Here is a 57,671-nt window from a genome sequence, read left to right as displayed (position 1 = left end):
TATTATCCGCGCACCTCGCTGCGCGGCCTCTATTTCCAGTATCTCGGCTATGGCCGCGGTCGGGCCAAGAACGTGCTGAAACATCGGGTGATCCCGAAGGTCAGGCAGATGGTGCCGCTGGCGGTCTTCCCGGTGGTCCTTCTCGCGGCCTTCTCGTTCGTGCACTGGATTGCGGCGCTGCCGCTGCTGCTGTGGGTGGCGGTGTGCCTGGGCTACGGCCTGGTGACGGCCATCGGCCAGCGCAATGCCGATATCGCGCTTGCCGGCGTCTCGGCGATGGTCATGCATTTCGGCTGGTCCGTCGGCTTCTGGCTGCAGCTTCTCGGCCTCGGCGCACGGCGGAGGGCGGTGTGATGGCGGTTGAGACCAGGAACCGCCGCATCGACATCGGCGTGTGCACGTTCCGGCGGCCGGAACTGGCCGAGACGCTGCGCTCGCTTGCGGCGCTTGCCATGCCTGACGGCTTCGAGGTCGGCGTCATCGTCGCCGACAATGACGACACGCCAAGCGCCAGGGAGTTGGTGGCGACGCTGTCACGGGACTTGAAGCTGACGGTCCGCTACCGGCATTGCCCGGCGCGCAACATCTCGATTGCCCGCAACGCTTGCCTCGATGCCAGCGAAGCGGATTTCCTGGCCTTCATCGACGACGACGAAACCGCCACCGCCCGCTGGCTGGCCGAGCTGGTCGCGACAGCTGAGGAAAGCGGTGCAACAGCCGTGCTCGGCCCGGTGCGCGCGCTTTACCGTCCGGATGCGCCGGACTGGATGCGCCGCGGCGATTTCCATTCCACCTTGCCGGTACGAGTGCGCGGCGAAATCCGCACCGGCTACACCTGCAACGTCCTGCTGCGCATGGGGTCGGACAGCCTGCGCGGCCGCCGCTTCAGCCTGGCGCGCGGCCAGACCGGCGGCGAGGACACCGAATTCTTCGACCAGATGCACAAGGCAGGCGGCCGGATCGCGTTTGCGCCGGAGGCATGGGTGGATGAGGCCGTGCCACGGGCCAGGGCGGCATTCGACTGGCTCAGCCGCCGCCGTTTCCGGGTCGGCCAGACGCACGGCCATCTCCTGGGCCGCGACGCCGGCGGCATTGCACGGGTGAAGCAGGCCGCCCTTGCCGCGGCAAAGGCCGCTTATTGCTTTGCCGCCGCCCTTCCGGTTGTCGCCAGCCCGATACGCAGGAACCGCAGCGTGCTGCGCGGCATCATGCATGTCGGCGTCGTCAGCGGCCTTGTCGGTGTCCGCGAACTGCGCCTCTACGGCCAGCCTTCACCAGGGGAAGGAGGCAAGCGTGCCGCCTGACGTTTCCTCCGTTCCCGATGTTTCTTTTGTGATTGCCGCCTACAACGCCGAGGCAACCCTCGATCGGGCGATCGCCAGCGCCATCGCCCAGAAGGGTGTCAGCCTCGAGATCATCGTCGTCGACGACAAGTCGCGTGACGGCACGCTCGATGCGGCGCGGGCCTATCCCGAGCACATCGTGCGCGTCCTGGCGCTGGACAAGAACAGGGGCCCCGGCGGGGCCAGGAATGCCGGGCTCGACGCCGCCCGGGGCAGGTGGATCGCGGTTCTCGATTCCGACGACGCCGTCTTTCCCGGCCGTATCGCCGCCATGATCGGCCGCGCCGAAAGGGCGAACGCCGAGATCGCCGTCGACAATCTCGAGGTCGTCCGTGAGGACGGCGTGGTCGAGGACGCGATGTTCCCGCGCCAGTATCTGGAAGGCCTGGGCGAGATTTCGTTGGCCACCTACATCGCCGGCAATGTCGTCTTCGAATCGAAATTCAATCTCGGCTACCTCAAGCCGATCTTCCTGCGCAGTTTCCTCGACGAAAACCGGCTGCGTTATGACGAGGAACTGAGGATCGGCGAAGACTACATCCTTTTTGCCGAAGCCCTGGCCATGGGCGGCAGATGCGTGGTCGAGCCTGATATCGGCTATGCCTATCATATCCGCAGTGGTTCGATCTCGCGCGTGCTCGAGCCTCATCATGTCGAGGCGATGCGCAAGGCGGATGCCGAATTCGCGCAAACCCATCGGATGGACGAGGAGGCCCAGGCAGCCTTCGCCCGGCGCGGCCGCAGCTTGCGCAAGGCGGCCTCGTTCCTGGCGATGGTCCAGCACATCAAGGCGCGGTCCCCGCTCAAGGCGATCCGGACGGCGCTCAGCGACCCGGCGGCGGTCAGGCACATGGGCATGCCGATCGCCGTGCGGTTGCGACGAGTAGCGGCACAGTTTGCCGTGGGGGTGGGGAGGTGAAGATGCAGGCACATGGAGGGATTTTTCGTGGCCTGTGAATGGACTGAAGTCGATCTCCTCAGAAGGAATTTGCGATGAAGAAAATCAGGAAGGCCGTGATACCGGTGGCGGGGCTTGGAACAAGGTTTCTGCCGGCGACCAAGTCGATGCCGAAGGAAATGCTTCCGGTGGTCGACAGGCCCGTCGTGCAATATGCGGTGGACGAGGCCTTCGAGGCCGGGATCGAGCACATCGTCTTCGTCACCGGCCGCAACAAGGCGGTCATCGAGGATTATTTCGACCTTCATCCGGAACTGATCGGAACCCTGGAGCAGACCGGCAAGAAGACACAGCTGGAAGCGCTCGAAAGCATGCTGCCGGTGGCCGGCGCCACCTCTTTCATCCGGCAGCAATCGCCGCAAGGCCTCGGCCATGCCGTCTGGTGCGCGCGCGAGGTCATCGGCAACGAGCCCTTCGCCCTGCTTTTGCCTGACATGGTCTCCTTCGGCGGTCGCGGATGCCTGGCCGAGATCACCGACCTCTATGCCGAGACCGGCGGCAACGTCATCGCCGTCGAGCGCTGCGATCCCACCGAGACCAACAAATATGGCATCGTCGGCCGTGGCGCCGACATTGGCGGCGGCTTCGAGGTGACGGCCATGGTCGAAAAGCCCGCGCCGGCCAACGCGCCGTCGAACTTCTACATCAACGGCCGCTACATCCTGCAGCCCGAGATTTTCCAGCTTCTGGGCAACCAGCAACGCGGCGCCGGCAATGAAATCCAGCTGACCGACGCCATGGTCCGCCTGTCGCAGGAGCAGCCATTCTTTGCCCAGCCTTTCAAGGGCCGCATGTTCGACTGCGGTTCCAAGGAAGGGTTCATCCAGGCCAATATCGCCTTCGCGCTGGCGCGCGACGACATGAAGGGCCCGGTTTTCGAGATGCTCCGGGAGTTCGTCCGGACGCATGAACGCCAGGAAGAAGCCGCATAATGCCCATCTTTCGGGAGTATTGTCGGGTGGCTGACGGCGGAAGGGCCGGCCGGCTCCGCGCTGTCCGGCACCAAGCGTGTGTCGCGTCCGCCAATGCTCCCGATCTTTCTGGGGCCTGCGAGCGAGACAAGCCAGAATTGGACCGAAGATGAATTATGCCAACTTTCCTCTCGACAAGAGGATGCCATTGCCGAATTCGGACGCAGGAGACGGCGACGACTTCATCGATATCGAGCGGCTGCTTGGCATGGCCGCACGGCAGGCCAAGGTGGTTGGCGTGTGCGCCGTCATCGGCCTTTTCCTGGGCATGCTCTATCTGCAGACCACGCCGCCAAAATTCGTGTCGGTCTCCAGCGTGCTGATCGATGAGGGGCTGAACAAGATCGTCGACGACATTTCGGCGGCGTCGACGACCATGCAGACCGATTCGGCGATTCTCAGCCAGATCGAGATCCTGACCTCGACGCGGCTCGCCGCCGTGGTCGTCGACAAGCTCAAGCTCGATCAGAACGAAGCGTTCATGAACCCGCCGCAATCGGCGCTTGCCCAGGGCATCGGCTTGATCCGCGGACTGATCCAATATGTCCGGCCAAGCCCGGTCATGCCGGGCGTCGGCGATATCAGCAAGCTCGACCCCGCCGCGCGCGACGCGTTGATTGCCGCATCCGGCCGTGACTACGCCATCCTCAAGCTGCAGAACGAGATCCAGGCGGATCGCGTCGGACGAAGCTACGTCATCGCGCTTGGCTACCAGGCGACGGATCCGGCGCTGGCGAAGGCCATCACGAAGGCCTATGCCGACGCCTATCTCGCCGACCAGCTCGATGCCAGCTTCGACGCCACCGAGCGCGCGGCGGTCTGGCTGCAGGGCCGGCTGACCGAACTGCGCGAAAGCTCGCAGCAGGCATCGCTGGCGGTCGAGAAATTCAGGGCCGAACATGGCCTGTCCGCCAGCAGCGACGGCCAGCTGATGAGCGCCAAGCAACTCGCCGACCTGAATGCCCAGCTCATCGTGGCGCAGGCCGACACCGCGCGTGCCAGCGCCCGTTACCAGCAATACAAGTCGATCGTCGACAGCGGTTCGGAGAACGCTTTCAAGGACGCCGCAATATCCAGCGACCAGCCAAGCAGCTCCGTCATCGCGGCGCTGAAGACACGCTACCTCACCGTCGCCAAACGGCAGCAGGATGTCGAGGCGAATTTCGGCCCGCAGCATCCGCAAGCGGTGGCGCTCGCCAAGGAGAAGGCCGACATATCGGCGCAGATCTTCGGCGAACTGAAGCAGCTGACCGAAAGCTACCGGAACGAGTATGAGGTGGCGCTGGCGCGCGAAACCGCGCTCAGGGCCAATGTCGCCGCCGCGCAGGGCAAGAGCTCCATCGACAACCAGTCGCAGGTCCAGTTGCGTGATCTCGACCAGAAGGCGACGGCGCTGACCACGCTCTACCAGACGTTCCTCGGCCGCTACGAGGAAGCCGCCCAGCAGCAGTCCTTCCCGGTCGGCAAGATCCGCATCATCTCGGATGCGTCGACCCCGCTTGCCGCCTCGAGCCCGCGCACCATCATCGTGCTCGGTCTTTCGCTGGTGCTCGGCGTTCTCATGGGCGCGGGCTTCGGCGGCCTCAACGAGTTCAACGAACGGTTCTTCAGGACCGGCGAGGAGGTGCGCGACCGCGTCGGCCTCAAATTCCTCGGTTACCTGCCCACCATCGGTAGCAAACCGACGAAGGAAGACAAGCCGGCCGAGCCCGATCTCAAGGTCGCCAGATCGCCGGCCGCCATCGAAAGGCGGGCGCGAATGCGGGTGAGTATCGACGCTCCGGCATCGATGTTCTCCGAAACGCTGCGCAGTGCCAAGATCGCCTTCGATGTCGTCATGGAAGGGCAAGGCAGCCGCGTCATCGGCGTGATCTCGGTCCTGCCCGGCGAAGGCAAGTCGACGGTCGCGGCCAATCTCGCCGGGTTGCTCGCCGCCAATGGCGCCAGGACGCTGCTCATCGACGGCGACCTGCGCAATCCGGGCCTCAGCCGCAGCCTCGGCATGGAAGCCGAGCAAGGGTTGATGGAAGCGGTGGTGAGCGGCCAGACATGGCAGTCCGTTGGCAAGATCGACAGGCAGACCAAGCTGGCCATCATCCCGGCCGTGTCGCGTGGGCATTTCTCGCACACCAGCGAGCTTCTCTCCTCGGCCGGCATGCGGCGCTTCATCGAGAACGCCAAGGAGACGTTCGAATACATCGTCGTCGATCTGCCGCCGCTCGGGCCGGTGGTCGACGCGAAGGCCTTCGCGCCGCTCGTCGACGGCTTCGTGCTGGTCACCGAATGGGGCCGCACGCCGCGCGCCATGGTGCGCTCGATGCTGGAATCCGAACCCTATGTCGCCAACAAGATCGTCGGCGCGGTGCTGAACAAGGTCGACCTGAAGAAGCTGGCCAAATACGGATCGTTCGGCGCATCGGAGAAATTCTTCGACAAGTACTCGAGCTACTATCTCGACAAGTCGGAAGTGCGGTCGAAGACAGCGGTCTGAGATAGGCCGTTGCCTACCATCTCCTGAGAGCGCGCTGCGCTTCTTGTTTCGAGACTACGCAAAGTTCCGTCTGTCGCCGCCTTTATGCGGCTGGACAAGAAGCGCGGCGGCGAAGCTGGACGGCTACGCTGCCTTAAGCCGGTAGCGGAAAACCGTGTGGTCGAGCAGTAGCCGGATGCGCGGCTCGGCTTCGGTCGCCACCAGCCAGCTCGCCGCGATCATGGTCGCGGCGACCATCGCCATCGAGAAGAGATATGGCAGCCCGGCGCGGACCATGGCGCCGAGCATCGCCGCGCCGATGACGTCGTGGATCAGATAGAGCGGATAGGTCATCAGGCCTATCCGGCGCCAGCCGCTCCAGCTGAGGTCGAGCCTGAGGGACCATGCCATCAGCGCGATGGCCACGAGGAAGATCAGGATTGGCGGTGCGTAGGGCATCATGGCTCCGACCTTGATGCTGTGGACGTCGACGGAACTGGCGATCTGCAGCACGCCGCCGCCGAGGAACAGCAGGCAGAAGCCAAGGCGCGAAGGCGTCACCGCCTTGAACCGCATCAGCCAGATGAGCACGCCGACCGCGAAGAAACAGCCATGATGCACCAGGATGAGCTGCAGCCAGCGCGTCTCGGCGAAGTCCGACCAGCCGAGCGGATAGTACAGGCACCAGAACAGCGTGCTGACCAGGCCGATGACGATGGCAACCGCTTCCATCAGATGGAAGCGGCCGAGCCGCAACAGCACCCAGACGACGGCGTAGAAGGCGATCTCGATGCCGAGCGTCCAGTAGACGCTGTCCACCCACGGACCATAGGGCGCGAACAGGGCCGTCCGGGCGAGCCTTACCACCGCGTCGGTCGGCCAGCTCAAGCCGATGAGCAACAGCAGCGCCGCGGTGATCGGCGCACAGATCCACACCGCCGGCGCCAGCCTTTTGACCCTTGCCTCGAAGAACCGCAGCGGCGTCGAATTCTCGGCGCTGAAGGCAATGACGAAACCACTGATGACGAAGAAGATCTCGACGCCGACCCAGCCGGATTCGACCCAGGCGCCGATACCAGGTTGCGCCGGAACGCCGCCGGTCGCTTGCGCCGAGATGCCGTCGGGATAGGCCCACACCCAGAAGCCGTAGTGGTAGACCATGACCAGCACGGCGGCGAGAAACCGCAGGATGTCGATGCCGCCGAACGTTGTTTTCTGCTGAGCCATGCGATCCCATCGAATGGCCCCCCACGCGAACTGTAAGTCGGAATGTTGCATCGCACAATCAACGATTGTGCGATGCGTCCATCACAAAGTTCGCCGCGCCGCAACATCGCGGAACTGAATCTCCACTCATCTGCCGGCAGTGCTCCTCAGACGCCGATACCGCGCGCCTTCAGAGCCGCCGTGATTTCCTCGAGGATGGCGGGGTCGTCGATGGTCGCCGGCATCGTCCACGCTTCCTTGTCGGCGATCTTCTGAATGGTGCCGCGCAGGATCTTGCCCGACCGTGTCTTGGGCAGCCGCTTGATCGTTATCACCGTCTTGAAGGCGGCGACCGGGCCGATGCGCTCGCGCACCAGCGCGACGACCTCCTTCTCGATGGCGCCGCCGTCGCGCGCGACACCGGCGTTCAGCACCACCAAGCCGAGCGGAATTTGCCCCTTCATCGCGTCGGCGATGCCGACGACGGCACATTCGGCGACGTCGGGATGGGCGGCCAGCACCTCTTCCATCGCGCCGGTCGACAGCCGGTGGCCGGCGACGTTGATGATGTCGTCGGTGCGGGCCATCACGTAGAGATAGCCGTCCTCGTCGACCATGCCGGCATCGGCCGTCTTGTAGAAGCCGGGGAACTCATCGAGATAGGCTTGGCGGAAGCGGTCGTCGGCATTCCATAGCCTTGGCAGGCAGCCGGCCGGCAGCGGCAGCTTGACCACGACATTGCCCAGCGTCCCGCGGGGCACTTCATGGCCGGCATCGTCGAGCACGCGGATGTCGTAGCCCGGCATCGGCACCCCGGGCGAGCCGTATTTTACCGGCAAGAGGCCGAGCCCGGCGGGGTTGATCGTCATCGGCGAGCCGGTCTCGGTCTGCCACCAATGGTCGACCACCGGCACGTTGAGCTTTTGCTCCGCCCATTTGATGGTTTCGGGGTCGGCGCGTTCGCCGGCGAGGAACAGCGTGCGGAATTTCGACAGATCGTATTTCGGCACGAACTCGCCCTTGGGGTCCTGTCCCTTGATGGCGCGGAAGGCGGTCGGCGCGGTGAACAGCGCGACCACGCCGTGCTCCGAGATCACCCGCCAGTAGGTGCCGGCATCTGGCGTGCCGATCGGCTTGCCTTCGAAGAGCACGCTGGTGCAGCCATGCAGCAGCGGTCCGTAGACGATGTAGGAATGCCCGACCACCCAGCCGACATCGGACGCTGCCCAGAATACTTCTCCCGGCTTGACGCCGAACTCGTTGTCCATCGTCCATTTCAGCGCGACCATGTGGCCGCCATTGTCGCGCACGATGCCCTTGGGCTGGCCGGTCGTGCCCGAGGTGTAGATGATGTAGAGCGGGTCGGTGGCCAGCACCGGCACGCAGTCGACATTGGCGCCGGCCGCCCGTTCGCGGGCGACCGCGTCGGCATAGTCGATGTCGAAATGGTCCTTCAAATCGCAGCGCAACTGGTCGCGCTGCAGGATCAGGCAGGCGTCCGGCTTATGGCGGGACATCTCGATCGCCTTGTCGAGCAGCGGCTTGTAGGCGACGACCCGGCCCGGCTCCAGGCCGCAGGAGGCCGAGATTATCAGTTTCGGCTTCGCGTCGTCGATGCGGGTGGCAAGCTCATGTGAGGCAAAGCCACCGAACACGACCGAATGCACGGCGCCGATGCGGGCGCAGGCGAGCATGGCGATGGCCGCCTCCGCCACCATCGGCATGTAGATGATGACGCGGTCGCCCTTGCCGATACCGCGGTTCTTCAGCACCGAGGTCAGCGCCACCACTTCGCGTTTGAGTTCGGCATAGGTGAACTTCTTCACCGTTCCGGTGATGGCGCTGTCATGGATCAGTGCGATCTGATCGGCCCGCCCGCCGGCGACATGCCTGTCTAGGGCGTTGTAGCAGGTGTTGCAGGTCGCGCCGGTGAACCAGCGGCCATAGACGCCGGCTGCTGCATCGAACACCTTGTCCCAGGGCGAATACCAGTCGATGGCCTCGGCCGCGTCGGCCCAGAATTTTTCCGGGTCGCGTTTCCAGCCGTCATAGACCTCGTGATAGCGTGAAGCCATCCATATCCTCCCCAGGAACCATCTGCCGTCCTCGCCAGTAGCCTATGTTGTTTCTTCGGGCGTTGTCTCCCTGCATTTTCGTCTCAGTTGGCCGCGTCTTGAGCTGATAGGCGCGGTGTCGTGAAGCGCGCCATCGAGGGGTGAACGAATGCACCATCGGTGGCGTATCGCGGCAGGGCCCGCGATTGTGCTGGTTCAAGACCCTGCATGAGGACAAGGCCGTGCCGGGCTACAGCCTGTCGGAATCCTATGAAAAACAGACCGGCCGGCAAGCCGGCGGTGATCGTTGTGCTGGTGCAGCGCTTCAGCCAGGGCTTTGAGGGGCGCGATCGCCGCTTCATCGCGGTGACCGGACAACCCCGCTGAGCAACCCGTCGATAGCCGTCTAAAGAACCGTATTTGCTGGACAAAAGTCGATCACGCTAGATCGGCAAGGCCACCAGCATGAGGCCGACGCCGCCGAAGATCAAAATGGCTGTCGCAAGCGCTTTTCGATGACGTTCGAAAGTCGTCGGAGCCCGCTCCCAATTGTAACGCATACCCTATCTCCCCAAGATACGGGGAGTTCTTACCTTACCTAAGGGAAGAAAAGCAACGGTCCTGCCGGTCCACGCGCTTGCCTAGCGTGTCATTCCGGCGGCTGGGAGGATTTCAGCTGTGGATGGATGTTGCGACTGACAAGGATCTGTCGCTCACACAGAGCTGCGCGGGCCATCCCCCCAGCCGGTCGATAGACAGAGCCCCACCACCGCGCTATCTCATTCCGGGGTTTCGCATGGCTTTTGGGGTTCGTGATGGAAATTGCCTCTGGAACGGTTCTGAGATTGGCGGAAGATGCCTCGGTCCAGCATGTCGGCGACGGCGCGGTCGTGCTTTTGGCCCGGAGCGGCCAGCTCTATACCTGCAACGGCACGACCGAAGCCTTTCTCGACAAGGTGGATGGCGCGCGCAGCCTCGGCCAGATCGTCGGCCTGCTTTGCGAGGAGTTCGAAGTCGACAAGGGCACGCTTGACGAGGACATGGCGGCACTGGCCGCCGATCTGGTCTCGGAAGGCATTCTGGCCGCTCCGGGACTTGATAGCTGAAGGTACTGTTTGATGGCGGACAGTCCTCTCCTGCGCGCCTTGTTCCGCTGCCATCTCTGGGCAAGCGCGCGGCTGATGCCGGTCCTTATTGCCAACCGCAGCTTCGAGGAGGTGCTGGAATGGGCGCCGCTTGCCTCGCCGACGCCCTATCGTGGCTTGCCAGCCGCCTACATTGTCGCTCGCGTCAACCGCATTGTCCGCCATCCCTGGCTGATGCGTGACCGCAGATGCCTGCGGGAAGGGCTGCTCGGCCACCGTTTCCTGCGCCTTGCCGGCTTCGATCCGGAGTTGCGTTTCGGCGTCGATCCGAAGTCGCTGCAAGCGTCCCGGCTGTCGGCGCATTGCTGGGTCTGCCTCGACGGCAGGCCGGTGGTCAGCCACAGCCTTCCCGGCATGGTCGAAATCTATCGCCACCATGACCGCGCCACGAAGGTGCGCCCCGCTTGACCAGACCTTGCGTCTTCTATGATCTCAACGGCCAGGTGCTCGGCATTTCGGCCGAACGGGCCGAACTATGGCTAGACTTCGACAGGATGCTCGCCGGCCTGCGCGTCGAAGGTTCGACCGAAGCGGATTTTCGTTTCGACATCGCCGACGCGGAAGCATTGGACGAGACACCCGCCGGATCCCTGGTTTTCGAGGGCGAGATACCGGACGACGGCTACTGCCGGATGATCACCCACGGCGCCAGCGTCCATCTGGTCTTGCCAGGACGCCAGACCGTCGAGATCAGCGAGAAGGGCTGGGCTCGGCTTTGCATCGTGCCCGACAGCAAGGCCGCCTGGACGCCGTCGATGCTGATGCTGGACGCCGCGCTCGATGCCGGCGGCCAGCATATGCTGCATACCGCGGGCCTGACGCTGCCGGGCCGGGATGCCGTCGTGCTGATCCATGCCCCGAGCGGTACCGGCAAGACCACGACCTCGCTGGCCCTGGCAACGCATGGTTTCGGCCTGTGCTCCGACGACGCCATGATCCTGAATGTCGCTGGCGCCACGCCGGTTGCCTGGGGTTTGCCACGCCACGTCAAGATCCATGAGAAGACCGCGCGAATGATCCCGCAGGTGGCGCCATGCCTCGGGCCATCCTGGGACCGCAATGGCGAACAGGCTGTTTCGCTGGAAAAGCTGGGCGGGATCGTGAAAATCGAAACCCCGACCGCCCGTCCGGTGGCCGCGCTCCTGCACCTCGCGCGATCCGCCGACGAAGAGACCCGGCTCGTGCCGATGGCCAGGACCGACGCCATGGTGGCGCTGGCGATGGACAACGTCCGAACCGGCGCGACCGGCCTGCTGCCGCTGCAGAAGCGCCGGCTGGCGACGATCGGCAGACTGGTCTCGTCGGTGCCGACCTTCACGCTGGAAGTAGGCGCGCGCCCGGCCGATGCGGCGGCGCTGATAAGCGCCACGTTGACATCACGGGACTGACGGCCACTTCAAGCGGCGTATGGCCTGGCCTTGGCCAGGCGCTGGATCCAGCGAAAGGCATCGCGGCGCAGGCGCGAGCCGATCTTCTCCCTGGAATTGACTCTGAGCAGCGTGTTCGTCGTGATCAGCTTCTTGGCCAACCGTATCGACAGGTCGGGTTTGATCCGCCCGGCAAGTTCGAGCGCATGCGGTTCGCCGAACAGGCGGCCGGTCACGTTGAGCACGATCGCCAGTTCGAGTTCGATGCCGGTCATGCGGGCGGCGTCGAGCAGGCGGGCTTCCGATTCGGGTGATCGCAGCGCGCGTACGCCTTGCAGCACGTCGACACAAAGCTGCAGCCGGTGGAATTTATGCCCGCCGGCGGCATGCACGATGGCGATCGTCAAAAGGGCTGCCGGCGTGTCCATAGCCTCGCCGTCGATGATGCCCAGCTCGCGAAACCCCAGCGACAGGCGGCGACGCATGCCGGTGTCGTGCACAAGGTCGCCATGCAGCTCGACCAGCAGGCTGGAATTCTCCTTTTCCAGCCATTTGAATTCCTGCAGCTGGTAGGATTCCGCCTCGTTGCTGCCAAGCTCGAAGCCTGACGCCGCGATCACCTGGTTTGCCCGTGCAAGGTTGGCGGGCTCGACGAGGATGTCGATGTCGGTGAACGGCCGGTCGGATGCGTTACGGTAGAGTTTTCGCGCGAACACCGGCCCCTTGACGATCCGCGCTGGAATGCCTTCCGCCGCCATCCCCTTCATGATGCGGTCGCCATGATACTGCAGCAGCATCGACTGGCCGGTAGCGATCGTCGCCTTCTGGCGCAGATCGTCGAGTTTGTCCTGCAAGCCAGCGTTCGACGGAAGGTGCGCGTCGCCGCGCTCCCTGAGCTTGCGCAGCATGATCGGCAGGACGCCGTGGAATTCGGCATTGTCGAGCAGAGCCGACAGCGCCTTTGCCGACAAATTGTCCTCGACCGCCGCGGCCTCCGGGTCGGCGAAGCGCAGCAGCAACTTTTCCTCGGCGGGCGTAAGGGATGGCAGCATCAATCCGGACAGGTGTTACCGATAGCGGGATCGCCCGGATGGTCGCAGAAAAGCCAAGGGGAAGCCAGCGTTACATGCCCCAGCGCAGCGCCGCCGTGTGGACAGGTGCGTCCCACCAGCCCGTCAATTCGTCGTCAAGCAGGGTCAGCGTGACCGAGCAGCCGGCCATGTCGAGCGAGGTGACATAGGTGCCAACCAGCGAGCGGGCAATCGTCACGCCATGCTGCTCGAAAATCCGGCGGGCGCTGTTGTACATCAAATAGAGCTCCATCAGCGGCGTGCCGCCGAAGCCGTTGACGAACAGCAGCGCCGGGCCGTTCGCCCTGTCGCCGAGATCGCCCAGGATCGCGGCGCAGATCTCGTGCGCGATCGCATCGGCGCTCCTCAAGGTGTCGCGGCGGCGGCCGGGCTCGCCATGGATGCCGACGCCGAATTCCATCTCGCCATCGCCGATGTCGAAGGTCGGTTTGCCGGCCGCCGGCACGGTGCCGCTGGTCAGTGCCACGCCCATCGAGCGGGTCGCCTCGTTGACGCGGTCGCCCAGCGCCTTCAACGCCGGCAACGCCAGGCCGTGCTCGGCGGCAGCGCCGACGATCTTTTCCACCACCAATGTGCCGGCGACGCCGCGCCGTCCGGTCGTATAGGACGAATTCTCGACGGCGACGTCGTCATTGGTCACCACCTGCAGGACGCCTTCCGACATCTCCGCCGCCATGTCGAAATTCATCACGTCGCCCTCATAGTTCTTGACGATGAACAGGCAGCCGGCGCCGGTGTCGACAGCTTGCGCGGCTGCCAGCATCTGGTCCGGCGTCGGCGAGGTGAACACCTGGCCGGGACAGGCGGCGTCCAGCATGCCATGGCCGACAAAGCCGCCATGCAGCGGCTCGTGGCCGGAGCCGCCGCCGGAGATCAGCGCCACCTTGCCCGGCTCGAGGGCCTTGCGGCGGATGAATTTGTGCTCCTCGCCAAGCACGAGGATGTCGGCATGGGCGGCCACGAAACCGTCGAGGCTCTCGGTCAGCACCGTGTCCACCGAGTTCATGAATTTCTTCACGGCCGTCTCCTCCCGAAATAGCCTGGCATCAAGGGTCGATCAGCCACTCTTGCCGGTGATGCTGGTGACCTTCTGGATGAATTCGTTGATCGCGCGGTCGAGCGCTGCATTCTGCTTGTCATCGCCGAAATCCGGCACGATGAGCGAAACGTGCCTTGTCTTGCGTGCGCCCGCGGCGACCGAGATCTTCCCGGGATGTGCCTGGTGATAGGCGGCGAGAAACTGGTCGCGCTCGGCTGGGCTGAAATGGCAGACGGAAAAGATGGCGGGCAGATGCTTTGACGGGATCGGGATCGAATAGGCGGGGCTCGAAATCTGCGTGACGAAGCTGCGGTGCTTGCCGAGCGCGTCGGCGAGGCGCTGGCGCATGCCCGACGGGCGCTGGTCGATGACCTGCGACAGGATCGTCTTGTAGGCGCGGATCGCCTCCTCGGAGCCGGGTTGGTATGCGTTGTCGATCATGCCAGCCGCCTAGACCGGGACGTCCGCGATGGCCGCCTTGGCCATGGCGAGTTGCGCCGGCGCGACCGAGAGATCGCGCAGGCCGGCCTCGAGCAGCGACGGGATCGAAGCGGGGTCGCCGCCGGCGTCGCCGCACAGGCTGACGGGGATACCGTTTTCCTGTCCGAAGGCCGCGACCGCACCGATCAACCGCAGGACGGCCGGATGGCGCACGGAGTTGAGATGCGCGACCGCGGCATTGTCGCGGGCAGCCGCCATCACATATTGCGTGAGGTCGTTGGAGCCGATCGAGAAGAAGGCGACGCCGGCGAACGCCTCCGGCGCGATGGCCACCGAGGGCACCTCGACCATGATGCCGAGCGGCGGCATTTTGTGCGCGACGCCGCGCGCGGCGAGCGCCGCCCGCTCCTCGGCGAACAGGGCGGCGGCGCGTTCATACTCTTCTGATGTGGCGATCATCGGAAACATGACTTTGAGATTGCCGTGTGGTGCGGCGCGCAGCAATGCCCTGATTTGAACACGGAATATATCCAGCCTGGCCAGCGACAGCCTGATGCCGCGCAGGCCGAGGAACGGATTTCCTTCCTCGACGGTGAAGCCCGGCACCGGCTTGTCGCCTCCGGCATCGACGGTGCGGATCGTCACCGGTTTTTCGCCGGCCCATTCCAGCACCTTGCGATAGGCGCGATACTGCGTCTCTTCATCCGGCAGCGTCTTGCCGAACAGGAATTCCGTACGCATCAGGCCGACACCATCGCAGGTCGCGATGTCGATGGCATCGACATCGCGGGGGTCGGCGATGTTGACCTGCACGCGCACCGCGGTGCCGCGCTTCGTCGCTGCCGGCCGCGCCAGAAATGTCTGTGCCTTGCCCTGTCGAGCCGCGAAGGAAGACGACGCCTGTCGGAACGAGCCGATCTCCGTGGGCGAGGGCGTCAGAACGATAGTCCCGTGCTCGGCGTCGAGCAGCGCCATGACGGCACCAGCGGTGAGCGGCTCGCGCAGACCCACGACCATCGGCACGCCACGCGAGCGCGCCAGCATGGCGACGTGGCTGGCAGTGCTGCCTGCCTTCAGCGCGATGCCGCCGCCATGGCTCCAGTCGGTTTCGAGAAACCGCGTCGGCGCGATATCCTCGCCGCAGAGAATGGCGCCGGCCGGTGCCGTGCTGTCACCGTCCTCGGTGAGCGCGCGCAGCACCTGGTCCCTGATATCGCGCAGGTCCGCGGCGCGGGCGCGGAAATAATCCTGGTCCGAGGCGTCGTAACCGGCGATCTCGGCATCGAGTGCCTGCCGCCAGGCCGCGTCGGCGGTTTTTCCGGAAGCGATCGATGCGAAGGCCGGCCTGCTCAGCGCATCGTCTTCCAGCATGGCGATGTGGAATTCGAGTATGCCGGCGGCATCGCTGTCGGCGGTCCCGACCATGGCCACGAGCCGGCTCACCGCCTTGCCGATCGCGGCTTCCAGCGACAACGTCTCCTCGGCGGAGCTTGCCTTGCTTGCATAGACGCCGGCAGGCCGGTCCAGTTCGAACAGGGGCCCCTCGGCATAGCCGGCCGAGGCCGGAACACCTTCAATGCGCATGGCCCGCATTCCCTGCGGGCCGGCCAAGGCATGCAACGGCCTCAAGCCGAGCGGACATGGCCGGCGTCCTCGTCGAAATCGCGCTGCACCAGTTCGATCAGCGCGCGGATCGCATCATCGGCGCCATCGCCTTTGGCCCTGATATGCAGCACCGTGCCCTTCGGCGCCTTGGCTGCCATCACCTTGACGATGCTTTTTGCGTCGAACCACGGGCCGTTGGCGGCGAGTGCAATTTCCACATCGGCGGCAAAGCTCTTGGCCAGCTTGGTGAACTTCACCGAAGGACGCGCATGCAGGCCCACATCGTGGGTGATCAGGACGGTCGCTTCTGCGGTTGCGGACATGTCTTCAAAAACCCCGTTCACTCACGACGGCGACAATTCGTGCGCCGTCGCCACCACTTCCCGGAGCGAGGCGCCGCCGGAGGCCTCGGTCGCCGCCATTACCGCGCCCTCGACGATCGGCGCGTTGCAGACGATGATCTTCTGCGCGCGCGGTTCGCCGATCATCTCCACCGCCATCTCCGAATTGGTCTCGGCGCCGCCGAGATCGACAAGGATGGCGACACCGGCTTCCGACCAGGCCTTGTCGATGGCGCCCATGATCGCCTCGACACTGGTGCCGAGCCCGCCATGGCCGTTTCCGCCGCACCATGCAAGCGGCACTTCGTCGCCCACCATCTGGCGTACCATGTCGGCTGTGCCCTCCGCGACCAGCGGCGAATGCGAGACGATCACGATCCCGACATTGCTCATGCGCTTTCCCCGATCGCCTGTCCCACCGTGCGCACCAGCAGCGCGGTCGAGCGCGCGCCGGCATCCATATGGCCGATCGAGCGGTCGCCGAGGAACGAGGCACGCCCACGCAGCGCCTTCATCGGCACGGTCGCTTCGGCGGCGGCGTCGGCGATGTCGACTATTTCAGCTACCGTCTTTCCCCCGGCTAACGCGTCATGCACCGGTTGCAGCACATCGAGCATGGTTTTCTGGCCAACCTGTGACTTGCCGCGCGCGGCCACCGCTTCGATCGCCTTGCCGAAGGCAGTCGTCAGGTTGGCGCGATCAGGTTCCGCCGAAATCTCCTTGCCGAGCGCCATGAACAACGTGCCGAAGAGTGGGCCGGACGCACCGCCCACCGTCATCACCAGCTTGGTGCCGATCGCCTTCAGTGTGTCTGGCAGCGGCTTTGCCGCGAACACATCCGCCTCGGCGCGCACGGCCTCGAAGCCGCGCTTCATGTTCAGTCCATGGTCGCCGTCGCCGATCGCCTGGTCGAGCGCCGTCAATTCCTCGGCGTGCTCGGCAATCGTATCCGCGGCGGCCGTGATCAGCTTCGAAAGATTCAGCGCCGTCATGTCGCCCGAATTCCCGGTTTGCACCTTGCCGGCAGTAGCGAAAGAACGGTCGTTCGGCAACTGGAGCATGCGTCAGGCCGTGGCATGCTGCGCGGCGGCGGCCGCGAACACTTCGGCCACGGCATGAGCACCGGGGTCGACCACACCTTGCAATTTGGTGCCGACATAAGCCGACCGGCCGGCCTTCGCCCTCTCCATCGCGGCCGTGGCTTCGGCGCCGCGCGCGGCCACTATCGCGGCTTCCTCCAGGCCCTTGGCGTCGAGCGCCCTCAGGGCCGGCTCCAGCGCGTCGACCATAGTGCGATCGCCGGGTTTTGCGCCGCCGTAGAAGGTCATTCGTTCAAGCCCGGCAAGCAAGGCCTTGGGCACATCAGTGCCGCCATCGAGGGCCCGCGACGCCGCTGTGAAGAAGATCGACAACAACACCCCACTGGAGCCGCCCATCGAGGCGCTCAGAAGGTCGCCGACGGCGCCAAGCGTCGCTGCGGGGTCGGCAAGCGGCAGCGTATCGAGCCGTTCGAGGATGCTGCGTGCGCCGGTCGCTGCCGTCGAGCCGGTGTCACCGTCGCCTGCCTTGGCGTCCAGGCCGTTCAATGTCGCTTCAAGCGAAATCAGCTTTTCACAGACCGTCACGATCAAGCGCCTTGTGCCTGCGTCGTGGCTGGCCTTGCGTGCCGCGCCTTCGTGCGCTGGTTTGACCAGCGGCACGACATAAGGCTCCACGACCGGCTTTGCCGGCATCCAGGCGTGCGGGCCGACCGGCGCCAGCAGGGCCGCTTGGCGCGCCGCATCGAGCCGGATCAGCGACAGCGAGAACCCGTTCATGTTGAGCGCCGTCATCAGCGGGCCGGGACCGATCGTCAACTTGACGGCCCTGGCGAGCGGCGAGGCAAGTACCGCATTGGCGACCAAGGACATTTCGAGCGGTGGCACCGAACCGAGATTGTTGATCAGCAAGGCATAGGTGGCCTTCGGGTCGAGCCGCACTGCCAAGCGCTCCGCCATGATCGCCACCAGCCGGTCGACGCTCTGCACCGCGATGCGCTCGACGCCAGGCTCGCCATGGATGCCAAGGCCGAGTTCGCCATCATCGGCTCCAAACCTGTCTTCATGCGGCTGGCCCGGGATCGAACAGGACGACAGCGATATGCCGAGCGAAATGATATCCTTCGCCGCCGTCCGCGCCGCGGCCGCGATCTCGGCCAGATCCCGGCCGGCTTCCGACAGATGGCCTGCAATCTTGTGCACGAACAGGGTGCCCGCGACACCGCGCGGCTGGGCGATGTCAGGCAGCGCGATGTCGTCGGCGACGATCACCATCTCGACTCGAAAGCCTTCGGCGCGCGCCTTTTCCGCAGCGAGGCCGAAATTGAGCCGGTCACCGGTGTAGTTCTTGACGATCAGCAGGCAGCCGGCCGGTCCGGTGACCGCGCGAATGGCCGCCAGCACCGCTTCGACGCTCGGCGAGGCAAAGATCTCGCCCGAGACGGCAGCTGTCAGCATGCCCTTGCCGACGAAGCCGGCATGCGACGGCTCGTGCCCGGCGCCGCCGCCGGAGACGACGCTGACCTTGGACTTGTCCCAATCGGCGCGCAGCACGACCTTGATCTCGGGATAGCCGTCGAGGCGCGCGAGGTTGCCTGAGCCAATGGTGCGCAACAATCCGTCCAGCGCCTCGGTGACGATCGTTGCCCTGCGGTTGAAAAAGTGCTTCATCGAATTGGTCCCGTATTTCGTCAATCAGAAGCCGGCATCACCTTGGCGAGGGACGCCGAAAAACCATTCACGTCAGTCGTTGTCCGTCAGCGCCGAAATAGAGCGGCGAGCGATAGCGGATCACCACTTTGTCGCCTTGCCCCAGATCCGTGTCGGGATCGGTCAGCGTCACCAGTTTCTTCGGCCCCACCGTCACATGCAGATGGTTCTGGTCGCCGAGATGCTCGACCCAGTCGACGACGCCGTCGGCATGGCCATTCACGGCTTTCTCGATCGCCAGGTGCTCGGTCCGCGCGCCGATCGTCTTGGTGCCGGCCGGCGCGCTGCCATCCGGCAGCAGCCCCGTCGGTAGAAGATTGATGGCGGGCTGGCCGAGCCGTGCCGCGACGTGCAGATTTGCCGGCTCGGAGTAGATGGTTCGCGGCGTGCCGATCTGCACCAGCACGCCATCGGCCAGGATGCCGATGCGATCGGCCATGGTCATGGCCTCGATCTGGTCGTGGGTGACGTAGAGCATGGTGGCGCCGAGTTCGGACTGGATGCGTTTCAGCTCGAGCCTGAGATCCGCGCGCAGCTTGGCGTCCAGCGACGACAGCGGTTCGTCCATCAGGTAGATGGACGGCTTGCGCACCAGCGCGCGGCCGATGGCGACGCGCTGCATTTCGCCGCCCGACAATTTGGTCGAACGGTTGGCGAGCTTGTGATGGATGCGCACCATCTTCGCCACCTCCTCGACCCGGCGGCGAATCTGGTCTTCCGGTATTTTTCGTGCCGGCGAGCGCAGGGGAAAGGCGAGATTGTCGAACACCGACAGATGCGGATAGAGCGAATATTGCTGGAAAACGAAAGCGGTGTCGCGCTCGGCCGGTGACAGGCTGGTGGCATTGTGGCCGCCGATCTCGATCGTACCGGTATCCGGCCGCTCCAGTCCGGCGATCAGGCGCAATGTCGTCGTCTTGCCGGCGCCGGTCGGCCCGAGCAGCACGACGAATTCGCCGTCTGATATATGCAGGTCGAGACCGTTGACGGCGACATGCTCGCCGAAACTCTTGGTCACGCCTTTGATGCGCACATCAGCCATGCTGCACTCTCCCCTGAGAGGCGGTATCGTGGATCGCCGTCTTCACCGCGCGCCCTGAGCCTTTTTCGAACAGCGACAGCCGCGCGCTGTTCAGCGTCAGGCCGACATGGTCGCCGGCGTTGAGCCGGATTTCGGCCGGCACACGCGCCTTGATGATGCCGTCCGATGTCTCCACCGCGACGATCTGCGTGGTGCCGAGATATTCGGTGCCGTAGATTGCGCCGCGCAGTTTCGATGCGTCGTCGAAGCGGATGTGTTCGGGGCGGATGCCGAGCGCCATGTCGGCCGGCGCCACATCCTCGCGCACCTCCGGCACCGTGACTTTGGCGCCCTGCACGACGATCTCCTTCGCGCCCTTGGCGAGCCCGCCGCCGAAGCCCAGAAAGTTCATCGGCGGCGAGCCGATGAAGTCGGCGACGAACATGGACGCCGGGCGGTCGTAGATCTCGCGTGGCGTGCCGAACTGCTCGATGACGCCATGGTTCATGACGGCGATCTTGTCGGCCATCGACATCGCTTCCATCTGGTCATGCGTGACATAGACCGTGGTGGCGTGGATGCGGTTGTGCAGTTCGCGCAATTCATGGACCATCAAATCGCGGAATTCGGTGTCGAGCGTCCCCAGCGGTTCGTCCATCAGGAAGCATTTTGGCCGCCGCACGATGGCGCGGCCGAGCGCGACGCGCTGGCGGTCGCCACCGGCGAGGCCGGAGACGGATTTGTCGAGCAGATGGTCGATGCGCAGAAGCTTCGCGGTTTCCTCGACGCGGCTGCGGATTTCGGCGGAGGACATGCCTTGCGCCAGCAGCGGGAAGCCGATGTTCTTGCGTACATTCATGTGCGGGTAGAGCGCGAACAGCTGGAAGACGAAGGCGATGTCGCGCTCGCGCGCCCTGAGCATGGTAACGTCGTCGCCGCCGAGCAGGATCTGGCCGCCGGTCGGCAGCTCCAGCCCGGCGATCATGCGCAAGGTGGTGGTCTTGCCGCAACCGGACGGTCCGAGCATGACGAAGAACTCGCCATCCTCGACGACGAAGTTGGAGTCTTGCACGGCGACGAAATCGCCGAAGGCCTTTCTCAGATGCTGGACGCGGATTTCGGCCATGATTATTCCGGGAACTTGGAGACGATGATGAACATCACCGTGCCGGCAAGCATGGTGATGAAGGAATAGGTGTAGAGCGACAGCGCGAAAGGCTGGAACAGCATCAGGAAGCCGATGGCGATCAGTGCCGTCGCTATGTTTTCCATCAGCCCGCGCCTTGCCCAGCGTGGCCAAGATGGGCGCTTGGAGATAACCGAGCGGCTCATGCGTTCCTCCCCTCCTTCTCCCCGTTCACAGGGAGAGATGGTTGCCAGGTGGTTCCCCTACTCCGTCGCTGCTTTACAGCGCCACCTCTCCCCCCTCCGGAGGGAGAGGAAGGGAGCCTGGCTGAATGAAGTTCGCGCCCTTCCTCTACCCCGTCGATCGGGGGGTCCGAAGGACGGGCGAGACCCGCGGCTCGCCCCGGCAAGGTGTCGAGCGAAGCTCGACGGAGTGGGGGGCGACTTTGTGCCAAGGCCATCATTTGCGCACCGCGCCGAAGGTGATGCCGCGCAGCAATTGCTTGCGGAGCAGGATGGTGAAGACAAGGATCGGCACCAGGAAGATCGTCGTGCCGGCTGCCACCGCCGGCCAGTCCTGGCCGCCTTCGCCGATGATGGTCGGGATGAAGGGCGGCGCGGTCTGTGCCGTGCCCGAGGTCAGCAGCGCGGCGAACGCATACTCGTTCCAGGCGAAGATCAGGCAGAAGATGGCGGTCGCGGCGATGCCGGTCGTGGCCTGCGGCAGCACGGTGCGCCAGAATGCCTGCAGCCGCGTATAGCCGTCGATCATCGCCGCTTCCTCGTATTCTCGCGGGATCTCGTCGATGAAGCCTTTGAGCAGCCATACCGCCAGCGACACATTGACCGCCGTGTAGAGCAGGATCATGCCGAGCGCGGTGTCGGACAGGCCGAGTTCGCGGTACATCAGGTAGATGGGAATAGCGACCGCGATAGGCGGCATGAAGCGTGTCGACAGGATGAAGAACAGAAGGTCGTCGGCGAGCGGCACCTTGAAGCGCGAGAAGCCATAGGCCGACAGCGTGCCGAGAAAGACGGCGCAGAAGGTCGAGCCGAAGGCGATGACCAGCGAATTGATGAAGCGCGGCAGGAAGTTGGATGGTCCGGCGATCACCATGTTGCGCTTGCGCACGGTCTCGTCGCAGAAGCCAGTCGCCGGCCCCAGCGAATTGATGTATTCCGGCGTCTGCCTCGTGCGCGTGGTGAACAGGTTGCAGTAGCCCTCGATGCTCGGCTGGAACACGATCTTGGGCGGATAGGCGATCGAATCCGGCGGCGTCTTGAAGCTGGTGGCGAAGATCCACAAGAGCGGCACGATCGAGATCAGCGCATAGGCGATGATGATCGCGCCGGCGATGCGCTTCGAACTTGCCGAGGGGGCGACGACCGAATGGGCTGTGGTCAGGCTCATCTCTGCTTCACCTTGTTGAGCGCCTTGACGTAGATGTTGGCGAGACCGAACACCGCGACGAACAGGATGATGGCGAAGGCCGAGGAATAGCCGGTGCGCCAGCTTTCGAAGGCTTGCCGTTTCAGCGTGATCGAGGCCACCTCGGTGGTCGAGCCCGGCCCGCCGCCGGTCAGCAGATTGACCATGTCGAACATCTTGAAGTTCTCGATGCCGCGAAACAGCACCGCCAGCATGATGAAGGGCAGCGCCATCGGCAGTGTGATCGACCAGAACTGCCGCCAGTTGGAGGCGCGGTCGACCTCGGCCGCCTCATAGATATATTCGGGGATCGAACGCAGGCCCGCGAGGCAGATCAGCATCACGTAGGGCGTCCACATCCAGGTGTCGACGATGATGATCGACCACGGTGCCAGCGAGACGTTGGAAAGCATCTGGATGCTTGTCGGCGGGATGCCCGACACGAACGAGATGACATAGGAAAACAGGCCGATCTGGGGTTCGTAGAGGAAGCGCCAGAAATTGCCGACCACTGCGGGCGACAGCATCATCGGCACCAGGATCAGCGTCGTCCAGAAAGCGTGGCCGCGGAACTTCCTGTCGATCAGCCAGGCCAGCGTGAAGCCGATCAGCGTCTGCAACAGGATGGTCCAGAACACGAAATGCGCTGTCGTTTGCATGGCGATCCAAATGTCCTGGTCGCCGAGGATGCGCTGGTAGTTGGCGAAACCGAGGTTCTTCACCACCTCGTTCGGGCGGTTGGCGCGAAAATTGGTGAACGACAGATAGATCGCCCAGAACAGCGGGAAGATATTGATGGCGAGCAGCAACAGGATCGTCGGCGAGATGAACAGCCAGGCGAGGCCCTTGTCGCTGATGCCCCGGACCTTGCGCGCCAACGGTTCCGGGGTCGCCCGGGCAACGTTCTCCGCGGTCCGATTGAGCATGGTAAGTCCTGCTTCGGTCACTTGGGTCGTCTCTATCATGGAATTTATCTGAACTGCGTCCCGTGCCAAGGGCGGCACGGGACGCTTGGGCCTGGCTCGGGAGGAGCCGGTTACATCTTGCCCCAGTTACATCTTGCCATCGTCCTGGAACACTTGCGTCCAGTCCTTGACCAGCCCGTCGAGCGCATCCTTGGCCGAACCCTGGCCGGCGACGACATAGTCGTGGAAGCGCTTCTGCGAGGCCTGCAGCAGCGGCGCGTAGCTCGGCTCGGCCCAGAAGTCCTTCACGATGGCCATCGAGTCGAGGAAGGTCTGAGCATAGGGCTGGCTTGCGGGGAATTTCGGATCCTTCACCACCGCGTTCAGGCAGGAATAGCCGCCGAGCGACCACCACTTGGCCTGCACGTCCTTGTTGGCGAACCACTTGATGTATTTCAGCGCCGCTTCCTGCTTGTCGGAATAGGACACCACCGAAATGCCCTGGCCGCCGAGCTGGGCGAACTGGTCGCCGTCAGGACCCTTCGGGTTGACGAAATAGCCGATCTTGTCGCCGCCGACATTCTCGTCCTTCTGCAGGCCCGGCCATGTGAAGGCGAAGTTCATGTGCATCGCCACCTGGCCGGATTTGAAGGCATCGACGCCTTCACCCATGTAGCTGTTCGAGGCGCCGGGTGGGGTGCAGCAGTCATAGAGAGCCTTGTAGAATTCCAGCCCCTTGACCGATTTCTCGGAGTTGACGAAGCCTTCCATCTCGTAGGGCTTCTTCGGGTTTTCGTACTGGAAGCCATAGCTGTAGAGCACGTCCATCGCGCCCATGGTGATGCCTTCGGAACCGCGCTCGGTGTAGATCGAGGCGCCGTAGACCGTCTTGCCGTCGATCTGCCGCTTCTGGAAGAATTCGGCGATCTGCTTCAACTGGTCGAAGGTGGCAGGCGGGCCGAGATCCCAGCCATACTTCTCCTTGAACTCCTTCTGCAGTTCGGGCTTGGAGAACCAGTCCTTGCGATAGGTCCAGCCGACGACGTCGCCCATGGCCGGTAGCGCCCAGTAATTCGGCGTGTTCTTCGGCCATTCGGAATAGCCCACCACGGTCGCCGGTACGAAGTCGTCCATGCTGATCTTCTCCTTGTCGAAGAAGTCGTTCAGCTTGACGTAGTGGCCGTTCTCGGCCGCGCCGCCGATCCACTGGCTGTCGCCGATGATCAGGTCGCAGAGCTTGCCGTGCGAGTTCAGCTCATTGAGGAAACGGTCTGCATAGTTGGTCCACGGCACGAATTCGAATTTCATGCCGATGCCGGTTTCCTTGGTGAAATCCTTCGACAGTTCGACAAGCGCGTTGGCCGGGTCCCAGGCGGCCCAGCACAGCGTCAGGTCTTCAGCGTGCGCGGCGTTCGAGACGGCTGTCGACGCTGCAATCGCAGAGGTCAGTCCCAAAGCCAGTTTAAAGCTCGATTTCATGCCTTCCTCCCATTTGTGAAACACGTCCGGATGACGGTTTCAAGAACTCTCAACCTCTCTCCTCAGAGGCCCAAACATGGCGGCATCGTCGCGCCGCAGATGTTTAGTAATTTGTTTAGTGATGCTCTTTTTACTAAACAACGCAAGCGAATTCGTTGCTGCGCCGCAGCATGTTTGCGCCGGTATCTGAAAACGTTGGGAAAAGCGCCGAGCGCCGGTCGGATGATCGCGGAGTGTGGACGTGCTCCGAGGGGTCAGTCGACCCGCCTGGTGCTCATCATCACCGTCCGGATCGGGGGCGCCGGCGGCAGCAGCGCGCGGATATCCCCGAAGGGAAACATCGGTTCGAAGCGAAAGGCTTCAGCCTGCGACCCCGGTGCGCCATTGCATTGGCCTGAGCGAAAAAGGTTTTGCGTCCGGGCGATATCTACGAAGCGATCCGGGTCCTGCGACTGGTGCATGCGGATTGCCCTGGCCTTGATCTCGGCATGGGCGGAAACATCGACATAGTGCGTCGGCGAGAATCCGGTGCCGCCCATCGTGTCGGCATGCAGCACGGGGACGCCGAACGACGCCGCGATGCGCACCCCGTCCGACAATGCGCGGTGGTCGGCGTGGTAGTCGTTGGGCGCGTGCGTGATCACGAGGTCCGGCCCGATTTCGCTGATCAGCGTTTTCAGCGCATCGATCAGGGCGGCATCCGCCACTAGGCCGCCATCGGGAAAGTCGAGAAAGCGCGGCGCGGCCCCGAGCAGCGCGGCCGAGGCCATCGCTTCCTCGCGGCGGACACGAGCCAGAACGGAGGGATCGCTCTTGCCGCCCCTGGCACCATGGGTGGCCACGGCAAAAGTGAGTGCTGCGCCTTGCGCGGCATAGGCGGCCATCGTACCGAACATGAAGATCTCGATGTCGTCCGGATGCGCACCGAGCGCCAGTATTTTCAACTATTCTCTCCCGGAAATGAAAAAACGTGCCGAACGGAATCCTGCTCGCCCTCATCGCCTATGCAAGCTATTCGTGCAGCGATGCCGTTATCAAGAGCCTGGGCGGCCAATTCACGGTGTTCGAGATCGGCTTCTTCTCGACATTGTTCGCCGGCTGCTTCCTTTTCTTCAGCCGGCCGGCCAGCGAGCGCTGGCGTGATTTCTGGCGCACCAAACGTCCCTGGGCGGTGCAGGCGCGGGCCTGGGCCGGCATCGCATCAGGCGTGCTCAGCGTCTATGCCTTCACCACCATTCCGCTGGCCGAGGCCTATGCGCTTATCTTTCTGGCGCCGCTCTGCGTCACCATTCTTTCCACCGTGATCCTCAAGGAGAAGGTTGGCCCCTGGCGCTGGCTGGCGGTGGTCGCCGGCTTCGCCGGCGTCATGCTGGTGGTCAGGCCAGGCTTTCGCGAGTTGCACCTAGGCCACCTTGCCGCTTTCATCATCGCTTTCCTCGCCGCCACCAACGTCATCCTGATGCGTTCGCTGGCGCAGCGGGAAAAACGCACAACCATTCTCGGCGTACTGATCGGGTACGGACTGCTGTTCAACGGCATCGGTGCCGCCGCGACCTCCTTCACCGTTCCGGATGGAAAGCAGCTGGTCTGGCTGGTGATGGCGGGCGCCTTCACCGCAGGCGGACAATTGCTGCAATTGCTGGCCGCCAAATACGCCCCCGCCAACCGGATCGCGCCGACGCATTATTCGCAGATCGTCTGGGCGGTGATCCTCGGCGCGCTGTTCTTCCACGAATACCCGGACTGGCTGTCGCTTGTCGGCCTCGCGGTCGTCGGCGGCTCCGGCCTGCTGACCATGGTGCGCGAAGAAGTGCGGCTGGGTACGGTGCGCTGGAACCCGTTTTCGCGCGCCCGGCTTTGAGTTGCCGCGGTCCGATAAGTTGCACCGCCCCCGTGACGGCTGATATGCGGGCCCAATGACGACCAAATCCTTGCCGGAGCTTCCAGTATCCGCCGTGCTGCCCGCGCTGAGCGAGGCGCTCGGCTCCGGCAACAGCGCCGTGCTGGTGGCGCCACCCGGTGCCGGCAAGACCACGCTGGTGCCGTTGGCGCTGCTCGACGCGCCCTGGCTGGGCACGGGCAAGATCGTGTTGCTCGAACCGCGCCGGCTGGCCGCCCGCGCCGCCGCGCGGCGCATGGCCGAATTGCTGGGCGAGGAACCGGGCGCCACGGTGGGCTACGCCATGCGGATGGAAAACCGCACCTCGGCACGGACCAAAATTCTGGTCGTCACCGAAGGCGTTCTGTCGCGGATGGTTCTTGACGACCCTGAACTGCCCGGCGTTTCGGCAATCATTTTCGACGAATTCCACGAGCGCTCGCTCGACGGCGATTTCGGTCTCTCTCTCGCCCTCGACGTGCAGGGCGCACTACGGCCGGATTTGCGTCTGCTGGTGATGTCGGCGACGCTGGACGGCGCACGGGTCGCGAAACTCCTGTCGGGCGCGCCGGTGATCGAAAGCCAGGGCCGCGCCTTCCCCGTCGATGTCAGCTATGATGAACGGCCGGCTGGCATCGCCATCGAGGATGCCATGGCCAGAGCGATCCGAGCGGCGCTTGCCGAGGAGAGCGGCAGCGTGCTTGCCTTCCTGCCCGGCCAGCGCGAGATCGAGCGCACCGCCGAGCGGCTGTCCGGCCAGGTCGGCGCCGACACCGATATCGTCCCGCTCTATGGTCAACTCGACGGCAAGGCGCAGGACGCGGCGATTAAGCCGGCACCGGCGGGCCGCCGCAAGGTGGTGCTGGCGACCTCGATCGCCGAGACCTCGATCACCATCGACGGCGTGCGCGTCGTCATCGATTCCGGCCTGTCGCGGCTGCCGCGCTATGAACCGGCCAGCGGCCTGACACGTCTGGAGACAGTTCGCGTCAGCAAGGCTTCCGCCGACCAGCGCGCCGGCCGCGCCGGGCGCACACAGGCCGGCGTCGCCATCCGGCTGTGGCGGGCCGAGCAGACGGCGGCACTGCCCGCCTTCACGCCGCCGGAAATCCTCGAGGCGGACCTTTCCGGCCTGCTGCTCGACTGCGCCGCCTTCGGCGTCGCCGATCCAACCAGACTTGCCTTCCTCGATCCGCCGCCGGCGCCGGCGCTCAATGAAGCAAGGGCGCTGCTGCGCGCGCTCGATGCCATCGACGAGGCCGGGCGCTTGACGGAAGCGGGCGCTTCGATCCGCAAGCTCGCCTTGCCGGTGCGGCTGGCGCATATGGTCGCCGAGGCGGCCGGCAGCGGTCATGCCGGCGAGGCGGCCATGCTTGCGGTGTTGCTCACCGAACGCGGCCTTGGCGGCGACGGTGCCGATCTCGAACGGAGGCTGATGCGCTTTCGCGGCGAGAAATCGCCACGTGCCACGTCGGCGCGCCAGCTTGCCGAGCGCCTGGCCAGGCAGGTCGGCGATGCGAAGACCAGCGGAGCTGTTCACGCCGGGACCCTGCTCATCCATGCCTGGCCGGACCGCGTCGCCAAGGCGCGCGGCGAGCGCGGCCGTTTCGTGCTGGCCAATGGCTCCGGCGCCATGCTCGACGCCGCCGATCCGTTGGCGGGCGAACCCTTTCTGGTCGTCGCCGACCTCCAGGGCAAGGCGCAGAATGCCCGCATCACGGCGGCGGCGGCAATCAGCGAGGAGGATATCCGGTCAGCCCTTGGCGGCAAGATCGAAACGCGCAGGCAGACGAGTTTCGATCGCGAGCGCCGCGCCGTGCGGGTGCGCGAAACCGTGCGCCTCGGCGCCATCACACTCGCCGAACGTATGCTGCCGGCGCCGGTCGGCGCCGATGCCGACCGCGCTATTCTTGAGGCGTTGCGCGAGCATGGGCTTTCCCTTTTGACCTGGAGCAAGGAGGCCCAGACGCTGCGCCAGCGGCTGTCCTGGCTTCACAAGGGCTTAGGCGCGCCCTGGCCAGACATGTCGGATGAAACGCTCATCGAGCGCCTCGATGACTGGCTGCTGCCGTTTCTGTCCGGTGCGGCGTCCCTGGCTGCCATCGATGCTGGTGTGATCCCGGCCGGGCTGTCGTCGCTCGTGCCGCATGACCTGCAGCGCAAGGTCGATGCGCTGGCGCCGACCCATTTCGACGTCCCGTCGGGCAGTCACGTGCCGATCCGCTATGACGGCGAATGGCCGGTTCTGGCGGTCCGCGTCCAGGAACTGTTCGGCCTCGACCGCCATCCTTCGATCGCCAACGGCACCGTGCCGTTGACACTCGAACTGTTGTCCCCCGCGCACCGGCCGATCCAGACGACGCGCGACCTGCCCGGCTTCTGGCGCGGCTCCTGGGCCGATGTGCGCGCCGACATGCGCGGCCGCTATCCCAAGCATGTCTGGCCGGAGAATCCGCTGCTCGCCGCCGCGACCGCCCGCGCCAAACCGCGCGGGACCTAGCCATGGGCGCTTTGGCGGGCCGCTTGGGTCAGCGGGACTTCCCTCGAAAATTTCGCGAAAGCATCAATCACTTCGTCATCCACGGGCGAAGCAAGGAGCGTAGCGACGCGGCGCAGACCCGAGGATCTATGCCGCGACTTCAAGGTGGCTACGTCGGCGCGGAATCCTGCCCAGCCGCACCAGGTCGAAGGTCACGGAATGGATCCCAGGGTCTCCGCGACGGAGCTACGCTCCTGCTCCGCCCTGGGATGACGAAGTTTTGAGGCCTCGGCCAATCCCGAATGTCCCTTTGCGCCGCTACTAGCGCTGTCCATCCCGCGGCTGTAATCCATGGCCATGATCAACATCCTGAACACGCCCGATTTCCAGCAGAGCCAGCGGCTGCGCCTCAACACGCTGATCCGGCTGCGCTGGCTTGCCATTGTCGGCCAGAGCCTGACGGTTCTTGTCGTCGCCTACGGCCTGAAATTCCCGCTGCCGGTCAGCCTGTGTTTTGCGCTGGTCGCCTGTTCGGCCTGGATGAACCTGTTTCTGGCCTTCCGGTTTCCGGCCGCGCATAGACTCACCCCGTTCGCCGCCTTCGGCATCCTGATCTTCGACAGCCTGCAGCTTGCCGGCCTGCTCTACATGACCGGTGGCCTGACCAACCCGTTCTCGCTGCTGATGACCGTGCCGGTCGTCATTTCGGCGACGTCTCTTCCCCTTCGGCTCACCGCCATCCTTGGTGGGCTGGTGATGATAGCGGCGACCTTGCTGGTCTTCCGCCATCTGCCGCTGCCCTGGCATGAGGACGCGCCGCTGGCCATGCCCTTCGTGTATGTTGCAGGCATGTGGATGGCGGTGCTGTCGTCCATCGCCTTCACCGCCATGTACGCCTTTCGGGTGGCCGCCGAGGCCCGGCTTCTGGCCAACGCCCTGGCCGCCACCGAACTGGTGCTGCAGCGCGAGCAGCATCTTTCCGCGCTCGACGGGTTGGCTGCCGCCGCCGCGCACGAACTCGGCACGCCGCTCGCCACCATCACGCTGGTCGCCAAGGAAATGGAGAAGGCGCTCGGCACCGATCCGAAATACGGGGAAGACGTGAAGCTGCTGCGCTCGCAGAGCGAGCGCTGCCGCGAAATCCTGAAACGCCTGACCAGCCTGTCGTCGGAGGGCGAGGCGCATCTGTCGCGCCTGCCGCTGACCTCGCTGGTCGAGGAGGTCACCGCGCCGCATCGCGACTTCGGCATTTCGATCAAGCTCCGCCCCGGCGACCGGACCGGGCCGGAGCCTGTCGGGCGGCGCAATCCGGGTGTCATCTACGGCCTCGGCAACCTGGTCGAGAATGCCGTCGATTTCGCCCGCAACAGCGTCACCGTGCGCTGGAGCTGGGACGAGGCGATGGTCTCCTTCTCGATCACCGATGACGGCCCGGGTTTTCCGCCCGAGATCATCGACCGCATTGGCGAGCCCTATATGTCGACACGCCAGGGTACGGAAGCTGGCGGCGGCCTCGGGCTCGGCCTGTTCATCGCCAAGACTTTGCTCGAACGGTCTGGCGCCACGCTCGATTTTCGCAATTCGAGCGGCCTCGGCGAAGGGGCGGTGGTGCGGATTTCGTGGCCGAGAAATGTCTTCCTGAACCCGCAATCGTCCCCGGCGACCATGTTTGACACTGCGTAAATTGGACAATAGCCCCGCAAAACTATATCTGCGTAAAAATAAGGCAGCAGGAATTTTTTAAGACGATGACAGGCGATGAAAACAGTGGGCCTATGGTTGAAGGCGAGGACACCTCGCTTCTGATCGTCGACGACGACAAGCCGTTCCTGACCCGTCTGGCCCGTGCCATGGAAACCAGGGGCTTCGTGGTCGAGACGGCGGAGAGCGTCGAGGAGGCCGTGGGCAAAGCCCGCGCCAATCCGCCCGCCTATGCCGTGGTCGACATGCGGCTGGGCGACGGTAACGGCCTCGACGTGGTCGCCGCCATCCGCGAGAAGCGCGAGGATTCCCGCACCATCATCCTGACCGGCTACGGCAACATCGCCACCGCGGTGACGGCGGTGAAACTCGGCGCCGTCGACTATCTTTCGAAGCCCGCCGATGCCGACGATGTCTTTGCCGCACTGACCCGCACCACCGGCGAGCGCGCCGCCCCGCCGGAAAACCCGATGTCGGCCGACCGTGTCCGCTGGGAACATATCCAGCGCGTCTACGAAATGTGCGAACGCAACGTCTCCGAGACCGCGCGCCGGCTCAACATGCATCGCCGCACGCTGCAGCGGATCCTGGCCAAGCGCGCGCCGCGCTGAGGCGCGTCAACCACGCGGAGCATCAGACCAATACCAGTTTACAACGCGCAGCGGAGACCGCCTATTAGACAGGTCAGTGCCGCCCCTCATTGCCCTGCCGGGCTTTCTCCCCGTACGGGGAGAAAGCGGCCCGCCGCAACGCGGCGCCATGTTGCGACATCGGCGGTTGGCGAAATCGGCGATAACAGCGCCCCTCTCCCCGTCACTATACGGGGAGAGGATGCCGGCAGGCAGGTGAGGGGCAGCGCCGACGCTTGGACAATGAAAATCCGCCGAGCAGGCGGCATGACGGAGGCGACATGCAGGATCAGAAGCAGCGGCCGGTTTCCGTCTTCCGCGAATTCCTCGACAGCGAGGCGGCCGGCGGCATCATCCTGATGGCAGCGGCCGCCCTTGCCCTGATCGTCGCCAATTCGCCGCTCGCCGAAACCTATTTCGCCGTTCTCCACGCCTATCTCGGGCCGCTCAGTGTCTCGCACTGGGTCAATGACGGGCTGATGGCGGTGTTCTTCCTGCTCGTCGGGCTGGAGATCAAGCGCGAGATGCTGGATGGCCAGCTCTCGACCTGGCCGCGCAGGGTGCTGCCCGGCATCGCCGCGGCAGGCGGCATGGTGGTGCCGGCGCTGGTCTATGTCGCTGTCAACAGCAACAATCCGGCCGCACTGTCCGGCTGGGCGATCCCGACCGCCACCGATATCGCCTTCGCGCTCGGCGTGCTGTCGCTGCTCGGCAGCCGCGTGCCGGCTTCGCTGAAGGTCTTCCTGACCGCGCTTGCCATCATCGACGACCTCGGCGCGGTCATCATCATCGCCATATTCTACACCAGCGGCCTGTCGCTGGCCTATCTCGGCGCGGCCTTCGCCGTCATTGCCGTGCTTGTCGTGCTCAACCGCATGCGGATGATGAGCCTGGTGCCCTATCTCGTGCTTGGCGCCATCCTGTGGGTGCTGGTGCTGAAGTCGGGCGTCCATGCCACGCTGGCCGGCGTTGCGTTGGCGCTCACCATTCCGCTCGAACGCTCCGCCGGGATCGGCCACGATCTCGACCATTCGCCGCTGCACCGGCTCGAGCATGGCCTGCACAAGCTGGTGGCGTTCATCGTCATCCCGATCTTCGGCTTTGCCAATGCCGGCGTTTCGCTCGCCGGCCTGAGTTTCGGCGCCCTGATCGAGCCGTTGACGCTGGGCGTCGCGGCCGGTCTCGTCGTCGGCAAGTTGGTCGGCGTGTTCGGCTCCTCCGCGCTCGCCATCCGCTTCGGCCTTGCGGACCTGCCGGCCCATGCAGGCTGGATGCACATGCTGGGCATCTCGCTGCTGTGCGGCATCGGCTTCACCATGAGCCTGTTCATCGGCCTGCTCGCCTTCGCCAGCGACATGGCGCTGCAGGACGCGGTCAAGGTTGGCATTCTCGCGGGTTCATTCGTTGCCGCGCTGCTTGGCGCCGCCCTATTGCTGATGGCGCCGGCGGCGGGTGGGGAGGAAGTGGGGGAGTAGAGCGGGTTTTGCAGGCCTTGGTTCTGCGAAGCTGCCGTTGACACTTGGCGCAATTGCCAGCCGCTACTCGCTTTCCCCCTCGAGCACCGGCACCGCGACACCCGCAAGCTCCGCCGAGAGCAGCCGCGAAGCACCGGCGCGCGCGATGCGCAGCATCAGCGCCTTGCGCGTTGCCGCCGCCATGCGGTGTTCGGGTGCGTCGCGCAGGATTTCAGCGCCATAGCCGTCGGAGAGGATGAACCCGCACTCTTCCGGAAAAATCTCCGCCGGCACGCCGGGATGGGTGGCGAAGAAAAAACGGTCGGAATGTAGCCGGTAATCAGGCCATTTGCGGTCGACGCGAAAATCCTCGATCGAGGATTTGATCTCGATGATCCAGATGTCGCCCTGCCGGGTCAGCGCCACGAGGTCGGCTCGGCGGCCGGTGGCCAGCGACAGCTCAGGCAGTACATGCGCGCCCATTTGCATCAGCAACCGCTGCACGCCGCGCCGCACCAGCATGGCGCGCTCGGACTGGCGGCCGTCGATCAGAGGATTCAGGGGAATCGGGGAGATGATTGGCATGCCAGGCACCATGCCAGATTTTGTTCACGGTTTGAACCCGGCGATTGGATATTTGACAACCCACCCCTTGGGCGCGAAGAACCACTACCGCTGCCAGAAGCCACGGTGCACCGAGACCAGTTCGTCCGCAATTTCGGGGAAGGGGCCGTGAACCTCGATCTTCTTCTGTCCAGAGCCGAGCACAATGCGCGAGGACAGGCTCATCGTCGGGTTTTCGGGATGGTCGCCAGTCAGCGCGAGGAGTTCGGTTTCCTCGAAGCCGTAGACCAGCCGGCCGATATTTGCCCAGTAGAGCGTTCCGGTGCACATCGCACAGGGCTCGCCGGTCGAGACCAGCGTGCATGTCCAGAGAAACTCCGGCGAATAGGCTGCCGCCGCGCGCCGCGCAAGTTCGGTTTCGGCGTGATGCACGGTGTCGATGTTGCCTTGGCGCATGAGGATCGCGCCATCGGGGCCAACCAGCACCGCACCGAACGGATGGTGGCCGTGCGCGGCAGCCTCGCGAGCGACCGCATCGGCGGCGCGAAGGTGGGCGAGCATCTGGTCGCGGGTCATGCGGTCTCTCCGATCACCGGGGTCACCGGTCAGTGGGACAGCGGCAGTGCCTATATCCTACGCTCATATTAGAGCATGCAATATACCACACGAACCAATGCTGGCGGCCTTCACGGAGAAGTAGCAAGGCCGCTCGCACCGCCAACACCTATCCGGCTTGTCGCCCTTCGGCACCCTGGCGTTGATCACCGTCTTCAACACGTTGTCCATCGATCCTGCGCTGGGGTTTGTCGCCGACTAACGCCGCCCCCGCCATATCATCCAGGATCGGACAATCCGGCCGCTCGTCGCCATGGCAGGCGTGGACGAGCTTCTGCAGCGTCGAGCGCATCGATTGCAATTCGCGCACTTTCTCCTCGATGGCCGTGACATGGGCGGCGGCGATCGCGCGCACATCGTGGCTGGCGCGGCCGCGATCCCTGTAGAGCGCCATCAGCTGACGGCAATCGTCTATGGAAAAGCCGAGATTGCGCGCGCGGCGCAGGAAGGCCAGCCGGTGGATGTCGTCGCCCGAATAATCGCGGTAGCCATTGGCGGCGCGCGCGGGCGCGATCAGGCCGATCTCCTCGTAGTAGCGGATGGTCTTGGCAGGCAGGCCTGAGCGGTGGGCGGCGTCGCCGACATTCATGGCGGGTCCTCGATTTTGCGGGGCCCGTGATTCAGGCCCCATTGAATTTCCTTCACAATCCGGTGAAGTATGTTGCCGAAATACCATAGTGATACGCATACCAGCACGTAAGTCCCCGCATATAGGCATCGTGTGCTTGGCAAGCAAAGCAAATGCCAGCATGAATGATGGCGAGAAAGCGGCCGACTCGTGCCGCTCCAGTTTGGGCAGGGCACCGGATCACCACATGCGCATGAAGTCGCTTGCAATACTTGCCGCATTGGCGCTGTCCACCGCTATTGCCGGTTGCAGCACCATCGGCGGGCAGATCTTTTCCAACGACTATGGCGCGGTGACCGATGCCGGTTACCAGCTGCCGCGCATCCCGATCGAGAAGGTTCCCTCGAAGTACCATCGCCAGGAAGTCAGCTACGACACCAAGGAAAAGCCGGGCACCATCATCGTCGATACGCAGAACAAGTTTCTGTACTTCGTCGAGGGTGACGGCCGGGCCATCCGCTACGGCATCGGCGTCGGCCGCGAGGGCTTCGAATGGCACGGCACCGCCCATATCGCCATCAAGCGCGAATGGCCGACCTGGACGCCGCCCTCGCAGATGATCAAGCGCCAGCCCGAACTCGCCAAGTTCGCCGGCGGCATGGATCCAGGCCTGAAGAACCCGCTCGGCGCGCGCGCCATGTACCTGTTCAACAAGGGCGGCGACATGGGCTACCGCCTGCACGGCAGCCCGGAATGGAACTCGATCGGCAAGGCCATGTCGTCGGGCTGCATCCGCCTGATGAACCAGGATGTCATCGACCTCTATGATCGCGCCGAGGTCGGCGCCAAGGTCATCGTTCTTTAGGCCATGGTGCCGGAAAGCCTGTCCGCTTTTTCGGCATATCGTGGTTAAATTGGAAGTCACCTTTCATACGCGGACCGTCTAGGCAACAACGGACGTCCCAAACAGAAAACCGGGCAATTCGGCCCGGTTTTTTGTTGTTCGCGGATAGGATGTTTCAGGCCGCGCTCGCAGATCGACTGGCGGCGCGGAAGAAGAATCAGGAAACCTGTTCGACCTGCTGTACTTCCGGCACGAAATGGCGAAGCAGGTTCTGGATGCCGTGCTTCAACGTCGCCGTCGAGGACGGGCAACCGGCACAGGCACCTTTCATGTGCAGGAACACGGTGCCGTTCTCGAAGCCACGGAAGGTGATGTCGCCGCCGTCCTGGGCGACCGCCGGGCGCACGCGCGTGTCGAGCAACTCCTTGATGGTGATGACGAGCTCCTCGTCGGCCTTGTCGTAGAATTCGCCCGTCTGGCTGGTCTCGGCGGCGGGGCCGGCCTTGGCCATGACAGGCGCGCCGGACATGAAATGCTCCATGATGGCGCCGAGGATCGCCGGCTTCAGGTGCTGCCAGTCCGGACCGTCCTTCGACACGGTGATGAAATCATAGCCGAAGAACACGCCAGTGACGCCAGGGATTTCGAACAGCCGCCCAGCCAGCGGCGAGGCCGTCGCCGCACTGTCAGCATCGCGGAAATCGGCGGTGCCTTCGAGCAGCACTTCCTTGCCAGGCAGGAACTTCAACGTCGCCGGATTGGGCGTCGACTCGGTCTGGATGAACATGGCCGTCTCCATGCCCGTTTTGGGCAACTAGTTTGGAATAGTTCTAAATAGGCTCTATCGGCGGGACATTCAAGCGAAACGCATCGCCGGAACGGCCGGCCGGCGGAATGTTTTTGCTGGCTGGGGGGCTGAATCCCGGGCGGGCTCAGGCGAGGCTGTCGATTTCCTCATCCGACAGATTCTGCGGCACCACGGTCACCGGGATCGGAAAGGCCGCACCCTTGCCGGCCACGGCGCCGACCAGCGGGCCCGGCCCTTCCTTGCCGGCGCCGGCCGCCAGCACGAGAATGGCTATGTCCTGGTCTTCCTCGATCAGCTTGTGGATCTCTTCGGTCGGCTTGCCTTCGCGCACGACCATCTCCGGTTCGATGCCCAGCTTCTGGCGCACCTTGTTGGCGTAGCCGTCCAGCGCCGCGCGCGCCGTGGCGTTCGCCTCCTCGCGCATGATCTTCTCGACGCCCAGCCAGTGCTGGAAGTCGTCCGGCACGATGACATAGAGCAGCACCAGCGTGCCGCTGGTGCTCTGCGCCCGCTTCGAAGCGTAGGCGACGGCGCGTTCGCATTCCGGCGTGTCATCGATGATCGTCAGGAATTTCCTGCGATGACCGGCTTCGCGGCTGAGGCGTTTGGAGACCATGTCTACTACTCGGTATCTTTTCGGCCGCAATCTGCCACCGCGGCAGGCCGGCGGCAAGCCGCCGGCCATAGGCCAGTATGTCTTGGGCCGGTACGAGGCGGCGCATTGACGATCGGGCTCAGCCCTGCAGCAGCCCGATAATGTCGCGCACCGTCTTCATAGTCGTCTCGGCGAGCACGCCGGCGCGTTCGCCGCCATCCCGGAGCACCGCGTCGACATAGGCGCGGTCGCCCTGGATGCGGCGCATCTCGCTGGCGATCGGCGCCAGTTTCTCCACCGCGAGATCGGCCAGCGCCGGCTTGAACACGGAGAATTGCTGGCCGCCGAATTGCTTCAGCACATCGGCCTTCGACATCTCGGCGAGGCCCGCATAGATGCCGACCAGGTTCTCCGCCTCGGGCCGGCTTTCCAGTCCGTCGACCTCGCTCGGCAAGGCCTCCGGGTCGGTCTTTGCCTTGCGGATCTTCTTCGAGATGGTGTCGGCATCGTCGGTCAGGTTGATGCGCGACAGATCCGACGGGTCCGACTTCGACATTTTCTTCGACCCGTCGCGCAGGCTCATGATGCGCGCCGCCGGGCCGCCGATGACCGGTTCGGTGATCGGGAAGAAGCCGTTCACCGTCTCCTCGCCAACCTGCATCTCGACGCCGACACCAAGACCGGCGATGCGGTTGGAGAAATCGTTGTTGAATTTCTGGGCGATGTCGCGGGTCAATTCCAGGTGCTGCTTCTGGTCCTCGCCCACCGGCACATGGGTGGCGCGATAAAGCAGGATGTCGGCCGCCATCAGCGAGGGATAGGCGAGCAGGCCCAGCGAGGCGTTCTCGCGGTCCTTGCCGGCCTTGTCCTTGAACTGCGTCATCTTGTTCATCCAGCCGATGCGCGCGACGCAATTGAAGATCCAGGCGAGCTCTGCATGCTGCATCACCCGCGACTGGTTGAAGACGATGTGCTTCTTCGGGTCGATGCCGGAGGCGAGGAACGCCGCGGTGATTGACCGCGTCTGGTCGGCAAGGTCGTCATGGACGAGTTGCGCGGTCAGCGAATGCAGGTCGACGACGCAGTAGATGCAGTCCGACGTATCCTGCAGGGCGACGAATTTCTTGATGGCGCCGAGATAGTTGCCGAGATGCAGATTGCCGGTCGGCTGGACGCCGGAGAAGACGAGTGGCTTGAAGGCGGACATGGATTTCCTCGTGGCTTGTGGAGGGCCGTTTCGCACGCGGCGAAAGTCTTTCGACGGCGCGCTTATGAACGAAGGGGCGGACGGGATCAAGAGGCGGAAGTTGGGCCGCTGGGCGGATGACTTCGTCCTGACAGGTTCGCGCCGCCCCTCATTGTCCTGCCGGACATTTCTCCCCGTATAGTGACGGGGAGAAAAAGCGCCGTAGCCCGCTCAGCCTCTTTCTCCCCGTTCTACGGGGAGAAATGCCCGGCAGGGCAATGATGGGCGGCGCAGACACTATAAATCCTGGGACGGGTCCTTGACCGCCGCCTTGCCTGAGCCACGTTTCACATTCCTGCGGATCATGCCGAAATCGGCGCCGCCCGTGGCGAACGCCGTGACGAAATAGAGCGTCGCCCCGCCGGCCACCAGGGCCAGCACGGTCGTTGCCTTGATCACAAGCGGCGAGCCCGGTCCGAGCCTGACGGCGAAATAATGCTCGGCGAAATAGAGGGCGACCCCCATTACCACCGCTGACAGCACGAGGCGCGGAATGCGTTTCAAGAGCGGAACGTCGCGACCCCAATGGCCGCGCCGGATCAGCACGGCAAGCAGCATCAGCGCGTTGACCCAGCCGGCGACGGCCGACGCCACGGCGATGCCGGGCGCGCCCATCCTCGGGAACAGCGTCAGCGCGGTGGCGACGTTCACCGCCACGGAGATTGCGGCGAAGATCATCGGCGTGCGCGTGTCCTCGCGGGCGAAATAGCCTGGGGTGAAGGCCTTGATCAGGACGAAGGCCGGCAGGCCGAGACCGAAGATCGCAAGGATCGCCGCCACGACAGGGGTCGAATGGTTGGCGGCGAAGGCGCCGCGCTCGTAGACCAGCCGCACGATCGGCTCCGACATCACCAACAGCGCCGCCGCCGCAGGCAGGGTCATGAAAAGGGTGAATTCGACGGAGCGGTTCTGCAGATTGGCAGCCTCGATCAGGTTGCCCGACTTCAGCGCCCGCGACAGCTCGGGCAGCAGCACGATCGCCACCGCGACGCCGACGACACCGAGCGGCAGCTGGTAGACGCGGTCGGCATAGGCCAGCGAGGAGACGGCACTGTCCTGCGCCGAGGCGATGGCCGTGCCGATCAGCTGGTTGATCTGGGTGATGCCGCCGGTGATCGCCGCCGGCAGCGCCAGGATCAGGAGCCGTTTCACGTTCGGCGTCATCTTCGGCCGGCGGAAGCCGATCGAGATGCCGGCATTGCGCACCGCCACCCAGACGATGGCGAGTTGCACCATGCCCGCCGCCAGTACGCCCCAGGACAGGGCGAAGCCGACAGCATGTGCATCAAGCCCATGGTACCACGCGTAGCCAAGCACGCTGATCAGGATGATGTTGAGGAAAGCCGGCGCGATCGCCGCCGCGAAATAGCGGCGCAGCGAGTTCAGCATGCCCGCCATCATGGCGGCGAGCGACATGCAGATGAGATAGGGGAACATGATCGTCGCAAGCGTGACGGTCGTCTCGAACTTGCCCGGCGTGTCGGCGAAGCCCGGCGCCACCAGGTAGCGCACGATCAGCGGCATCGCCAGTTCCATGGCGATGGTCAGCACCAAGAGCGCCGAGAACAGGACCCCGAACACTTCTTCCGAGAAACGCTTGGCGCCGTCGGTGCCGTGCGTCTCGATTTCCTTGGCGAACAGCGGCACGAAGGCGGCGTTGAAGGCGCCCTCGGCGAACAGCCGGCGAAACGTGTTGGGGAACTGGAAGGCGGCGTTGAAGGCGTCCGCGACCGGTCCGGTGCCCAGAGCGGCTGCCATCAGCATCTCGCGGCCGAAACCGAGCGCACGGCTCATCAACGTGCCGGAAGCGACGGTAGCGAATTTCTTGACGAGACTCATGCGTTCGCAGACTGCCTGTGGGAATGGAAGAAGGAGATGATGGCCGTCACTCGGCGGCTGCCCTGGCCTTGCCGCCGCGTTCGAGTGCCGCGCCTTCGAGCGTCGCTATCAATCTGTTGCGAATGGTGGCGATGCGGGCCGGGCTGTCGATCTTCTGGCCGGTGAGGTCGGTGACATAGAAGGTGTCGATGACCTTCTCGCCGAAAGTGGTGATGTGCGCCGAGGCGATGTCGAGCGACAGGTCGGACAGCGTCCCGGTGATTTCCGACAGCAGGCCGGGCCGGTCGAGCCCCTCGACCTCGATGACCGAAAACCGGTTCGACAACGCGTTGCGGATTTCGGCGCGCGGCGGGATCTTGAACACCTTGGATCCGCGCCTTGGCTTGGTCCGTTTCTCGATCATTTCCGGCAGCCAGCTCTTGCCCGACAGCACGTCCTCGATCAGCTTGCCGACGCGCTCGGCGCGCCGGCGCTCGTCCTCGTCGCGGTCGAACTCCCTCGATATCAGGATCGTGTCCAGCGCGCGGCCGTCCGACGTGGTGAAGATCTGCGCGTCGACGATGTTGCCGCCGGCGCCGGCGCATGCCCCGGCAATGACCGAGAGAAGACGGGGATGGTCCTGCGCCAGCACGGTGATTTCGGTCACCGCCTCGAACTGGTGGGTCTTGACCATGGTGGCGAGCTTGTTGCCCGCCGCGTCCGCCTCGCGGATGAATTCGGCGTGGCGAAGCTGGTCCGGCAGGTCCACGGTCAGCAGGTAGTTTTCATAATGCAGTCCGACATAGCGCTTGCGCGCCTTGTCGGGCCAGTCGGCGAGCGCCTCCGCCAGGCGTTCGCGTGCCGCCGCCGTGCGCTGGGCGCGCGAGACTTCCGAAAAGCCGCCGGTCAGCAGCAGTTCGGTCTCGTAGTAGAGCGTACGCAGCAACTGGCCCTTCCAGCCGTTCCACACGCCCGGTCCGACGCCCCGGATGTCGCAGACGGTTAGGATCAACAGCATCTTCAGCCGCTCGACCGACTGCACGATCGAGGCGAAGTCCTCGATCGTCTTGCGATCGTTGAGGTCGCGGGTCTGCGCCGTCATCGACATGACGAGGTGGTTCTCGACCAGCCAGGCGACGGTTTCCGTATCGGCCGGCGAAAGCCCCATATGCGGGCAGATCCGCCTTGCGATCCTGGCGCCGGCCTCGGAATGGTCTTCAGGCCTGCCCTTGGCGATGTCGTGCAGCAGCACGGCGACATAAAGCGCCTCGCGGCTCTTCTTCAGGCCCGGCATCAGCGAATGCGACAGCGGATGCACCTTCTCGCCATCGCCGCGCTCGATCTCGGCCAGCACGCCGATGCAGCGGATCAGGTGCTCGTCGACCGTGTAGTGGTGGTACATCGAGAACTGCATCATGGCGACGATCTTGCCGAAATCCGGGATCAGCCGGCCCAGCAGCCCCGCCTCGTTCATGCGCCGCAGGTTGAGTTCGGCGTTGCGGTCCGAGGTCAATATGTCGAGAAACAGCCGGTTGGCTTCCTCGTCGCGCCTGAGCGACTTGTTGACCAGGCCGAGCGAACGGGTGAGCAGTTTCAGCGCATCGGGATGGAATTCCAGCCCGTGCTTGTCGGCGAACCAGAACAGCCTGAGAAGATTGACCGGATCGCGCTCGAACACCTGGTCGTCGGCGATGTTGATGCGATGGTTGTCGACGATGAAGTCTGACGTCCCGGCCAGCTTGCGCTTGCGGCGCTGGAAGGTCAGGAAGATGCGGTTGAAGCCGGGAACGTGCTTGGCCTGCTCCTCTTCCAGCGCGGCGCAGAAGATGCGGGTCAGGTCGCCGACATCCTTGGCAACGAGGAAATAGTGCTTCATGAAGCGTTCGACCGCCGACAGGCCGGGATGGGTCGTATAGCCGAGCCGTTCGGCGATCTCGCGCTGGATGTCGAAATGCAGCCGCTCCTCGGCCTTCCCGGTGAGGAAATGCATGTGGCAGCGCACCGCCCACAGGAAATCCTCGGCCTTCTGGAACTCGCGATACTCGGCCTCGGTGAAGACGCCTTTCTCGACCAGTTCCTCGCCGGTGCGCACGCGGTAAAAATACTTGCCGATCCAGAACAGCGTCTGCAGATCGCGCAACCCACCCTTGCCGTCCTTGACGTTGGGCTCGACCAGATAGCGGCTTTCGCCGGCCTTGGCATGGCGCTCGTCGCGTTCGGCGAGCTTGGCCTGCACATATTCCGGGCCGGTCGTGCGCACCACCTCGTGGTCGAAGCGCAGCATCAGCTCATCATAGAGCTTGCGTTCGCCCCACAGGAATCGCGCCTCCAGGATCGAGGTGCGGATGGTGATGTCGGTGCGCGACAGCCTGAGGCACTCATCGATGTTGCGGGTGGCATGGCCGACCTTCAGCCCCATGTCCCACAGCATGTAGAGCATGTACTCGACCGTTTGTTCGCCCCACGGCGTCTGCTTGTAGGGCAGCAGGAACAACAGGTCGATGTCGGATCCCGGCGCCAGCGTGCCGCGGCCATAGCCGCCGACGGCAACGACCGCCATGCGTTCGGCCGAGGACCGGTTCTTCACCCGGTAGACATGCGTCGCGGCAAAATCGTAGAGCGCCCGGATCAGCTCGTCCATCAGGTGCGACAGCCGTTCGGCGCAGGCGTTGCCGCCGCCATCTTGCATCAGCATGGCCTCGGCTGTCTTGCGGCCCTCGGCGAGGCGCCCCTTGAGAAGCTGAAGAACGGCGGCACGGATGGCCTGGCTGGAACCGTCGCCAGCGCTGGCCGCGGTCAGCGCCGTCATCTCGCGGCGCAAAGCGTCGCCGTCGATCAGTTCATCGAGCTTCAGGGAGATTTTCGCCATGGATACCGGTCGGCCTTGCCTTTTGGGCGGCGTCTATAGCGTGTTTTCTCGGCGCTGGGTATGGCCTGCTGTCAATCCGGCAAACGCTCTAGTCGTTTGCCTCGACTGGAGCGAGCGGGACGACAATCCGCCGCCGCAGCTTAAAGAAATCGGTGATCCGCCGCGCTGCCCGCCCGGCTTCCCTGCTGATTCTCGCGGTTGTCGGCTTCCTGTGCTTTGTCATAAGTCCACTCGCGGTCCGCGCGGCATCCCGTTCCGGGGCAAGCAGGCTTGGCAGCCCGTCGCCAATGAACTGGTCCTGCGCGCAGAGCGCTGGAACGAGTTGGTAGACGGTTTTGCCGGCTGAAATGGTGGGGTCGAAGATGAGATCATCGACAGCTATGTTGACCTGCGCCGTTGCTTCCAGGAAGTCGCATGCGGTTTGCCGCGAGAGGAGATAACCCCCGGCCCCGGGATGGCCCTTGCGGAGCCGGACCACGGAAAAACCGTTCCTGGCGGAAGTCCTTCTCCTTTGAATGACGGTTCTGGAAAAGAACGTCTCGAGCTTCACCACGTCCGCGTCTGCTGGCACCCAACTCGTATCGCCAAGCAATGCACCGGCTTTGCCGGAGAAGACCATGTCGTCCTCGAACACAACACCGTACGGGGCGTCGCCCTTGGCAATGATCGTCCAGCAGGCGCGATGGCTGTGCAGGCAGGCGATCTCGCTGCCGGAAAGAGGCCGGATGGCGTGTATCGCGTGCTGCGGCTGCAGCACCAGGTCGGGATGTTGCCTGGCATCGATCCCGGCGACTCGCTCAAACCCGATGCCGATGCGGGCAAATTCGGCGGTCATATGGGCAAGCCGCTCGGGAGAACGATCGAGATTGATGACAAGGCACTTCATATCGGACGCAGGCTTTACCTTCAGCGGATCGCCAGAGCCGTCTAGCACGTGAAGGTCTAGGGATTGCTGATCATTTCTGGGGCTAATTTGCGGTGCGACGAAATGAGCGCGGCTAAAACAGGGCGTGAGCCTTCATTCGAAGCAGCGTCAGAGATCAATCCTGGCGAGCTTCAGCAGGAATTTCGACACGGGCACCGAAAGGCCTGCCTCAAGCCTGCTTTCGCGGCGTGGGCACGGGCACGCCGGCGGTAGCGGCAAGAGATCTAACGTCCGGCTTCGGGCGGATCGAGCGGGATAACCGCGTGTCGCCGCAACTGGCAGTAGTCGAGGATCCACTCGGCGACCCGCCTGGTCTCCACCGCTACCTTTTTCGACAATGGCCTTCGGCGTTTTTCGGCCTGCCCGCTCGCGGTCCACTCGGCTTGCCGTTCCTGATGGAGCAGGCTTGGCAATCTGTTGCGCAGGAACTGGTCCTGCGCGCAGAGCGCGGGAACAAGCTGGTAGATCGTCTTGCCTGCTGCCGTTGCGAATGCGGGGTCGAAGATAAGGCTGTCCACCGCCACGTTGACCTCCGCGCTTGCCCGCAGAAGGGCGCGGGCCGCTTGCCTGGAAAGCAGGTAGCCTCCGGATCCTATGTGGTTCTTGCGCAGCCTGGACACGGAAAATCCCGGGCCGACGGAGATGCCGGCCCGATGGATGACCGTTCTGTGGAAGAATGTCTCCAGCTTGACGATGTCGGCGTCGGCCGGAACCCAGCCCGTATCGGCAAGCAGCACACCGGCTTTCGCGGAAAACACAATGTCGTCCTCGAACACGGCGCCGTAGGGCGCGTCGTCCCGCGCAATGATGGTCCAGCAGGCGCGGTGACTGTGCAGGCAAGCGATCTCGCTGCCGAATAGGCGTCGCTCGGCGTACCGGGCATGCTGGGGTTGCAGCACCAGGTCGGGATGTTGTCTTGCATCGACCGCCGCGACGCGCTCGAACGCGATGCCGATGCGGGCAAACTCGGCGGTGATATGGGCAAGTCGATCCGGGGATCGATCAAGATTGATGACCAGGTACTTCATTTTCGGATAAAATCTATACTTCCAGGAGACTGTCGCCGCCCTCTAGCACAGATGGTGCCCGGTCGCATGATTATTTCGTCAGGAATCCCGAAGGTGCAATGCAACGAGCAGCGACGAAGCGGCTCTTGAGCTTCCGGTTACTAGATCGATGACCCGTTTCTGGACACAGGACAGGGTTTCTATTCCGCGACATCGGACGCGAAACGGAATTCGATTCGGTTGCTCGACAGCATCTTGGCGAGCTGGGTGGAGCTGCCCTGTGGCGGCATTTACGCCCGGTTTCGGCGGCGCTGTGAGTGGGTCCCGGAGAAGCCTGGTTAATCCCTTGGCCCCGGCGAAGCGAGAGGGATGACGGTCCGTCGCCGCAACTTGCAGAAATCGACGATCCATTCCACGACCCGCCCGATCTCGATCCTGATCTTCTCGGTCATCGGCCGCCGGCGTTTTGTCATCAAGCCGCTGGCGAGCCATTTGCATTCGCGTCCGTGGTCGAGCAGGCTTGGCATCCCCAGCGCCCTATCGCCGAGGACTTGATCCTGTGCGCACAGTGCCGGGACAAGTTGGTAGATCGCGTTGCTCGACCATGTCGCGAACGCCGGGTTGAAGATCAGGTCATCGGCGGTCAGGTTGATCCTTTCGGTCGCTTCGAGAAGATCGCGCGCGGCCTGCCTGGAGATGATGTAGCCCCCGGTTCCCGGATGGAACTTGCAGAGCCTTGACACGGAAAAACCATGACCGGCGGAAATCCTCATCCGCTGGATTATGGTCTTGCTGAAGTACGTCTCCAGCTTGACGATGTCGGCGTCGGCCGGGATCCAGCCGCAGTCGGCAAGCAGGCAGCTGGCATTCGCGGAAAAGACCACGTCGTCCTCGAAGATGGCGCCGTAGCGCGCCTCGCCCCGCGCCAGGATCGACCAGCAGGCACGATGGCTGTGCAGGCAGGCGATTTCGCTGCTCGATAGTTGCCGGGGTCCATACATTGGATGCTGAGGTTGCTGTTCGAGTTCGGGATGGCTGTGTCCGTCGACCGCCACGACGCGCTCGAACGCGACGCCGATACGGCCGAATTCTGCTCTCATATGGGCAAGTCGGTCCGAGGACCGATCGAGGTTTATGACCAGGCACTTCATTGTCGACCGAAATCTAGCGAGATGAACGTGATGCGGCGAGTAATATTAGCAAGCAAAGTTTTAGCACGAGATGTACCTTTGTGCAGGGGGTGTTCGATCGATTTCACGGCGCCCGAATCGGAAAATCAAAACAGCCCTTGACCTTCCAGTTACTGGAAGCACTACCTCGACCTCGAAGCAGTGACATCAAGGCATTTTCGAAATGAAGCATTCAGATCACCATCATCACACGCATGGCTCGCACGGCGGCTGTTGCGCGCCCAAAGGCGCCGCGAATGCGGTTCCGCGCGACCCGGTCTGCGGCATGATCGTGGATCCGGCCGCCGGCAAGCCGACATCAGAGCATGGCGGCCGCCTCTATCATTTCTGCAGCGAGCGCTGCCGTTCGAAGTTCCAGTCCGAGCCGGAAAGCTACCTGACGGCCACCGACCCTGTCTGCGGCATGAGCGTCGACCGCTCGACGGCAAAACATTTCGTCCGCCATGAAGGCCAAGGTTTCTACTTCTGTTCCGCCGGCTGCAAGGCGAAGTTCGAGGCGGCGCCACAAACCTATCTCGGCGACAGGCCGGCACCGGCGCCGATGCCCAAGGGCACGCAATACACCTGCCCCATGCATCCCGAGATCATCCGCGACAAGCCCGGCTCCTGCCCGATCTGCGGCATGGCCCTCGAGCCCATGGGCGTGCCGACAGGCGATGAAGGGCCAAATCCCGAACTGGTCGATTTCACGAGGCGGCTCTGGGTGAGCGCGGTGCTGTCGGTCCCGCTGCTGGTCGTCGCCATGGCGCCGATGGTCGGCCTGTCGCTGGAGGGCTTGGTCGAGGATCGCGCAAAGGTCTGGATCGAACTGGTCCTGGCGAGCCCGGTGGTGCTCTGGGCTGCCTTCCCGTTTTTCCATCGCGGCTGGGACTCGATCCTCAACCGCAGCCCCAACATGTGGACGCTTATCTCGCTCGGTGTCGGTGCCGCCTATCTCTACAGCGTCGTCGCCACGCTCTTCCCGGACATCTTTCCGCACCAGTTCCGCGGCCATGGCGGTACGGTGCCGGTCTATTTCGAGGCAGCCGCCGTCATCGTCGCGCTGGTCTTCCTCGGCCAGGTACTGGAACTGCGCGCTCGCGAAAAGACCGGATCGGCGATCCGCGCCCTTCTTGATCTCGCGCCGAAGACCGCGCGGCGGATCGCAGACGACGGCGGCGAGACCGATGTAGCGCTGGACGAGGTCAAGGCCGGCGATCGCCTGCGCATCCGTCCCGGCGATGCTGTCCCGGTCGACGGCACGGTGCTGGAAGGCCGCTCCTCCATCGATGAATCGATGATCACGGGCGAACCCTTGCCGGTCGAGAAGGCCGAAGGCGACGCCTTGACCGGCGGCACGCTCAACAAGAACGGCTCGCTGATCATGCGCGCCGAGCGGATCGGCGCCGAGACGACGCTGTCGCGCATCGTCGAACTCGTCGCCAAGGCACAGCGCTCGCGCGCCCCGATCCAGGGCCTGGCCGACCGCGTTTCCTTCTACTTTGTCCCGGCCGTCGTCCTGGTCGCCGTCGCCGCGTTCATCGCCTGGGCGATCTTCGGCCCCGAGCCCAGTCTGATCTTTGCCATCGTCTCGGCGGTTTCGGTGCTGATCATCGCTTGTCCCTGTGCGCTGGGCCTCGCCACGCCGATGTCGATCATGACCGCCACCGGGCGCGGCGCGCATGCCGGTGTGCTGATAAAGGAAGCCGCCGCGCTCGAACGCTTCGCCGCCGTCGACACGTTGATCGTCGACAAGACCGGCACGCTGACCGAGGGCCGGCCGAAACTGACCGACGTCGTCGCGGCCGCGGGCTTTTCCGAGGACGAATTGCTGGTGTACGCCGCGACCCTGGAAAAGGGGTCGGAGCATCCGCTGGCCGAGGCCATCGTCGATGGGGCGGGCCAGCGCGGCGTGAAGATCGCCGAGGCCAGCAGCTTCGAGGCGGTTACCGGCAAGGGCGTTTCCGGCACGGTGTCGGGCAAGAAGGTCGCTCTCGGCAATGCCGCGATGATGGCCGATCTCGCCATCGACGTTTCCGCAATCCTGGCTCGCGTGGAAGCATTGCAGGGCGATGGCAAGACGGCGATGTTCGTCGCTGTCGACGGCAAGCTGGCCGGCATCGTCGCCGTCGCCGATCCGGTCAAGGCGACCACGGCGGAGGCGATCAGGGCGCTGCATGACAGTGGGCTGAGGATCATCATGGCGACCGGCGACAATGAGCGCACGGCCAAGGCGATCGCCGGACGTCTCGGCATCGACGAGGTTCGGGCAGGTCTATTGCCGGAACAGAAGGCAGCGCTCGTCGACGAACTGCGCGGCAGGGGTGCCGGCGTCGCCATGGCCGGCGACGGCGTCAACGATGCGCCGGCGCTTGCCGCCGCCGATGTCGGCATCGCCATGGGAACCGGCGCCGATGTCGCCGTCGAAAGCGCCGGCATCACCTTGGTCAAGGGCGACCTTAACGGCATCGTCCGCGCCCGCACCCTGGCCCAGGCGACCATCGGCAACATCCGGCAGAACCTGTTCTTCGCCTTCCTCTACAATGTGCTTGGCGTGCCGGTCGCGGCCGGCGTGCTCTATCCGCTTACCGGCACGCTTCTGTCGCCGATGCTGGCGGCGGCGGCGATGAGCCTGTCCTCCGTCTCGGTGATCGCGAACGCATTGCGGCTCAGAACGTTGAAACTCTGAGATTAACCCCCAGATACGAAATCCAACCAACAGGAGACCATGAATGACCTTGGCTAAAAAACTCGTGCTGCTGCTGATGGCGGCCGGAATGCTGCTTGCCGTCTTCCTCGAAAGCGTGCCGGCGCAGAGCGAGGAGATGAAGCACGACATGGGCGCCATGGCCATGGGGGCGGAAAGTCCTTCGACGGCGGGCTACAAGGCGGCGATGGACAAGATGCATACCGACATGATGGCCTCGCAATATACCGGCAACGCCGACGTCGATTTTGTCCGCGGCATGATTCCGCATCATCAGGGCGCGATCGACATGGCCAAGGTCGAACTGGCCAACGGCAAGGATCCGGAAATCCGCAAACTCGCCGAAGGCGTCATCGCCGCGCAGGAAGCCGAAATCAAGCAGATGCAGGACTGGCTCGCCGCCCATCCGGTGAAGTAAGCTTCCCGGCATCGCTAAGCAGGGTCCGGCGAGAACTCCTTGCGGAGTCTCGTCGAGACCTCGATGCGATCGAGTACCGACGGAGCCATGCCATGGAATCGAGCGTCAGAACCACCACGCTACCCTGCGGCGAGGCCATACCCGTTCTCGGCCAGGGCACGTGGAAAATGGGCGAGGATTCGCGGCGCCGCTCCGACGAGGTAAATGCCCTCAAGCTCGGCCTCGACCTCGGCGTCACGCTGATCGACACCGCCGAAATGTATGCCGGCGGCGGTGCGGAAGAAGTGGTGGCCAAAGCCATCGCCGGGCGCCGCGCCGAGGTCTTCCTGGTCTCGAAGGTCTTGCCTTCCAACGCTTCAAGGGCCGGCGTGCAGCGCGCCTGCGAGAACAGCCTGAAGCGCCTCGCCACCGACCGCATCGATCTCTATCTGCTGCATTGGCCGGGCAGCGTGCCCCTATCGGAAACGGTGGAAGCCTTCGAGGCGCTGAAAAAAGCCGGCAAGATACGGCATTGGGGCGTCAGCAATTTCGACACCGAGGAGATGGAGGAACTGGCTGGCCTGCGCGACGGCGGCAATGTCCAGACCAACCAGGTGCTCTACAATCTGGTTCGCCGCGGCCCGGAATTCGATCTGGCGCCCTGGAGCCGAACACGCGGCATCCCGCTGATGGCCTATTCGCCGGTCGAGCAAGGCGCACTGGCGCGCAATGCCAGGCTTGACGCCGTCGCCGCCCGCCACGGCGCGACACCGGCGCAAATCGCCTTGGCCTGGGTGATGCGGCAGGACGGCGTCATCGCCATTCCCAAGGCCGGCAGCCAGGAGCACGTCCGCCAGAATGTCGCTGCGTTGGACATAAAGCTTACGCCGCAGGACATCGCCGATCTCGACCGTGCATTCCCGCCACCGACGCGCAAGCGCGGGCTGGAGATGATCTGAGGCGGCGGTGCTGCCAATTTCCCCCTCCGCCGCCCAGATTGCAAAATTACTTCCCCGCCAGCCCTTTCAGCCGGTAGAGCGCCTCCAGTGCTTCCTTCGGCGTCATCTCGTCGGGGTTGATCTCGCCGAGCGCTGTGCCCAGCGCGTCGCTCTTCACCGGCTTTGGCGCTTCCCGTTTCACCGCCACCGAAAACAGCGGCAGGTCGTCGACCAGCCGGTTGGCCTTGCCGGAGACCTCGCCTTCCTCCAACTGGTGCAGCACCGCCTTGGCCCGCTCGACCACCGCCTCCGGCAGGCCGGCGAGCCGCGCCACCTGCACGCCGTAGGACCGGTCGGCTGCACCCTTGCCGACCTCGTGCAGGAAAACGACGTCGCCTTCCCATTCCTTGACGCGCATGGTGACGTTGGAAAGCCGCGCCAGCTTGCCGGCGAGCGACGTCATTTCGTGGAAATGGGTGGCGAAAATCGCCCGACAGCGGTTCTTCTCGTGCAGATATTCGACCGCCGCCCAGGCGATCGACAGGCCGTCGAACGTCGCGGTGCCACGGCCGATCTCGTCGAGGATCACGAGCGCGCGTTCGCCGGCCTGGTTGAGGATCGCCGCCGTCTCGACCATTTCGACCATGAAGGTCGAGCGGCCGCGCGCCAGATCGTCCGAAGCGCCGACGCGCGAGAACAGCCGGTCGACGACACCGATATGGGCAGACGCCGCCGGTACGAAGGAGCCGGTCTGGGCCAGGATCGCGATCAGCGCGTTTTGCCGCAGGAATGTCGACTTACCACCCATGTTCGGGCCGGTCAGCAGCCAGATCGCGCCGTTCCTGGCAGTCCCCTCGGGCGAGAGGTGGCAATCATTGGCGACGAACGGCCCTTCGCCCGAACGGCGCAGCGCCTGTTCGACCACCGGATGCCGGCCGCCTGAAATCTCGAAGGCGAGGCTGGAATCCACCACCGGCCGGCACCAGGCCTCGCTTTCCGACAACAGTGCGAGGGCCGCCGATACATCGAGCACGGCGAGCGCATCGGCGCCGGCGCGGATCGCCTCTGCCTCGCCGACCGCCTCCGCCGTCAGCGCATCGAAGGCTGCCAGTTCGATGCTCAGTGCCCGGTCGGCGGCATTGGCGATCTTGGTCTCGAGTTCGGCGAGCTCGGTCGTGGTGAAACGCATGGCGTTGGCCATGGTCTGGCGGTGGATGAAGCGCGCCTTGGCGCCATCGCTGCCGGTCATGATTGCATGATGGTTGGCCGTCACCTCGATGTAGTAGCCAAGCACGTTGTTGTGCCGGATCTTCAGCGAACGGATGCCGGTTTCCTCGATCAGCGAGCGCTCCAGCCCGGCGATCACTTTGCGCGACTCGTCGCGCAGCGCCCGCATCTCGTCGAGTTCGGCATGATAGCCGCCGCGAACGAAACCGCCGTCGCGTTTGAGCAGCGGCAGTTCCTCGCCGAGCGCCTGGGTGAGATGCTGGGCGAGTGCCTTGGGCAGCGCTTGAATCGCGGCCATCGCGCCGGCCAATTCCTGGGGCAGGGCGGTCGCGGCAAAGGTCTCGGCGATGGCGCCAGCCGCCTCGAAGCCGGCGCGCAGTGCGCCGAGGTCGCGCGGGCCGCCGCGATTGAGCGCCAGTCTGGACAGCGCACGCGGCATGTCGGCCACGCTCTTCAGGCTCATCCGCACTGCCTGGCAAAGCCGCACTTCGGAACGGAAGAACGACACCGAATCCAGCCGTGCGACAATGGCCGCCGGGTCGGTCAGCGGCGCCATCAGCCGGTCGGCGAGCAGCCTTGCGCCGCCGCCGGTCACCGTGCGGTCGATCGCCTTGAACAGCGAGCCCTCGCGGCTGCCGGACAGCGTGCGCAACAGTTCGAGATTGCCGCGCGTCGCCGGATCGATGAACAGGGTCGAGCCCTGCTCCTCGCGCTCGGGGCGCGACAGCGGTGGCCGCTCGGCCTTCTGCGTCTTCTCGACATAGGCGATGGCGCCCGAGATCGCCGACAGTTCGGCGCGCGAAAACGTGCCGAAACTGTCTGGTGTGGCCACCTCGAAGAACCGCGCGATCCGCCCCGTGGCCGAGGCCGAATCGAACAGCGAAGGCGGCTGCGGGCTGGCAATGCGGCCGAGCACGTCGAACACCGGCTTCAGCTCGGGATCATGGAAGACCGGCTCGGCCATGATAAGCTCGCGCGGGTCGACACGGAAGATGTCGGCCATCAGCCGGTCGGCGGAGGTCTCGGCGACGCGGAAGGCCCCGGTCGAGATGTCGATCCAGGCAATTGCAAAGCTGTGGTCCGCTCCGCCCTTCACCCTGCCCAGCGCCATCAGGAAACTCGATTCCGACGGCGCCAGCAATTTGTCCTCGGTGATGGTGCCTGGGGTCACCAGCCGCACCACATCGCGGCGCACCACCGATTTGGAACCGCGTTTCTTGGCCTCGGCCGGATCCTCGATCTGCTCGCAGACGGCGACGCGGAACCCCTGGCCAATCAGCTTCTGCAGATAGTCGTCGGCCGCATGCACCGGCACGCCGCACATCGGAATGTCGTGGCCTTGGTGCTTGCCGCGTTTGGTGAGCACGATGCCCAGCGCCCGGCTCGCCTTCTCGGCATCGTCGAAGAACAGCTCGTAGAAATCGCCCATGCGGTAGAACAGCAGCGAATCCGGGTTGGCCGCCTTGATCTCGATGAATTGCTCCATCATCGGCGTGACGGCGGCGCCTGGCTGTGGCGCCGCCGTCAACTCGGGAGCGGCGTCGGGCTCGTTCGGGCTGTGCATGTTCATGGCGCGGCACGCTAGCAGATGTGGTGGCGGGGTTTAATGCCGGGCCATCGAAAAGCAGGGGAAGATCGCAAGCCATCGTCCATGGCCGGCTATTCAGCGGCATTGCCCGATGCCGTGATCGCGAATATCTGTCGTCTTGGGGGTATAATGGTCATGGACAGGGATGGGCACGAAACGTTCGAGGAGATGGTAGGGCCGATCGACTCGGCCCTCGAACGGCTCTGGCTCATGACGGTTCGGCATGCCAGTCAAAGGTTGGGCTGGCTTAAGTTTTCGGCGGCCAAGCGCCTCCCTTTCGCGCTGCCGCTCAGCGGTCCGTTGTCCCATCTGGACGGCGGCATTCGGCTCGCGGTTTACGTTCTCAGCCACGATCCGCTGTTGATCTACACGCCGATCGGCGGCGCCCGTCCCCTCAACTCGATCGTCGCAATCGGCCGTCGCCTGGCCTCGCGGCGCGCCGTGTTCCTGCTGATGCCGAGTTGGACGCTCGAGCGGCCGCACGTCGTCGCAAAGCTGGGCCGGGATCTCGCCTGGTACCGTGAAAACTTTCCGCTTCACGAACTGATTTTTCTTTGCAACACGCCGGAGGAGCGTCGTCTGGTCACCGCTGTCGGAGGAACCGCGATCGTCTCCAACCACAATCTGATGGTCTCAGAGGACATCTTTCGGCCATTGCCGGATGTCCCCGTCGAATTCGACGCCGTCTATAACGGCCGCATCTCGTACACCAAGCGTCATTACCTCGCCTTCGACGTCGAAAGGCTCGCCCACATCACCTTTTCGATCGGCGAGCTGCCCCGGGCCGGCGACCGTGCCTTCATCCGTCGCCTGCAGGCGCAATCGCCGCTGCATCGTATCGCCAACCCGATCATCGATGGCCTGGCCGGCTGGCTGGCGCCGCAGGAGGTCAATCGCGTCTACAACCAGGCCGCGGTTGGGCTCTGTCTGTCGGCGGCGGAAGGGGCAATGTGTTCCAGCATGGAATATCTGATGGCCGGGTTGCCGGTGGTCAGCACGCCCAGTCTTGGCGGCCGGGATGTCTTCTTCGATCCGGACTATTGCATCATCGCCGAGCCCGATCCGGCGGCGATCCGGCGGGCTGTCGAGACGCTGCGCGACCGCGCCATACCGCGCGAGGAGATCCGTAACCGCACGATGGCCAGGGTAGAGCCGCAACGGCGGCAACTCATGGAATTCCTGTCGGAGCTGTTCGAGCGGATGGGAAGCCGGCGGCCGCCCTTGTCGCAATGGCCGTTCCCCGGAACCAGGACGCTGCGGCGATGGGCAACGGCCCGCCAGCATGCGCATGAAATCACCGCATTCAAGCCAGCGCCGCGCAGTCCCTGACCGAGCGCGTCCGCTTTGAAGCAGCTTTGCAGAGCTTCGTGGTTTACACGCGGCGGCCCGTGGTCTTAATTCGCAAGCACATAGGCACCCGCTTCAAGGAGGTGCCGCACCGGCGAGGAAATCAGAAGTATCATGGCCAGGAAAACCGAGAACAACGGTCCGTCCGTCAGCGCACAGGAAGCGCTCGAATTCCACGCCATGGGCCGGCCCGGCAAGCTGGAGATCGTCGCCACCAAACCGATGACGACGCAGCGCGATCTCAGCCTCGCTTATTCGCCGGGCGTCGCCGTGCCCGTGCGCGCCATCGCCGAGGACCCATCGAGAGCCTTCGACTATACGACGCGCGGCAACATGGTCGCCGTCATCTCCAACGGCACCGCCATCCTCGGCCTCGGCAATCTCGGCGCGCTGGCCTCGAAGCCGGTCATGGAAGGCAAGGCGGTGCTGTTCAAGCGCTTCGCCGATGTCGATTCCATCGACCTCGAGGTCGACACCGAGGATGCCGACGAGTTCATCAACTGCGTGCGCTTCCTCGGTCCCTCCTTCGGCGGCATCAACCTGGAAGACATCAAGGCGCCGGAATGCTTCATCATCGAGCAGCGCCTGCGCGAACTGATGGACATCCCGGTCTTCCATGACGACCAGCATGGCACGGCCATCATCTCGGCCGCCGGCCTGATCAATGCGCTGGAGGTAACCGGCCGCGACATGAAGACCACGAAGCTGGTCTGCAATGGCGCGGGTGCCGCCGGCATCGCCTGCATCGAGCTGATGAAGGCGATGGGTTTTTCGCCCGAAAACATCACCTTGTGCGACACCAAGGGCGTGGTCTTCCAGGGCCGCACCGAGGGCATGAACCAGTGGAAATCGGCGCATGCGGTCAAGACCGATGCGCGTTCTCTGGCCGAAGCGCTCGACGGCGCCGACGTCTTCCTCGGCCTTTCCGCCAAGGGGGCGCTGACCACCGCCATGGTGCAGTCGATGGCCAAGAACCCGATCATCTTCGCCATGGCCAATCCCGATCCGGAGATCACCCCGGAGGAAGTGGCCGAGATCCGCACCGACGCCATCATGGCCACCGGGCGTTCGGATTATGCCAATCAGGTCAACAACGTGCTCGGCTTCCCCTACATCTTCCGCGGCGCGCTTGATGTCAGGGCCACCACCATCAACGACGACATGAAGATCGCCGCCGCCCGCGCTCTCGCCGAACTGGCCCGCCAGGACGTGCCCGACGACGTCGCCGCCGCCTATCAGGGCAACCGGCCGAAATTCGGCCCCAACTACATCATCCCGGTGCCTTTCGACCCGCGCCTGATCTCGGCCATCCCGATTGCCGTGGCCAAGGCGGCAATGGATTCGGGCGTCGCCCGCAAGCCGATTCTCGATCTCGACCGCTACGCGCAGGAGCTTTCCGCCCGCCGCGACCCGATCGCCTCGACCCTTCAGCGCATCTACGATCGCGTGCGCCGCCAGCCCAAGCGCATCGTCTTCGCCGAGGGCGAGGAGGAGCAGGTGATGCGCGCCGCCGTCTCCTATGTGAACCAGCGGCTCGGCACGGCCATCCTGCTCGGCCGCGACGATGTCATCAAGGAGAACGCCAGGCACGCCGGCATCGACTTGAACAAGCAAGGCATCGAGATCATCAATGCGCGCCTGTCGCGCCGCAATTCGATCTACACCGACTATCTCTACGAACGCATGCAGCGCAAAGGCTTCCTGTTCCGCGACTGCCAGCGGCTGATCAACAACGACCGCAACCATTTCGCCGCCTGCATGGTGGCGCTGGGTGACGCCGACGGCATCGTCACCGGCGTCACCCGCAACTATTCCACCGCGCTCGACGATATCAGGCGCGTCATCGACGCCAAGCCCGGCCACCGCGTCATCGGCGCCTCGATCGTGCTGGCACGCGGCCGCACGGTGATCGTCGCCGACACCGCCGTCCACGACATGCCCAACGCCGAGCAGATCGCCGACATCGCCGAGGAGGCGGCAGGCTTTGCCCGCCGCATGGGCTATGAGCCGAGGCTCGCCATGCTCGCTTATTCCACCTTTGGCCATCCGCAGGGCGAGCGTTCCGAGCGCATCCAGGAAGCCGTGCGCATCCTCGACAAGCGCCGCGTCGATTTCGAATATGACGGCGAGATGGCCGCCGACGTGGCGCTCAACGCCCGCGCCATGGCGCAATACCCGTTCATCCGCCTGACCGGCCCGGCCAATGTGCTGATCATGCCGGCGTTCCACTCGGCCTCGATCTCGACCAAGATGCTGCAGGAACTCGGCGGCTCGACCGTCATCGGCCCGCTGCTGGTCGGCCTGAACAAGCCGGTGCAGATCGTCTCGCTGAACGCCAAGGACAGCGATATCGTGAACATGGCGGCGATCGCGGCCTACACGGCGGGGACTTGAGGAGCGTCCCGCCTGGCAGACGAAAGCTTCTGCATCAGAAAAGCCCGAAGCGCGGCGCGGGCACCTTCTCGCGCCGACTTCAGCCCGGCGCGTACCCACGCGCCGCCTCGACCACCTCTTCCGCCTGGTCCTGCCGTAGCAGGTCGATCGGGATGCGGCCGTCGAGCTGTGCCGCCGGGCGGGTCAACCATAGCCATGCGAGCCTCGGATTGCCGATCAGCTCCAGCACGTCGCTTATGCCCGCCACCGGCCTGCCGTCGACGAATTGCGCCAGCGGGAAGACGTGCTTGCGGCCGCCCTTGCGCAGCGCGATGACGTCGCCGCGCCGTTGCCAACGGTGCAAGGTGGAGCGGGCGATGCGCAGGTTCTCTTCCAGATAGGTCGAGCCGGCGACGCGGCCGGCCCAGTCCTCGATCAGCATCGATTCGAGGTCGTCGGACTGGGGGAGCGCGGCCAGCGTTTCGGCCTCTGGGGACAGCGTCGTCGTGCCGGTGGTGCCGGCTTCGCTGCGGCGCGCCGCTTCTGCCGCCAGCGCGCGCACGAATTTCGAGGCCAGCCCCGGAAGGTCGGCGTGGATGGTGTCGATGGCGCGCTGGTGCTTGGGCGACAGCAAGGTGACCGCGGAGGCGATGCTGCCGGCGATCTTGCCGACCGAGACCATTGTCGGCCCGTTGATGGCCTCGTCATAGTGGGCAAGCGCACGCTCGACCTTTTCCGCGACCATGTCGGCGAAATCGTCCTGCGTGATGCCGGTCGTCTTAGTCTGAAATCTGGTCATGCATCTGTCTTCTGGGCCGCGCTCCTCCCCGACTGCGGCCGTTTGTCAACGGCTAAGGGAAAAGCGGGACTCCGAACGGCAACAGATGCAGCGAACCCGACAGGTTGCTGTCTTGCATTTACGACACCCCAACTGACTGCGAGCATCCCGAAATGCCAGTCACGGGACGCTCGCAATTTCCTGTAGGAGCGGTGTGTGACAACCGCGCGACGGTCTTTTCCTTCTCCCCTTGTGGGAGAAGGTGGCCTCGCGAAGCGAGGTCGGATGAGCAACTGTGTTTTCAGGCTTTGTCTGGATACCAGGGTTGGTTGTGTCGAAGCATGGCGCTGAGGATGGTCATAATCTTTCGGGCCACGGCGACGATGGCGACCTTTGGTTGCTTACCGTT

Annotated in this window: 50 protein-coding genes and 1 pseudogene (1 of these 51 running past the window's edge); 20 read left to right on the top strand and 31 right to left on the bottom strand. The window is 64.4% G+C overall.

From position 1 onward, the window contains the following. From EN824_RS29990 to EN824_RS29970, 5 genes are all read left to right on the top strand, one after another. Positions 1-354: the final stretch of a glycosyltransferase family 2 protein gene (locus tag EN824_RS29990; protein WP_127872992.1), read on the top strand. It extends 636 nt beyond the left edge of the window; only the last 354 of its 990 coding nucleotides appear in the window; its start codon lies beyond the left edge, outside the window; the stop codon is at positions 352-354. Beyond that, positions 354-1,304, top strand: a complete 951-nt coding sequence (locus tag EN824_RS29985; protein WP_127281152.1) for a glycosyltransferase family 2 protein — start codon at positions 354-356, stop codon at positions 1,302-1,304. The genes EN824_RS29990 and EN824_RS29985 overlap by 1 nt, the downstream gene beginning before the upstream one ends. Then, positions 1,294-2,262 (top strand): glycosyltransferase family 2 protein, encoded by a 969-nt coding sequence (locus EN824_RS29980; protein WP_135862307.1) that lies wholly within the window; start codon positions 1,294-1,296, stop codon positions 2,260-2,262. The genes EN824_RS29985 and EN824_RS29980 overlap by 11 nt, the downstream gene beginning before the upstream one ends. 74 nt (positions 2,263-2,336) lie before the next feature. Continuing rightward, positions 2,337-3,233, top strand: a complete 897-nt coding sequence (locus EN824_RS29975) for a UTP--glucose-1-phosphate uridylyltransferase (RefSeq protein ID WP_127279770.1) — start codon at positions 2,337-2,339, stop codon at positions 3,231-3,233. A gap of 148 nt (positions 3,234-3,381) precedes the next feature. Further along, positions 3,382-5,763: a polysaccharide biosynthesis tyrosine autokinase gene (locus EN824_RS29970; protein WP_127279769.1), complete on the top strand. Its 2,382-nt coding sequence runs from the start codon at positions 3,382-3,384 to the stop codon at positions 5,761-5,763. Between the two features lie 123 nt (positions 5,764-5,886). On the opposite strand, the gene EN824_RS29965 is transcribed toward EN824_RS29970, so the two are convergent. After that, positions 5,887-6,969: an acyltransferase gene (locus EN824_RS29965; RefSeq protein WP_127279768.1), complete on the bottom strand. Its 1,083-nt coding sequence runs from the start codon at positions 6,967-6,969 to the stop codon at positions 5,887-5,889. Positions 6,970-7,115: 146 nt separating this feature from the next. Further along, positions 7,116-9,023, bottom strand: coding sequence for a propionyl-CoA synthetase (locus EN824_RS29960; protein WP_135862304.1), 1,908 nt, complete (start codon positions 9,021-9,023; stop codon positions 7,116-7,118). Positions 9,024-9,272: 249 nt separating this feature from the next. Here EN824_RS29960 and EN824_RS36235 point away from each other — a divergent pair, with 249 nt between their 5' ends. From EN824_RS36235 to EN824_RS29945, 4 genes are all read left to right on the top strand, one after another. Then, the gene (locus EN824_RS36235) at positions 9,273-9,389 is read left to right on the top strand and encodes a DUF2259 domain-containing protein (RefSeq protein ID WP_245464503.1); all 117 of its coding nucleotides are present in this window, start codon (positions 9,273-9,275) and stop codon (positions 9,387-9,389) included. Between the two features lie 428 nt (positions 9,390-9,817). After that, entirely contained in the window at positions 9,818-10,108 is a 291-nt protein-coding gene (locus tag EN824_RS29955) for a PqqD family protein (RefSeq protein WP_127280436.1), read from the top strand. A 12-nt stretch (positions 10,109-10,120) separates the two neighbouring features. Continuing rightward, positions 10,121-10,555, top strand: a complete 435-nt coding sequence (locus EN824_RS29950) for a lasso peptide biosynthesis B2 protein (protein WP_127280435.1) — start codon at positions 10,121-10,123, stop codon at positions 10,553-10,555. Next, on the top strand, positions 10,552-11,535 hold the full coding sequence (locus tag EN824_RS29945; RefSeq protein ID WP_127280434.1) for a serine kinase: 984 nt from the start codon (positions 10,552-10,554) through the stop codon (positions 11,533-11,535). Before EN824_RS29950 ends, EN824_RS29945 begins: the two co-directional genes overlap by 4 nt. An 8-nt stretch (positions 11,536-11,543) precedes the next feature. Here EN824_RS29945 and EN824_RS29940 read toward each other — a convergent pair whose 3' ends face one another. The 15 genes from EN824_RS29940 to EN824_RS29870 form a co-directional block, all read right to left on the bottom strand. Continuing rightward, on the bottom strand, positions 11,544-12,566 hold the full coding sequence (locus tag EN824_RS29940) for a nucleotidyltransferase family protein (RefSeq protein WP_127872998.1): 1,023 nt from the start codon (positions 12,564-12,566) through the stop codon (positions 11,544-11,546). Positions 12,567-12,636: 70 nt separating this feature from the next. Then, entirely contained in the window at positions 12,637-13,623 is a 987-nt protein-coding gene (gene dhaK, locus EN824_RS29935) for a dihydroxyacetone kinase subunit DhaK (RefSeq protein ID WP_127278064.1), read from the bottom strand. A 39-nt stretch (positions 13,624-13,662) separates the two neighbouring features. Beyond that, entirely contained in the window at positions 13,663-14,085 is a 423-nt protein-coding gene (locus EN824_RS29930) for a hypothetical protein (RefSeq protein ID WP_127278065.1), read from the bottom strand. Positions 14,086-14,094: 9 nt separating this feature from the next. Beyond that, a complete protein-coding gene (gene ptsP / locus EN824_RS29925; RefSeq protein WP_189343540.1) occupies positions 14,095-15,669 on the bottom strand; it encodes a phosphoenolpyruvate--protein phosphotransferase in 1,575 nt (524 codons plus the stop codon). A gap of 41 nt (positions 15,670-15,710) precedes the next feature. Then, a complete protein-coding gene (locus EN824_RS29920; protein ID WP_127278067.1) occupies positions 15,711-16,013 on the bottom strand; it encodes an HPr family phosphocarrier protein in 303 nt (100 codons plus the stop codon). 21 nt (positions 16,014-16,034) lie between these two features. Next, entirely contained in the window at positions 16,035-16,424 is a 390-nt protein-coding gene (gene dhaM / locus EN824_RS29915; RefSeq protein WP_127278068.1) for a dihydroxyacetone kinase phosphoryl donor subunit DhaM, read from the bottom strand. Further along, positions 16,421-17,023, bottom strand: a complete 603-nt coding sequence (gene dhaL, locus EN824_RS29910; RefSeq protein WP_127278075.1) for a dihydroxyacetone kinase subunit DhaL — start codon at positions 17,021-17,023, stop codon at positions 16,421-16,423. Before dhaL ends, dhaM begins: the two co-directional genes overlap by 4 nt. 72 nt (positions 17,024-17,095) lie before the next feature. After that, on the bottom strand, positions 17,096-18,739 hold the full coding sequence (locus tag EN824_RS29905; protein ID WP_127278069.1) for a dihydroxyacetone kinase subunit DhaK: 1,644 nt from the start codon (positions 18,737-18,739) through the stop codon (positions 17,096-17,098). Positions 18,740-18,806: 67 nt separating this feature from the next. Then, positions 18,807-19,820 carry an ABC transporter ATP-binding protein gene (locus EN824_RS29900; protein ID WP_127278070.1) on the bottom strand — a complete coding sequence of 338 codons (1,014 nt, stop codon included), beginning with the start codon at positions 19,818-19,820 and terminating at the stop codon, positions 18,807-18,809. Next, on the bottom strand, positions 19,813-20,925 hold the full coding sequence (locus EN824_RS29895; RefSeq protein WP_127278071.1) for an ABC transporter ATP-binding protein: 1,113 nt from the start codon (positions 20,923-20,925) through the stop codon (positions 19,813-19,815). The genes EN824_RS29900 and EN824_RS29895 overlap by 8 nt, the downstream gene beginning before the upstream one ends. Positions 20,926-20,927: 2 nt before the next feature. Next, a complete protein-coding gene (locus tag EN824_RS29890) occupies positions 20,928-21,131 on the bottom strand; it encodes a hypothetical protein (RefSeq protein WP_127278072.1) in 204 nt (67 codons plus the stop codon). Positions 21,132-21,384: 253 nt separating this feature from the next. Further along, the gene (locus EN824_RS29885; protein WP_127278073.1) at positions 21,385-22,335 is read right to left on the bottom strand and encodes a carbohydrate ABC transporter permease; all 951 of its coding nucleotides are present in this window, start codon (positions 22,333-22,335) and stop codon (positions 21,385-21,387) included. Further along, complete coding sequence (locus EN824_RS29880) at positions 22,332-23,279, bottom strand: sugar ABC transporter permease (RefSeq protein ID WP_095771946.1); 948 nt, start codon at positions 23,277-23,279, stop codon at positions 22,332-22,334. The genes EN824_RS29885 and EN824_RS29880 overlap by 4 nt, the downstream gene beginning before the upstream one ends. 126 nt (positions 23,280-23,405) lie before the next feature. Further along, positions 23,406-24,737, bottom strand: a complete 1,332-nt coding sequence (locus EN824_RS29875; protein ID WP_127873006.1) for an ABC transporter substrate-binding protein — start codon at positions 24,735-24,737, stop codon at positions 23,406-23,408. Between the two features lie 254 nt (positions 24,738-24,991). Next, positions 24,992-25,681: a PIG-L deacetylase family protein gene (locus tag EN824_RS29870; RefSeq protein WP_127281014.1), complete on the bottom strand. Its 690-nt coding sequence runs from the start codon at positions 25,679-25,681 to the stop codon at positions 24,992-24,994. Positions 25,682-25,707: 26 nt separating this feature from the next. Here EN824_RS29870 and EN824_RS29865 point away from each other — a divergent pair, with 26 nt between their 5' ends. The 5 genes from EN824_RS29865 (at position 25,708) to nhaA (ending at position 32,900) form a co-directional block, all read left to right on the top strand. Further along, positions 25,708-26,598 (top strand): DMT family transporter, encoded by an 891-nt coding sequence (locus EN824_RS29865; protein WP_135862302.1) that lies wholly within the window; start codon positions 25,708-25,710, stop codon positions 26,596-26,598. 55 nt (positions 26,599-26,653) lie between these two features. Next, entirely contained in the window at positions 26,654-29,116 is a 2,463-nt protein-coding gene (gene hrpB, locus EN824_RS29860) for an ATP-dependent helicase HrpB (protein ID WP_135862299.1), read from the top strand. Positions 29,117-29,446: 330 nt separating this feature from the next. Beyond that, entirely contained in the window at positions 29,447-30,778 is a 1,332-nt protein-coding gene (locus tag EN824_RS29850; RefSeq protein WP_135862295.1) for an ActS/PrrB/RegB family redox-sensitive histidine kinase, read from the top strand. Between the two features lie 65 nt (positions 30,779-30,843). Further along, complete coding sequence (locus EN824_RS29845) at positions 30,844-31,407, top strand: ActR/PrrA/RegA family redox response regulator transcription factor (RefSeq protein ID WP_015314185.1); 564 nt, start codon at positions 30,844-30,846, stop codon at positions 31,405-31,407. Positions 31,408-31,706: 299 nt separating this feature from the next. Continuing rightward, positions 31,707-32,900 carry a Na+/H+ antiporter NhaA gene (nhaA, locus tag EN824_RS29835; protein ID WP_135933017.1) on the top strand — a complete coding sequence of 398 codons (1,194 nt, stop codon included), beginning with the start codon at positions 31,707-31,709 and terminating at the stop codon, positions 32,898-32,900. 63 nt (positions 32,901-32,963) lie between these two features. Here nhaA and EN824_RS29830 read toward each other — a convergent pair whose 3' ends face one another. The 3 genes from EN824_RS29830 to cueR form a co-directional block, all read right to left on the bottom strand. Continuing rightward, entirely contained in the window at positions 32,964-33,464 is a 501-nt protein-coding gene (locus EN824_RS29830; protein ID WP_189521958.1) for an MmcB family DNA repair protein, read from the bottom strand. Positions 33,465-33,548: 84 nt separating this feature from the next. Then, positions 33,549-34,019 carry a nucleoside deaminase gene (locus EN824_RS29825; protein ID WP_127279441.1) on the bottom strand — a complete coding sequence of 157 codons (471 nt, stop codon included), beginning with the start codon at positions 34,017-34,019 and terminating at the stop codon, positions 33,549-33,551. A gap of 148 nt (positions 34,020-34,167) precedes the next feature. Continuing rightward, a complete protein-coding gene (gene cueR, locus EN824_RS29820; RefSeq protein WP_245464435.1) occupies positions 34,168-34,647 on the bottom strand; it encodes a Cu(I)-responsive transcriptional regulator in 480 nt (159 codons plus the stop codon). A 226-nt stretch (positions 34,648-34,873) separates the two neighbouring features. On the opposite strand from cueR, the gene EN824_RS29815 reads away from it, so the two are divergent. Next, positions 34,874-35,491 (top strand): L,D-transpeptidase, encoded by a 618-nt coding sequence (locus tag EN824_RS29815; RefSeq protein ID WP_127279442.1) that lies wholly within the window; start codon positions 34,874-34,876, stop codon positions 35,489-35,491. Positions 35,492-35,687: 196 nt separating this feature from the next. Here the strand turns inward: EN824_RS29815 and EN824_RS29810 are convergent, their stop codons facing one another. The 8 genes from EN824_RS29810 to EN824_RS29770 form a co-directional block, all read right to left on the bottom strand. Continuing rightward, on the bottom strand, positions 35,688-36,257 hold the full coding sequence (locus EN824_RS29810; protein ID WP_027142904.1) for a NifU family protein: 570 nt from the start codon (positions 36,255-36,257) through the stop codon (positions 35,688-35,690). 145 nt (positions 36,258-36,402) lie between these two features. Beyond that, entirely contained in the window at positions 36,403-36,894 is a 492-nt protein-coding gene (locus tag EN824_RS29805) for a universal stress protein (RefSeq protein ID WP_010913128.1), read from the bottom strand. Between the two features lie 118 nt (positions 36,895-37,012). After that, positions 37,013-38,080, bottom strand: coding sequence for a tryptophan--tRNA ligase (trpS, locus tag EN824_RS29800; protein WP_127277841.1), 1,068 nt, complete (start codon positions 38,078-38,080; stop codon positions 37,013-37,015). A 276-nt stretch (positions 38,081-38,356) separates the two neighbouring features. After that, positions 38,357-39,958, bottom strand: a complete 1,602-nt coding sequence (murJ, locus tag EN824_RS29790; RefSeq protein WP_127277842.1) for a murein biosynthesis integral membrane protein MurJ — start codon at positions 39,956-39,958, stop codon at positions 38,357-38,359. 46 nt (positions 39,959-40,004) lie between these two features. Continuing rightward, complete coding sequence (locus EN824_RS29785) at positions 40,005-42,806, bottom strand: [protein-PII] uridylyltransferase (protein ID WP_127277843.1); 2,802 nt, start codon at positions 42,804-42,806, stop codon at positions 40,005-40,007. Positions 42,807-42,894: 88 nt separating this feature from the next. Further along, positions 42,895-43,692 (bottom strand): glycosyltransferase family 25 protein, encoded by a 798-nt coding sequence (locus EN824_RS29780; protein WP_127873019.1) that lies wholly within the window; start codon positions 43,690-43,692, stop codon positions 42,895-42,897. A 263-nt stretch (positions 43,693-43,955) separates the two neighbouring features. After that, the gene (locus tag EN824_RS29775) at positions 43,956-44,759 is read right to left on the bottom strand and encodes a glycosyltransferase family 25 protein (RefSeq protein ID WP_127277845.1); all 804 of its coding nucleotides are present in this window, start codon (positions 44,757-44,759) and stop codon (positions 43,956-43,958) included. Positions 44,760-45,076: 317 nt separating this feature from the next. Then, positions 45,077-45,889, bottom strand: a complete 813-nt coding sequence (locus tag EN824_RS29770) for a glycosyltransferase family 25 protein (protein ID WP_135933016.1) — start codon at positions 45,887-45,889, stop codon at positions 45,077-45,079. A 202-nt stretch (positions 45,890-46,091) separates the two neighbouring features. Between EN824_RS29770 and EN824_RS29765 the strand changes: the two genes are divergently transcribed. From EN824_RS29765 to EN824_RS29755, 3 genes are all read left to right on the top strand, one after another. Next, entirely contained in the window at positions 46,092-48,596 is a 2,505-nt protein-coding gene (locus tag EN824_RS29765; protein WP_135933015.1) for a heavy metal translocating P-type ATPase, read from the top strand. Between the two features lie 43 nt (positions 48,597-48,639). Next, a complete protein-coding gene (locus EN824_RS29760; RefSeq protein WP_127277847.1) occupies positions 48,640-49,032 on the top strand; it encodes a DUF305 domain-containing protein in 393 nt (130 codons plus the stop codon). Positions 49,033-49,124: 92 nt separating this feature from the next. Then, positions 49,125-49,970 carry an aldo/keto reductase gene (locus EN824_RS29755; protein WP_135933014.1) on the top strand — a complete coding sequence of 282 codons (846 nt, stop codon included), beginning with the start codon at positions 49,125-49,127 and terminating at the stop codon, positions 49,968-49,970. A gap of 46 nt (positions 49,971-50,016) precedes the next feature. Here EN824_RS29755 and mutS read toward each other — a convergent pair whose 3' ends face one another. After that, positions 50,017-52,746, bottom strand: a complete 2,730-nt coding sequence (gene mutS, locus EN824_RS29750) for a DNA mismatch repair protein MutS (RefSeq protein ID WP_135883668.1) — start codon at positions 52,744-52,746, stop codon at positions 50,017-50,019. A 228-nt stretch (positions 52,747-52,974) separates the two neighbouring features. Here mutS and EN824_RS29745 point away from each other — a divergent pair, with 228 nt between their 5' ends. Further along, complete coding sequence (locus EN824_RS29745) at positions 52,975-54,093, top strand: glycosyltransferase (RefSeq protein WP_245521042.1); 1,119 nt, start codon at positions 52,975-52,977, stop codon at positions 54,091-54,093. 132 nt (positions 54,094-54,225) lie between these two features. Continuing rightward, a complete protein-coding gene (locus tag EN824_RS29740) occupies positions 54,226-56,505 on the top strand; it encodes an NADP-dependent malic enzyme (RefSeq protein ID WP_135933013.1) in 2,280 nt (759 codons plus the stop codon). 79 nt (positions 56,506-56,584) lie between these two features. On the opposite strand, the gene EN824_RS29735 is transcribed toward EN824_RS29740, so the two are convergent. Further along, complete coding sequence (locus EN824_RS29735) at positions 56,585-57,283, bottom strand: antitoxin Xre/MbcA/ParS toxin-binding domain-containing protein (RefSeq protein ID WP_135933012.1); 699 nt, start codon at positions 57,281-57,283, stop codon at positions 56,585-56,587. Between the two features lie 280 nt (positions 57,284-57,563). Next, positions 57,564-57,671 (bottom strand): annotated as a pseudogene (locus EN824_RS36230) (IS110 family transposase); the annotation flags it as partial.

Source organism: Mesorhizobium sp. M8A.F.Ca.ET.181.01.1.1 (assembly GCF_004792025.1).
In the GTDB taxonomy this organism is placed as follows: Bacteria; Pseudomonadota; Alphaproteobacteria; order Rhizobiales; family Rhizobiaceae; genus Mesorhizobium.
This window is presented reverse-complemented; position numbering and strand designations above follow the sequence as displayed.

What these genes read in the sequence shown, in the direction of transcription:
- EN824_RS29985 (WP_127281152.1), top strand. Translation starts at nt 354, where the DNA reads ATGGCGGTTGAGACCAGGAACCGCCGCATCGACATCGGCGTGTGCACG.
- EN824_RS29975 (WP_127279770.1), top strand. Translation starts at nt 2,337, where the DNA reads ATGAAGAAAATCAGGAAGGCCGTGATACCGGTGGCGGGGCTTGGAACA.
- EN824_RS29970 (WP_127279769.1), top strand. Translation starts at nt 3,382, where the DNA reads ATGAATTATGCCAACTTTCCTCTCGACAAGAGGATGCCATTGCCGAAT.
- EN824_RS29965 (WP_127279768.1), bottom strand. Translation starts at nt 6,969, where the DNA reads ATGGCTCAGCAGAAAACAACGTTCGGCGGCATCGACATCCTGCGGTTT.
- EN824_RS29960 (WP_135862304.1), bottom strand. Translation starts at nt 9,023, where the DNA reads ATGGCTTCACGCTATCACGAGGTCTATGACGGCTGGAAACGCGACCCG.
- EN824_RS36235 (WP_245464503.1), top strand. Translation starts at nt 9,273, where the DNA reads ATGAAAAACAGACCGGCCGGCAAGCCGGCGGTGATCGTTGTGCTGGTG.
- EN824_RS29955 (WP_127280436.1), top strand. Translation starts at nt 9,818, where the DNA reads ATGGAAATTGCCTCTGGAACGGTTCTGAGATTGGCGGAAGATGCCTCG.
- EN824_RS29950 (WP_127280435.1), top strand. Translation starts at nt 10,121, where the DNA reads ATGGCGGACAGTCCTCTCCTGCGCGCCTTGTTCCGCTGCCATCTCTGG.
- EN824_RS29940 (WP_127872998.1), bottom strand. Translation starts at nt 12,566, where the DNA reads ATGCTGCCATCCCTTACGCCCGCCGAGGAAAAGTTGCTGCTGCGCTTC.
- EN824_RS29930 (WP_127278065.1), bottom strand. Translation starts at nt 14,085, where the DNA reads ATGATCGACAACGCATACCAACCCGGCTCCGAGGAGGCGATCCGCGCC.
- ptsP (WP_189343540.1), bottom strand. Translation starts at nt 15,669, where the DNA reads ATGCGCATTGAAGGTGTTCCGGCCTCGGCCGGCTATGCCGAGGGGCCC.
- EN824_RS29920 (WP_127278067.1), bottom strand. Translation starts at nt 16,013, where the DNA reads ATGTCCGCAACCGCAGAAGCGACCGTCCTGATCACCCACGATGTGGGC.
- dhaM (WP_127278068.1), bottom strand. Translation starts at nt 16,424, where the DNA reads ATGAGCAATGTCGGGATCGTGATCGTCTCGCATTCGCCGCTGGTCGCG.
- dhaL (WP_127278075.1), bottom strand. Translation starts at nt 17,023, where the DNA reads ATGACGGCGCTGAATCTTTCGAAGCTGATCACGGCCGCCGCGGATACG.
- EN824_RS29905 (WP_127278069.1), bottom strand. Translation starts at nt 18,739, where the DNA reads ATGAAGCACTTTTTCAACCGCAGGGCAACGATCGTCACCGAGGCGCTG.
- EN824_RS29900 (WP_127278070.1), bottom strand. Translation starts at nt 19,820, where the DNA reads ATGGCTGATGTGCGCATCAAAGGCGTGACCAAGAGTTTCGGCGAGCAT.
- EN824_RS29895 (WP_127278071.1), bottom strand. Translation starts at nt 20,925, where the DNA reads ATGGCCGAAATCCGCGTCCAGCATCTGAGAAAGGCCTTCGGCGATTTC.
- EN824_RS29890 (WP_127278072.1), bottom strand. Translation starts at nt 21,131, where the DNA reads ATGAGCCGCTCGGTTATCTCCAAGCGCCCATCTTGGCCACGCTGGGCA.
- EN824_RS29885 (WP_127278073.1), bottom strand. Translation starts at nt 22,335, where the DNA reads ATGAGCCTGACCACAGCCCATTCGGTCGTCGCCCCCTCGGCAAGTTCG.
- EN824_RS29880 (WP_095771946.1), bottom strand. Translation starts at nt 23,279, where the DNA reads ATGCTCAATCGGACCGCGGAGAACGTTGCCCGGGCGACCCCGGAACCG.
- EN824_RS29875 (WP_127873006.1), bottom strand. Translation starts at nt 24,737, where the DNA reads ATGAAATCGAGCTTTAAACTGGCTTTGGGACTGACCTCTGCGATTGCA.
- hrpB (WP_135862299.1), top strand. Translation starts at nt 26,654, where the DNA reads ATGACGACCAAATCCTTGCCGGAGCTTCCAGTATCCGCCGTGCTGCCC.
- EN824_RS29850 (WP_135862295.1), top strand. Translation starts at nt 29,447, where the DNA reads ATGGCCATGATCAACATCCTGAACACGCCCGATTTCCAGCAGAGCCAG.
- EN824_RS29845 (WP_015314185.1), top strand. Translation starts at nt 30,844, where the DNA reads ATGACAGGCGATGAAAACAGTGGGCCTATGGTTGAAGGCGAGGACACC.
- nhaA (WP_135933017.1), top strand. Translation starts at nt 31,707, where the DNA reads ATGCAGGATCAGAAGCAGCGGCCGGTTTCCGTCTTCCGCGAATTCCTC.
- EN824_RS29830 (WP_189521958.1), bottom strand. Translation starts at nt 33,464, where the DNA reads ATGCCAATCATCTCCCCGATTCCCCTGAATCCTCTGATCGACGGCCGC.
- EN824_RS29825 (WP_127279441.1), bottom strand. Translation starts at nt 34,019, where the DNA reads ATGACCCGCGACCAGATGCTCGCCCACCTTCGCGCCGCCGATGCGGTC.
- cueR (WP_245464435.1), bottom strand. Translation starts at nt 34,647, where the DNA reads ATGAATGTCGGCGACGCCGCCCACCGCTCAGGCCTGCCTGCCAAGACC.
- EN824_RS29815 (WP_127279442.1), top strand. Translation starts at nt 34,874, where the DNA reads ATGCGCATGAAGTCGCTTGCAATACTTGCCGCATTGGCGCTGTCCACC.
- EN824_RS29810 (WP_027142904.1), bottom strand. Translation starts at nt 36,257, where the DNA reads ATGTTCATCCAGACCGAGTCGACGCCCAATCCGGCGACGTTGAAGTTC.
- EN824_RS29805 (WP_010913128.1), bottom strand. Translation starts at nt 36,894, where the DNA reads ATGGTCTCCAAACGCCTCAGCCGCGAAGCCGGTCATCGCAGGAAATTC.
- trpS (WP_127277841.1), bottom strand. Translation starts at nt 38,080, where the DNA reads ATGTCCGCCTTCAAGCCACTCGTCTTCTCCGGCGTCCAGCCGACCGGC.
- murJ (WP_127277842.1), bottom strand. Translation starts at nt 39,958, where the DNA reads ATGAGTCTCGTCAAGAAATTCGCTACCGTCGCTTCCGGCACGTTGATG.
- EN824_RS29785 (WP_127277843.1), bottom strand. Translation starts at nt 42,806, where the DNA reads ATGGCGAAAATCTCCCTGAAGCTCGATGAACTGATCGACGGCGACGCT.
- EN824_RS29780 (WP_127873019.1), bottom strand. Translation starts at nt 43,692, where the DNA reads ATGAAGTGCCTTGTCATCAATCTCGATCGTTCTCCCGAGCGGCTTGCC.
- EN824_RS29775 (WP_127277845.1), bottom strand. Translation starts at nt 44,759, where the DNA reads ATGAAGTACCTGGTCATCAATCTTGATCGATCCCCGGATCGACTTGCC.
- EN824_RS29770 (WP_135933016.1), bottom strand. Translation starts at nt 45,889, where the DNA reads ATGAAGTGCCTGGTCATAAACCTCGATCGGTCCTCGGACCGACTTGCC.
- EN824_RS29765 (WP_135933015.1), top strand. Translation starts at nt 46,092, where the DNA reads ATGAAGCATTCAGATCACCATCATCACACGCATGGCTCGCACGGCGGC.
- EN824_RS29760 (WP_127277847.1), top strand. Translation starts at nt 48,640, where the DNA reads ATGACCTTGGCTAAAAAACTCGTGCTGCTGCTGATGGCGGCCGGAATG.
- EN824_RS29755 (WP_135933014.1), top strand. Translation starts at nt 49,125, where the DNA reads ATGGAATCGAGCGTCAGAACCACCACGCTACCCTGCGGCGAGGCCATA.
- mutS (WP_135883668.1), bottom strand. Translation starts at nt 52,746, where the DNA reads ATGAACATGCACAGCCCGAACGAGCCCGACGCCGCTCCCGAGTTGACG.
- EN824_RS29745 (WP_245521042.1), top strand. Translation starts at nt 52,975, where the DNA reads ATGACGGTTCGGCATGCCAGTCAAAGGTTGGGCTGGCTTAAGTTTTCG.
- EN824_RS29740 (WP_135933013.1), top strand. Translation starts at nt 54,226, where the DNA reads ATGGCCAGGAAAACCGAGAACAACGGTCCGTCCGTCAGCGCACAGGAA.
- EN824_RS29735 (WP_135933012.1), bottom strand. Translation starts at nt 57,283, where the DNA reads ATGACCAGATTTCAGACTAAGACGACCGGCATCACGCAGGACGATTTC.